We start from the raw sequence: 57,671 nt of genomic DNA, 5'->3' as shown, positions 1-57,671 counted from the left end.
GATTATGTTTTGTGGTGTTTGCCACTCCGACCTGCACACTGCACGCAACGAATGGCATGGTACCATATACCCCTGCATACCCGGCCATGAGATCGTGGGTAAAGTAGTTTCTGTTGGTAGCGAAGTTAAAAAGTTCAAGACGGGCGATTTTGCCGCTGTAGGTTGCCTTGTAGACAGCTGTCGCGAGTGCGAATACTGCATTGAAGGCCTGGAGCAATATTGCGCCAAGGGCAATGTGCAAACCTATAACTCGGCTGATAAGCACCTGGGCAAGCAAACGTATGGCGGCTATTCGCAAAGCATCGTGGTGGATGAAAGCTTTGTATTGAGCGTGCCTGAAAACCTGGATCCCGCTGCCACGGCGCCATTGCTTTGTGCAGGCATTACCACCTATTCGCCGCTGAAGCACTGGAACGTAGGTCCCGGCAAAAAAGTGGGTATAGTTGGTATCGGTGGACTTGGGCACATGGGGGTGAAGATCGCAAAAGCCATGGGTGCGGAGGTGATTGTATTTACCACCTCGGCCGGTAAATTCGAAGATGCAAAGCGGCTCGGAGCTGATGATGTAGTGTTATCTAAAGACCGCGAGCAGATGAAACGGTATGCGGGTAAACTTCACTTTGTGCTGGACGCGGTATCGGCGCAACACGACATTAATGCCTACCTAAATCTCTTACGGGTAGATGGTTCACTGGCCTTGGTTGGTGCTCCTGAAGATCCATTACCCGTAGCGGCATTCAGCCTGATCCCTGGTCGAAAAAGTTTTGCCGGCTCAATGATTGGTGGGCTTGCAGAAACACAGGAAATGCTTGATTTCTGTGGCAAACACAATATCGTTGCCGATATTGAAATGATCAATATGCAACAGATAAATGAAGCATACGACCGCTTACTAAAGGGTGATGTTAAATACCGGTTTGTAATTGATATGGCATCGTTGAGTTAATTACTTCTTACTGCGAATGTTAAAAACAGCTACTTCGGTAGCTGTTTTTGTGTTACTTGAATGAGGAATACTTAAAGTTCCGGTTCTATGTTTCGATGGTCTGGCCGCACGCGGATGTTTTTCAGTTGGATCATGTTACTGTATTGCTTTTAACCTTAGTTATGCATTCGGCTGATACCATTAACTGACCACTTTATTGTTTGTTAGGGATAGATGGAGGCTAGACCGCCCCTCCGGCTATGTTCGATAAAATAAGAAAACCTTGCTTGCCGCTCCGGTTAACTGCCACGCGGAGCTGCGTAAGGGATAGCAGCGCCCGCCCGGCTGAAGCCATTCGGACGGGAATAGCCCGACCCTGTTTCCGGCCTAAGCCGGAAACAGGGATACGCCCAAAAACCAGGCATACTGATGATACGAAAACGTTATCCTGGGTTAGCACTCCAATGGTAAAACATAATCATTTATTCCATTACACAAACAAGTAATCGCACCGGGGCACTCAGGCAATCGGCTACGCTTGTTGGTCGGCACTGCGGGTTGAAATTTAACCACTCTAAAACATTTGTTTGAAAATGATAGGTGCAAGTGAACCGTGCATATGCGCGCCAGCTGATTGGTTCGTGTACTAATTAAGTGGAAGATCAACTTTGTAAGGGACGGCGTTAACGTGAGAGAGAAGGTTAGCTGGATTTCATTTTTTGCCGGGTTGCTTTGGGTGTTTCTTTGGTCCAGTTCTTAAATGCCCTTCTAAAAGATGTTGCGTCAGCATAACCCAACACGTTTGACACCTCAGACAATTTAGCTCCCGGGTTCCTGATCAGCTCTAATGCCAACTGCCGCTTTACTTCGTTGGCAATTGTTCTAAAAGAAGTATTTTCTTCCAATAATTTTCGCTGGAGTGAACGCGGTGACATACTCATAGCAGCAGCTGCTTCATCGATGGCGGGTATCTGACCCTTAAACTGCATAAATAGGATTTGCCGTAGGTTCTCACTACAACTCAGGTTTGCCAGTGCCGCTTTCTTTTGACTGAGGATGGAATTGAACAGTTGAAAAAGAGAATTGTCGCTTGTAATAACAGCTGATTGCATGTCGGTAAGCGCCAACACAATTTTATTTACCGGTGCGTTGAAATGTATTTTAGATCCAAGCAGCCGTTCATATTCGGCCGGATTACGTTTTGGATATTCCGAGCTGACGGATATTGGCCTGATCATTTTGCCCGACAACGTTCGTAAAAAAGTGACGATTGCTGCGGTGGCATAATCCATAGCCTGCCTGGCGGTTTCGGGGTATTTATGCTGCCACAATTTGTTCTGGTGCATTTCGAAATGTACTGCCTTGCGCTCTATATATTTAAACTCCACCATGGGCACTATCATCGGGCTGTAAAAACAGTAATTCTTAAAAGCTTGTTCGAGGTTTTTACTGCTTTGCATTAGAAATCCTACCATGCCAAGCATGGATAAATTGACTTCCATACCAAGGTGAAGCCCGATCAGTTCGTCGCCGGTTTGTTCCATTAAGGGATTCCAGATCAGTACGGATTTTTCCCATTCCAGCATATTTTCTGAACAACTGATTTCTTCGGGATTAATACCCGTAAGCTGACATATGGTTTCGTACCCGCCCGTTGAAGGTGCGGCTGCCTGAAGGATATCGCGTATGATGGTTGCTTGTAAAGACATGGCGTAAAATGTCCTCTTTATCGCACAAAGTACACTTTTTTAACTTTTATTCTTGTCCATTCTTTGCATTACAAAACCAATTAAAAATGCAAACAGAAATAATTAATACCATTAATAATTTAACCAGTACAGGCAAAAAAATTCTCTTCGCCACGATGCCTATGGACGGTCATTTTAATCCGTTAACCAGCCTTGCTATTCACCTGTCAGAACAGGGTTATGACGTGCGATGGTATACCGGCAGTCTTTTTAGTAACAAACTGGCTTCACTGGGTATTCCGCATTTCCCTTTTATTAAAGCAAAGGAAATTACACAGCATAATTTGGATACCTATTTTCCGGAGAGAAAAAATATAACGGGAATTAAACGGCTTTCTTTTGATATGTCAAACTGTTTTATCCTGCGTGGTCCTGAATTCCTCGCCGACATACAGAATGTTAATGAAGCGTTTCCTTTTGATCTGCTGATTGCTGATATTTGTTTTACGGGAATACCATTTGTAAAAGACGTGATGAAAAAGCCGGTTATTTCCATCGGGGTTATTCCGCTGACGGAACAATCACCAGACGCGCCGCCCCCGGGCCTGGGTTTAACACCAGCTTCGTCTATGCCCGGAAAATTGGTACACAGGATATTGAACGTACTCGTAAACCGGGTGCTGCTGAAAGAGCCCAATAACCTGTTTGTTAGATTGCTAAAGGAGCATGGTGGAACTACACAGGAGCGGGACGTATTTGAAATATTGATCGAAAAATCGGATGCTGTATTGCAGATCGGCGCACCCGGCTTTGAATATGCCAGGAAACGCATGAGCCGGCACATACAATTTATCGGACCACTTCTGCCATACACCCGGGACAAGCAACAACACGCTTTTACCCAGAAGTTGAGCCGTTACAAGAAGGTACTGTTACTGACGCAGGGAACCCTGGAGCCAGATGTAGATAAACTTATTGTACCCACACTTGAAGTGTTTAAGAATACGGATAAACTTGTGTTGGTTGCCACAGGAGGAAACCAGACACTCGCATTGCGCGAACGGTATGCCTGTGATAACATTGTGATCGAAGATTATATTGATTTCAGCCAGGTTATGCCCTATGTAGATGTATATATTTCCAATGGCGGGTATGGCGGGGTATTGCTGAGTATCATGAACAATTTACCTATGGTTGTTGGTGGAAAATATGAAGGCAAAAACGAAATCTGCGCGCGGGTTGGTTATTTTGAAGTGGGTATTAACCTGAAAACGGAAAAACCAAAAAAAGAGCAGATCCGGAAGGCGGTTGATAAAGTACTTGCTGATCAAAAATACAAGCAGAACATTTGCAAGTTGTCAAAAGAGTTTGCAACCTATCAGCCAGCGAAAATTTGCGAAAAATTTGTACGACAGCTGTCGAAACAAAAGGCTACAAACAAAGCCCTGTTACCGGTTTAGAAACTAAAAGGCCTAAAGCATACTACAAGAAGCTACTACGGTAGCTTTGTGTTTTTATATAGCCGTGGTGTGGTGCAGACCGTGAGCATGGTTTGTTACAGGCTTATCCGCAGATCGTTCCGAGCTGGTATGTTGGACAGCTTCTATTCCGTTTTCAGGTTATCAACCGGGTTGGCATTTGCTGCCTTTAATGTTTGCGACAGGATGGTTGTAAGCCCAAGCAACATCATGATCAGGAGACTCGCGAATATTTCTAAAAAACCTATCTGAATACTGTAATACTGGGTATTGTTCAACAGGTTGGTAAACAAAAAATAAATGATGGGTATGGTAATTACGCTGGCAATGACCATCAGCATAACAAAATCTTTTGATAATAAGACCACGAGGCTTTTTGCGGTTGCACCCAAAACCTTCCGGATCCCGATTTCTTTGACCCGCTTTTTTATGGTAAAGGATACGGTGCCCAATAAGCCCAGGCAGGCTACGGTAATTGCCAATATACCCAGGAACCCCCACAGCTTCGTGATCATGATGTAAAAGTTATATGCCTCTTTGATTTTTGCAGCAAACAACTGCGCATTAAACTTGCCCGCTCCACCGATCTTTTTCCATAGTTGTTCCATGGCAGATATGCTGGACATGTCGGCACTGCTTGCTAATTTCATATTGGCATAAGCAAATCTGCCGGGGTTGTGCTCAAAAAAGAACGGGGCAATGGCTTCCTTTAATCCTGCGAAATGAAAGTTTTTGAGGACACCCGCTATTCGGAATTCACTGCCATTCGTTAGGGTGACAATCTTGTTGATGGCCTGGGCTGGTGCTTCGAGCTTCAGGGATTTTACAAATTCCTCGTTGACGATAATGAACCTTGTATTCTCCAAAGTGTTTTGGTTAAAATCTCTACCCGCCAACAGGTGAAGTTTCATATTTGAGATAAACGCCTCGTCTACCGACATTGAGGATACCGCAATAGAGTCGAACTGATCGGCTGTTTTCATGTAGCGTTCAGCGGCTGATCCGACACCTAAAACATGCGATGACATGGATATGCGTTTTACCACAGGTAGTTTTGAAAATTCATTCTTAAAGATCTGGGGGTCGACGTTCTGGAGATCAACATCAAGTACAGACTCCTGCTCAAAACCCAGGTCGTAGTTTACCGAATAGTAGTACTGTCGCATCATAATTACAACCGCCATAATAAACCCAAGTGAGATAATGAATTGAACGGCTAGTACTATCTTCCTGAACAACGAGCGGCCACTAGTTTTCACTTCTTTACCTTTTAGCGCAATGCTAGGTGTGAGCCTGGAGAAATAAAGGCCAGGCACAATCCCCGCCAGTACACCGACAAGGAGGGCAAACAATAAAAAGCCAAAGAATGTTTCCCAGGTAGGCGAAAGGTCCATAGGAGATGTCTCAACCATACCGCCCAGGAAGTCTTTCCGGATGAGCTCGTAAATGACATAAGAAAGCAATAGCGCGATCAACACAATGGTGGTAGACTCTACGATAAACTGCATCACGATTTGCTGCTTACGACCACCCATTACTTTTCTTACCCCAATCTCTTTCATCCTTTCGAGTGATTGCGAAATGGAGAGGTTGACGTAATTGGCACAAGCCGGTATTAGTACGATAAGGGTGATCGAGCCGGTGATTAAAAGCATCAGGTAGCTCCAGTTAGGGCCGATCGGATCCCATAGTTCGGGTCCGGGTGTAATCTTGTTTAAAGCCTGCAACTCAAATTCAGCTTTAGTGTTTTCGGGGGCATATCTTTCTTTGGCCACTTTGTCGAGGAACCTACCGATGTTGCCGGGTTCTGTTTCGTTTGAGAGCTGCAGGTAAACAAACGAGCCGGTATAGGCATTCCATTCGCCGCGGCTGCCGGGGAGGAAACTCTTGTTGTAAGACAGTAAAGTAGCATAAGATGCCAGAGCACCAAATTGCATATGGGTGTTTTCGGGCAGGTCCTTAAAGATACCGGTGATTAGAAAGCTGCCGTATCCTTCAATCGTTAGCAGTTCGCCCATGGGCTCTTTGGAACCAAAAATCTTTGTGGCCTCAGACTCGGAAAGCAGTATACTATTCGGGGAATTCAGCGCAGTGGCCTTATTGCCTTTAAGTAGTGGATAATTGAACATTTCAAAAAAGCCTGGTTCAGCAAAGTAGCCATACAGCTCGATTTTCTTTTCTGCATATATCGCATTGCCGGATAGTGAACGTTGTATGCGCACCACTCGTTCTACCCCGGGATAAGCCGTTAAGTTTTCTGCAAGTCCGGCGGGTGCAGATGCGAGCTTTGGGTTTTCCTTTTTGTCGAAGCGTTGTGTGATCACGCGGTAAATCCGGTCGCCATTTGGGTGAAAGTTGTCGAACCTCGAGAGAAAGGTAAGCAGGGCAATAAATAAGAGGCTTAGCGACATACCCAGTGCCAGGCCAAAGACATTTAAAATCGTGAAAAATTTATTTTTAGAAAGGTTGCGAATGGCTGTCTTAAGATAGTTCCTGAACATATTACGATTTTGATTTGGAAAGTCCTGCCGCCTTTAAACCACAACCACCGAGTTATGAGGTGCTGCCGTAAAGCATACATACTAAAACCCACCGGCATAGCTATGCTGCACACAAAGGAAAGATTATACCATGTTCTGAACAGTTAACGGTTAGGTGTTTAAGTATAATGTTTATTTGTATTGTGCGCGATATCGTACATAGGGGTGTACGGCAGTATTACAGTCGAGTGTTAGTTATGAGTTATGAATTAAGAATGAAGCATGGGTGTCGACTGGTGAGATACGGAGGGGACGATTATGTTATATGTTGCATGTTGTATGATCTGGTTATGGGGAAATATGTTGTATGTTATATGTTGTATGCGCGGCGGTTCCAGTGAGGAGTAACAAGTTGAAAATGATAAGTATGTTTCCCACCGGGTTAGGTGAACGAGCGGGAAATATGTCGACGCTAAACAAATGTCGTTTAGCTAAGAACAATTTTTTTGGGCCTAACTATAAATTTTATATTAGGCATCGTTGCGCCGTGCCCCCAATTTATTGGTGGGTCGCACTCTTGTACATTAGTTACATTATGCAGCTTTAATGCATTGCAAAAACTTAACTGGATGAAATTGAATTTTAAATGCGAAATGTTGAATGAGGGGCGGTTCAGTAAGGAGTCATGAGTTTAAAATGATGAGTGTGTTTCCGACCAGGTTACATGAACGAGCGGGGAATATGTTGGATCTTATATGTTGCAGGTTAAGGAAAGATGATTGGGTGATAATTAAAGCTTTGGGAAGGATTATGAGTAGGTTCTGACCCGTTGGGGTTAGCGGGCGGACTTTTGCAATATCGCCTTACCGGCAGGTCAATTTGAAGACGCCGCTTAGCTAATGACCTTCATTCCCCTTTCTTTACAACGAAAAGGGTCGGCACGGGGCTGCATTCCATGTTCGTTGACCTCAAAGCAGTCGACCAAAAGAGATTATCCCTATCTTCAGTTTCACTTTCTATGTTAAACGACTCCATCAATCTTACGGCCGACGATAGATCTGGTTATATCAGGCTTTTTGATGCCTTTCCCGGCAACCATTTGCTTATCGAAGCCAACCCACCCCATTATACCCTGCTAGCAGTTACTCCTCAAAGGCTGATCGAAGTTGGTTTGGCCAGGGAAGCGATAATTGGAAAACCGCTGTTTGAGGTTCACCCCGGCAACAGTAACGATCCATCCGATAACGGACCACGCAGTCTCCGCAATTCTTTAGCGCTGGTTCTCCACAACAAACAGGCGCATCACCTGCCGGTTCAGCGTTATGATCTGCCCAATGATCAAGGCTCCTTCTCCGAAATGTATTGGCGGGCAAGCAATCGGCCGGTGCTCAACCAGGAAGGTGAGGTTGCCTTTATCATTCATACCGCAGAAAACATTACGCAGGAGGTACATTCTGGCCGAATGGCAGAAAAGATGAAAGGCATGGAGCAGGCTTACAATCTTTTTATGCAAACACCGATACCGGTATGCATCCTGATGGGACCGGACCTGATCATTGAAATGGCCAATGACCCAACCCTGCAGCTATGGGGAAGGGGGCGTGAGGTGATTGGTCTTCCCCTGGAGCACGCCCTGCCGGAGGTAATTGGCCAGGGATATATTTCCCTGATGGATGAAGTAAGGGAAAGTGGTATAGCCAGACAGGTTTACGAAAGCCCGGTTAAACTCATCCGAAACGGAAAGGAGGAGAACATTTATGTCAACTATATCTACCAGCCTTATTTTGAAGACAGGAGCCCAAAGGCTGTTGGTGTACTGGCCATTGGTAACGAAGTCACCATGCAGGTCCACCTTAGAAGCATGGCCAATGAAAGTGAAGGGCGTTTTCGCACGATAGCCGACCAGGCACCTATGATGGTCTTTTTGGCCGACACCGAGGCTGTGGTAACTTTTTGGAACCGCTATTGGCTGGATTTTACCGGGCAAAGTTTCGAACAGTCGCTTGGCCGTTCATGGCACGACATTGTTCATCCGGACGATTGTGAAGAGCTTTTGCAAAGCTATTTTGGCGCTGCCCGGTCACAACAGAATTATTCAGTTGAAGCGCGGATGATGCGTTCGGATGGAGCGTACCGCTATTTTTTATTCACCGGTGGGCCACATTATGCTCCCGATGGATCAATACGTGGAAGTATCGGCACCGGTGTGGACATTCACGACCGGAAACTTGCCGAAAACGCATTGCAGGAAAGTGAGATAAATCTTCGGAATACCATCCTGCGATCACCCGTTGCCACCTGTATTCTCAAAGGTCGTTCTTTGGTGGTATACATTGCCAATACCCGGATGTTCGAGCTCTGGGGAAGAGGCCCCGAAAAACTGATGGATAAACCCGTATTTGAAGCCCTTCCCGAAGCACGTAATCAGGGCGCGGAAAAGTTGCTGTTGAAGGTGTTTGATACAGGTGTAACCATTACCGCCAATGAAAGTGCCATACAGTTGCTAAGAGAAGGTGTGCTGCAACAGATCTATGTTAATTATACCTTCCAGCCCTATTATCATGCAAACGGAAGCATTGAAGGGGTGGTAGCTGTGGCAATTGAAGTTACCGAACAGGTAAAAGCTCGTAGGGAAATCGAGCAAATTGTAACCAAACGCACAAACGAGTTGGCGGAAGCTAATGAAGCGCTCACCGCCAGCAACCGTGAACTCGAACGATCAAATATAAACCTGAGCGAATTTGCCTATGCCGCATCTCATGATTTAAAAGAGCCCATACGTAAGATGCAGGTCTTTGCCGATCGTATCAAAGCGAGTTTGGGTGATCGTTTATCCGCAAATGAAAGGCACTTTTTCCAGCGCATGGAAGCAGCTGCAGAACGGATGGCTTCACTTATTGATAGCTTGTTGTCGTTTTCGGAGGTGAGTATCCAACCGAAGAATCATGAAGACGTAGACTTCAACGAACTTATCGATGTTGTATTAGATGACCTTCAGCTGCAAATTGAAAACAAAAAAGCAATCATCGAGGTAGACCCGTTATTTAGCATTAAGGGTCATCACCGCCAGTTGCAACAAGCCTTCCAAAACCTGCTTGCAAATGCTTTGAAATATGCAAAACCGGGTGGGGTACCCCATATCAAAGTCAGCTGTAATAAGGTGGTGGGTAAAGAGACTCCGCTAGCCTTGCCCGAGCGGGAGCACGAAAGAGCTTTTTACTGTGTTACCGTGAAGGATAATGGCATTGGCTTCGAACAAGAGCATGCGGATCGCATCTTCAACGTTTTCACCAGGCTGCCGGTATTACCCGAATACAAAGGAACCGGCATTGGCTTGTCCATCGTCAGGAAGGTTATTGAAAATCATCATGGACACATCTGGGCCGAATCGCGCTTAAATGAAGGCGCCTCCTTTAACGTGTTATTACCGGTGGAACCATGGTTGGGGGCTAAGTAAAAAGTAAAAAGTCAAAAGTCAAAAATAAAAAGGAAAACATCTAAAGTCTCCGCGGCTTATCGTGCATCATTCATTTTCCATCGAAGAGCACCATTCAACATCTAACCTTCAATATCATCATCGCTCGTTGATATTTCCTAGTCGGGAACACACTCATAATTCCTAACTCATAATTCATAACTCCTCACTGGAACCACCGCTCATACAACATGCAACATGCAACATACAACATCCAACATAATCCCCTGCTCGTTAATATAACCTGGTCGGAAACACACTCATTATTCTTAATTCAATGTCGTTTACTTAAGGTGAGTGGCAGAAATTGGTGAATAAAGGGATGCGGTACAAGGGAGTGACACAACGATGGCAAACAGAATTCCCACAGCTAGTCACCAAAATTTTCTCTTAAGTAAGCGACATTGATTCTTAATGCATAACTCAACCGTCTTCATACAACATTCAACATATAACATACAACATAATCCCTGCTCGTTGTTATAATTTGATCGGAAACACACTCATCATTCTTAATTTAACTCATAACTCAAACGTCCTCATACAACGTTCAACATATAACATACAACATAATTCCTGCTCGTTGTTATAATTTGATCGGAAACACACTCATCATTCTTAATTCTTAACTCATAACTCATACAACATTCAACATATAACATACAACATCCAACATAATTCCCTGCTCGTTGTTATAATTTGATCGGAAACACACGCATCATTCTTAATTCTTAACTCATAACTCATACAACATTCAACATATAACATACAACATAATTCCCGCACATCATCGGACCATTAACTTACAGCTCACAACTCAGGAAAATTCGAAAAGTTGACCCAACGTCCGGTGTGCTATCCACCTGGATAAACCCTTTGTGATTTTCTACCACCTTTTTTACAATAGACAAACCAACACCTGTTCCGCTATACTCCGCTTTGCCATGCAGGCGAATAAACATCTGGAAAATCCTGTGGGCGTATTCTTGTTTAAATCCAATGCCATTGTCGGTAATGGTGAGCTGGTGATACATCCGCCCATTTTCTTCAACCTGGCTGGCGGTGATGTCGATGTGTAAGGGCACATCAGGCCTGCTATACTTCAGGGCGTTACTGACCAGGTTCTGTAATAACTGCTGCAATTGCCGGCCGTGGCCTTGTACGACCGGTAGTTTGCCGATGCGGATCGCTGCTTTTTTTTCGGCGATGTCTACTTCAAGATCCTCCAGCACGCGGTGCACTTTTTGGTTCAGGTCAACCCGTTCAATCTCGCGGGGTCGTTGACTTACATGGGAGTACAGCAGCAGGTCATCAATAAGATTGCCCATGCGGTCTGTCGCATTTTCGATCCGGCTAAACGCCCATTTTTGGTTTTCCAGCAATTGTGTATGCAGCTGGTTTTTCAGTTGATGCGTAAAGAAGTGAATTTTCCTGATTGGTTCTTTCAAGTCATGTGAAGCCGCATAGGCAAACTCCTCCAAATTCTGGTTAGACCGTTTCAGTTCGTCATTCAGGTTTTCCAGTTCCAGTGTTCTCTCCAACACCCGCCGTTGTAATTCGGCTTCACTTTCTTTTAAGTGTTGCTGGTAAACCATTTCCTGGGTAACGTCCTGAACAACACCGAACACCAGGTAGGCCCTGTCATAGTCATCAAAGCGAATTTTATTAAACGAACGAAGGTGGCGTAGGGTACCGTCACATGGATCGACAACCCGAAAAATGATGTCAATCGGTTCGTTTGCTTCCGTAGGAGTGGCGTTCCTGAATGCCGCCATAAACCGTGAGCGATCTCCCGGGTGAACCTGGTCGAGCAGGGTGGCGGTCCGCAAGTCTTGCCCCTCGATGCCAAACCAGTTCAATAGGCGGGTTGAACAGCTGGCCACATCGTTGAGCAGGTCAACACGGTAATGCCCAAGACTGGCTACATCAATTGCCAGCTGCAATTCGTGGCCCTTCTCTTCAATCACCTTTCTGGCCTTTACCTGTTCAGTAACTTCGGTTGCTACGTCCATGACGCCGACAATGGTTTCGTCTTCGATAATGGGCGTATAACTAAAATTGAAGTACCGTTCTTCCGATACCCCCTCCCGCATAAGTGGCACGAGTACTTCATTGCCATACTCTGCTTTCCCGGTTTTGTAAACCGAAAGAATACGCTCATACCCGTCCTGGCCCTTCAACTCCGGTATGGTCTCCAGCAACGGCCGGTTAAGCAGGGATATGTTTTTCCCGATCATCTGGATCATCCGTTCATTGATTGTATCCACGATCATTTCTTCGCCCCGGAGGATGAGCATAGCAACGGGAGCCGAATGAATGATGTTCCGCAATTGCCTGTCTTTTTCGATCAGTGCCTCTTCTGATCTTTTGCGTTCGGTGATGTCCGTAAAAAGCAGGGCAACTCTAAGGCTCCCGGGTTCCCCAATACGAAAAGCGAAAACGTCGAACCACTTGCCCATTGCTTTGGAACCTTCGTTGAATCGTTTGGCTTCCCCGGTAAGCGCCACCCGGCCGTACAGTTCGAACCAATGTGGTTCCAGGTCGGGAACCAGTTCCCGGGCTGTTTTACCAATGGCGCCGACTAAGCCGGTTTGTTTTTCAAACATGGGATTGGCTTCAACGAACCGATAATTGATGGGTGTATTTGACTCGTTGAAGATGATTTCCAGGACGCAAAACCCCTGGTCCATACTATCGAAAAGAGCACGGTACTTTGTTTCGCTTTCTTCCACCCTTTTTTGCGCAAGCACCTTCTCAGTCACATCGTTGCCGATAGTCAACACTCCGACTACTGTAGTATTGTTCCCTTCGTAATAGGGCTCATAATCAAAATTGATGTAAGCTATCTCCGGTATTCCGTCCCTCGTTAAGGTGACGGGACTTTCATAAAGGCGTTTCGCCATCCCTGTTGTCATTACGGAATCGATCATGTCTGCATAGCCCTGGTCCTGTATTTCGGGTACCGCTTGTCGGAGGGGTAGTCCAATGGCGTCGTTTGTTATATGCCAGAGTTTCAGTGCGGGCTCATTGGCCAGTTCAATAACAAGATCGGCCCCTTTAAGCAGGCATACGGCAACAGGTGTTTGCCGGAAAAGATTATTGACCATTTCCATCCCTTTTATGCCCGCTTCCCGCCTTTCTGCCCTGACCAGTTCAGTGATGTCTTCCGACGTATGGAGAACGTACTTAACCTCGCCGTCGGGTGCCGTAACCGGTGCATTGCTGACCCGCCAGTATTTTTCGGTAAAAGTGCCATCATCATTTTTCAGATCATAGCGTTGCATGGGTAAAAAGTGCGGCTGCCCTTGTTGGCATACATGCTGATAGGACAGGAGCAGTTCCTTCCCGGCATTCCGGTTTGCGCAGCTGGTAACGTCAAAGGCCTCAAAAACCCCTTTGCCAATCAAGGCGGCTTTCGATAAATCGGTTTGCTTTAAGTAACCAGGCGTTACGGCCAGAATGGTGAACCGGGGTGGGTCGTTTTGCACAAGCACATGATTGCCCGGAAGTGCTTCAAATAAGGCTATATAACTCGTTTCAGCAAGCTGAAAAGGGATAGAATCGTAAGTCATAAAGGATAATCGTGAAGGTAGGGAATATCTTCATCGCAGCACGGGCTTCAACCCTGCAGGAGTTGGGGCAGCAGACTACCCATGATTTGCCGGAATGCACAGTGAAACACTAGCTAAACATGCCAGGCAACCTGGTAGCCCAGGGACCAAAGCTGATGTTTGAAGAAGTGCAAACAGGGGGTGGTGTCGTCGTCCACTGTTCACTGCGAAGGGGTTTATTATGCAACAGACAGGCTGGCGCTGAAGAACTAAGAGGTTGGAGGCATTCCTTTACCGGATACAATTGCATCAACAACTCTTTCGTACCCGCTATAGGTCAGAGGTTTCTGTAGAAATGCAGTGCAGCCCATCTTCATGCAAACCACTTCATCTTCCTTTCTGGAGGTTGCAGAAAAAACGATCACGGGCAGATTGGCAAAACGAACATCGGCTTTAAGTGCCTCAAGCGTTTCAAACCCATTTTTCACCGGCATATTAAGGTCGAGCACAATGATTTCGCTGCCATCGAGGGTAATTACATCCAATCGCTCCAGTAGTGCAGCGCCATTGGCCAGCTGCTCTACTTTGCCATTAAAACCCCTTTTTTGCAGAATACCTGCAAGAAAGCCGCGGTCATCAGCATCGTCGTCGGTAATAAACAGGGTACTAATGTCATTTTTCGGCATAGGTACAAAAGCTGTCACGTTAAAAAATCAAAGTTACTTGCTTGAAAGTTAACACCGTAATTTGTCAATAAATTAACCAAAATGGATGCCTCAATTTTAAGCCGTAACAATGTAAAGGTGTCGGGGGAGGGTACTCGACCCATCATGTTTGCACATGGCTTTGGCTGCGACCAGAACATGTGGCGATTTGTTGCACCGGCATTCGAAAAAGACTACCAGGTAATCCTGTTTGACTTTGTCGGTTCGGGAAAGTCTGATCTTGCTGCCTATGACGCCGGTAAATATTCCAGCCTGAGGGGTTATGCGGACGATGTGCTGGAGATTTGCGAAGCCTTGAAGTTGAAAAATGTAATCTTCGTCGGGCATTCCGTAAGTTCGATGATTGGTGTAATCAGTGCAAACCTGCAGCCACAGCTTTTTGACAGGCTTATTTTCGTGGGTCCCTCGCCCAGATATATTAACGACCCCGATTACACCGGGGGATTTGAGCAGGCAGACATAGAGGAATTATTGGAAACCATGGACCGAAACTATATTGGGTGGTCAAACTTTCTCGCCCCGGCCATTATGAGCAACCCGGATCGTCCGGAGTTAGCCGCCGAGTTGGTAGAAAGTTTCTGTTCAACTGATCCGGTTATTGCCAGGAAATTTGCGGAGGTAACCTTTCTTTCAGACAACCGCCAGGACATCAAAAAGCTTAAAATTCCATCGCTGATTATGCAATGTTCAGAGGATATGATTGCCCCGCTGGTAGTTGGTGAATACCTTTACAAGAACACCCCTGGCAGTGCGATGAAGGTATTGAAGGCAACGGGACATTGCCCTCACGTGAGCCATCCCGAAGAAACCATTGATGTTATGAAAGCATATCTTTCTAAATAAGCTAAACCCTATTGTATATGGTGCAAATGAGCGAGGACCTGGATTATGCACCGTGTGGCTTTCTGGAGATTGATGCCTCCGGCACCATTACAGCTATCAATGCTACATTTCTTGACCTCCTTTCATATTCGGAGAAAAACGAAATCATTGGTCAACATATCGAAAAGCTGTTCACCATCGCGAGCCGGATCTTTTACCAAACCCACTTTTTTCCACTCGTACAATTGCACGGTAATGCACAGGAAATCTTCTTTACCTTAAAAGCAAAAAGTGGGGAACGTTTGGAGGTTATCTGTAATGCAGTTTCAAAAACAAGAGCAGATACGAAGATTATACAATGCATTTTTATCCCAATTACCGAACGAGGTAAATATGAGCGCGAGCTGCTTAGCGCAAGGCGCCGTGCCGAGGAGGCACTTGAAAAGAACATTGAACTGAACCAGGCAAAAAAGGAGCTTGAGTTGAACAGCCTGGTGCTTGATCGTAAAATCAGCCAGTTGAAGCAGGTTAACGCTGACATTACCCAATTTAGCAAGAGCATTTCACACGATATACAGGAGCCCATTCGAAAGATCGCGGTGCTTGCAGACCGGATCGTTGTTGAAGTCGCCGGTTCACTACCGGCAGCCCGGATAGAAGACCTGGAGAAGATCAACCGGGAATGCAAAAACCTTCGGCAGCTTATTATCTTTCTTGATCGTTTCATTAGCCTTAATAACGTTGCCGAAGAGATGAGCCTGTTTTCACTGAGTGAAGCTATTTTGTCAGCCTTTCACCAGGCTGCAGGGCAAGCAGGAGAGGTGCATGTTGCGTTCAATGCCGAAGAACTTCCAATTATCGAAGGATATAAAAGCCAGATTGCACTGCTGTTTATGAATATTATCGACAATTCTATAAAATTCAGAAGTGAGGACAGGCTGTTATCGATCCATATAACCGGTGATGTTGTGCAACATAATACCTACAGGGTATTGAAGAACAAATATCGCTACGCAGAATTTTTGAAAATCACCGTGAGCGACAACGGAAAAGGTTTTCTGATTAAAAATGAAGAGGAGATTTTTCGGCTACAAAAACTCATCAACGATCATGGCCAGGCGCTCGGTTTTGGACTGGCCTTGAGTAAAAAGATTGTTGACAATCATTTTGGAAACATTTCGGTAGCTTCTACCATCGGTGGGGGAACGATTGTTACGATATTTCTGCCCCTTAGCCAGCAAGAACCGCAGTAGTTACCCGGTATGTTTAATGCAAACTGCCATTTAACATTGGCTTGGTTATGCTTACCCTCAAATACATCTCAGCAAACTCCGAACTAAACATCCAGGCCGCGTATTCTGAAGACCATAGCGAAACGTAATTTCCCTGCTTTATCAATGATCATAGTATTTATACTTATTTGTTGGTGTGTATTACTAAGGCAATTGCAATAATATTCAATACGCGCGGGAAAACATCGGCGTTATAAGCGGGAAATATTCAAATGTCGGCTATAGTAACGCTTCTTTTGAAGAACGTCCGGTATAAAGTATGATCCTTTTTGTACCGGAAAATTGTCTGAAATTATATATTAAATACATGGTTAGCCTCAGGTGTAAGATGATGGTGGAAAAAGAACTGAAAAGCTCGGGATAAAAAAAGTAGTTGTTGACCTTGGCGTTGTTGATGTACTCGACGACCTGACACCAAAAGTTCGTGAACAGCGTAAGGGCAACTTGCTTAAATCGGGACTTGAACTGCTGGACGACAGAAAAAGCATCCTGATAGAAAAAATAAAAACCGTGATTACTGAAATGATTCATTACTCAGATGAATTGCCAGGTACAAATTATTCTGATTATATCGAAAAGAAGTTAAATCACGATTACACCTACCTCGCAAACATATTTTCAGAAGTAAAAGGCATTACCATACAACAGTTCATTATTATTCACAAAATTGAAAAAGTAAAAGAGCTGCTGTTGTATAACGAACTTAACCTGACAGAAATTGCATATAAGCTTCATTATAGCAGCGTGGCGCACTTGTCGAACCAGTTAAAAAGAATTACCGGTCTTTCTCCATCCTTCTACCGTCAACTAAAGCAAAAGCGCAAAACCACCCTCGAGAACGTATAGTCTTGCGAGTTATTCATGCAAGTGCAACATCCGGATATAAAACTGTTGCCGTTTTACAGGAATTATTTATTTCGAAAAAATGCGTTTAATAATATATTCTATGAATTAAACAGGAAATGTATCAACGCTAAATAAGCACAAGGAAAGGTGCAAAAGATATAAACTCCGCAACTTACAAAGCAGTACCCCTTTATGAATTTTTGCTTAGTAATATCATTGGTTTACATATTGGGAGGTGACTGCTTTTCGAGCCGGGCGGGACAATTGGGCTGCACATTTATGGAAGAATAATTCTCCTCATTTTATTATTCTGCCAATTTCGGAAAGTGTGATTTGTATAACCTTTCCATGTAAATGTGTAATAGTGTTGTGCTTTAAGCAGCGCATCTTTGTAATGTGAAAATAATTCACAACTAAATCCAATTCCAAGGAAACAATGTTACGCTATTATCTAACCGCTATTACACTATTAACTTCTCTGACAGCCACGTTTGCGCAGACACTTAATCGTCGTACTGCAGGCGATTTTGTACTTTTTACTTCCAACGGAGCTGTTGGGAATACGGGGCGTTCCCATCTTACCGGCGATGTAGGCTCCAATAGTGGGGCGATAACCGGCTTTGGTAATGTAAACGGTGTTATGCACAACATCGATGGCGCAAGTGCACAGGCTGCTGCCGATTTACTGCTGGCATATTACCCGGTCGATACCACCACACCCGGCTTTTTTCGTGCCCCCCTGTTAGGCAATGGCGATACACTTAGGCCGGTGTTTATGCAATTAATGGAAATGCAACTTTAAACCTGGCACTTAACCTCGACGCCCAGGGAAATGCAAACGCCGTGTTCCTTATCCAGATTGAAGGAACGCTTTCGACCAATGCTCTTTCGCAGGTTAACCTGGTTAACGGTGCAAAGGCATGTAATGTATTTTGGAAAGTTGAGGGTCTTGTAAGTATGGCTAGCGGAACCGCAATGCGAGGTACCGTTATTGTGAACAATGCTGCTATTATTATGGGGACCGGAACTACGCTTGAAGGAAGAGCTCTGTCTACCACAGGTGCGATTTCTGTTAGCGGTGTTACTGCGAAAGTGCCTGTTGGTTGTGGAAGCCCGGTGTTAACCGGTCCGTCTGCACCAGGTCTTGCTTCAGTAGCTTGTTATGCGCTGTTTTCAGGTAATGGCGCTGTTACAAACAGCGGGATCACCAACGTTACCGGCGATGTTGGAACAAACGTAGGTTTAGCGGTAGGATATAATCCCTTAACCGTAATGTCGTGTGGAAGGCCATGAAGATAATTATAAACGGGTTTTATTGCTTAACGGCGCACAGGCCGCAAATGTGTTTTGGAAAGTGGAAGGTGCGGTTAATTTGAACAATTTTTCTGAGTTGAAAGGAACGATCATTTGCAATAACGGCGCCGTGAGTATCAACACAGGCTCGGTGCTCAATGGCAGGGCGCTTACGACTACGGGTGCACTGAGCACTGCGGCTGTTACGGTAACAATACCTTCTTCGGCAGGTTGCCGTTCGCTTCCGGTGAGTTGGTTGTATTTCCGCAGTAAGCTGGTACAAAAAACGGTGCTACTGGAGTGGGCAACCGCTAATGAAATCAATAATAGCTTCTTTACCATCGAAAAAAGTGGTGACGGAAGGAAGTTTGAAGTGCTGACTACGTAGCTGCCGGTGCAGGAATGTCAAAAGCAGAATACGCTTTTACCGACAGGCAACCGTACGCGCTGAATTACTACCGGATATCGCAAACAGACACGGATGGCCAAAGCAAGTACTTCAGTACCGTAACGGTGAAGTTGAACCCTAATAAAGAATTGGAGGCGATGCACTATGTACAACAGGATAATGTATATGTGCAGGTAGCAGGTGCAACCCCGGGCAAAGGTTCACTTGTATTGTACAATAAGGAGGGTAAGAAATTAGCCTCACAAAGCATCATGATGACCAACGACGTAAGCACTTATAAGATAGAGAAACCTGTTCGAAATGGTGTTTACCTGTTGAGTGTTGAAAGCAATGGTCGTAAGTTGTACAATGCAAAAGTTATGATATTCTAAATCACACACTGCAAAAAAGCACAACATTGTGTTACCTGATCTGTGTATTTCCCGATTGAACACAACAGGGAAACACCAGGAAGATTTAATAACCGGATCCATTGAAAACTAAGCCGTCTTAAACGTGAAATTTTAAGGCGGTTTCTATTTAACAAGGTTCCACTGCTCCCGGTCCCTTTTAGGAGACCCCAGCGGGACTAAGATTTTTCATTGCCTGGAATGTTCCATCTCCTCTCATCCGTGTTCCTGGCCTGCTCACTCTTCAGGACCCCGGATCAACAATCCCGATCATGTACCTTTACTGACTAACAACGATACGACCTGTTATGAAAGCACTGGTGCTAATTGACATACAAAACGATTTTTTACCCGGAGGTGCATTGGCAGTTCCGGATGGGGATGCTATCATACCCGTGGTAAACCAAATTCAGGAATGTTTTGACCTTGTTGTGGCTACGCAGGACTGGCATCCGCAGGAACATAAAAGTTTTGCTTCCAGTCACCCTGGCACCAAAGTTTTTGAAACGATTCAACTCAATGGACTAAGCCAGGTACTTTGGCCCGATCACTGTTTACAGGGCAGCTATGGTGCCGCTCTCAGTGATGCCGTCACTTGGCTAAAAACAGAAGCCATTTTCCGAAAAGGTACCGACCTCGAAATCGACAGCTATAGCGGGTTTTACGACAACGGGCATTTAAAATCTACGGGGCTGGGAAATTACTTGAGGGGTAAAGGAATAAAGGAAGTTTATGTCGCCGGCCTTGCTGCCGATTACTGCGTTTTTTATACTGCGAAGGATGCGCTGGCGGAAGGTTTCTCAACGATCTTAATCCATGATGCTACCCGTGCCATCAGTAACGAAGGATTTAGAAAAGCCAAACTTGAGCTATCAAAAATGGGAGGGAAGATTATCCGGTCTGATGATTTGAGGGGATCAAACACATGAAAGCTACTCGGTAGCTTTTTTTCTTTTTGGGACCGGCAGAGGGAGGGCTATTGGGCATCGTTGCCACAGTCTACCCCGCCTAAGCGGGGCTCGCTTGTGCAGTATACCATTACTGGGCAAATTATACCAGCAAGGGGCTTAACCAATCGACATTAATGTAATGTAAAATGGTGCAATGCGGCGATTCAGAGGCTTGCTTCTGAACAACTTGCTACCTGCCACAAAGGTGGAGATAATTCAAAATGAACAATGGAAAATAAACCTTGCATAGTTAGAGCCGCTTTGCTCCAGTTGACAATTGGGGGTACTTCCTCCCAATACCTCAGTACCGTTTCTGGACCTTTCAGTTCGATTTTCTGCAGAAGCTTGCTTCCTCTGTGCCCTTTGCGAAAAAACTCCGCAAACTCTGCGTTAAAGAAAGAACTATTCTTGAAGCTGAGTCTTGTTCTGCCGTTCGAATTTGGATAGGGCTGGGGGTGCCTTCCTCCCAATACCACAATACCCCATGTCGACTCTGGTTTTGTTCTCTGCGAAAGCTTGCTTCCTCTGCTCCCTTTGCGAAAACCTTCGGTAACTCTGCGTTAAACAAATAACTTTTCTCGAAGCTGAGTCTTGTTCCAGGCTTTGAGGCGACCAGGCTATCGGCTATGCTCGTTCCCTGGGGTGTCCTCAACCTTATTTCACGCCTTGCACCGGCTGAAAAGCAATGGTTCGACTGACCTCGGAAACAATGGGTTCGTTATTTAAAATTGCAGGTTCCCAGGCCGGAGATTCCCTGAGCACTCTTAAAACTTCTGCCCCGCATGCCTTGCATTTTGGAGGTACCGAAACAGCCTTTAGGTTCGTAGGGATCCCGTCCTTATTCACCGTAAATTGAACCTGTACTTCATAAGTTCCCGCAGCTAATCCCAAATCGGCGGCCAATGTTGCGTTTAGGTTTTTTTGCAAATACTTCTTCCAACCTTCCTCACCTCCTTTAAACCGGGCTTCGCGTTCCACGACAAAATTCTTAATCTCCCTGCCCGTTTCATCCCAACCTTTTTGCAACTCTATTCCTTTGTCTGAGTAAACCGTGTATGAACGCTTATCACCGGACTTGTAGAAATAGGTTTTGTTCAACGGTTTTCCATCTGCATAATCGATGGTATAATCCAATTTGCCGTTCTCCAAATAATAGTTCACACTACCTACAGCCGTTTCCACGTTTGTTTCATTATAATCACCTTCTGATTTCAAGACATTTCCTTTCGTGTAGTATTCCACTCCATGCCACAGGTTAGCCTGCCGGTAAAATTTTACATAGCTTATCGCGCTGTCTTTAGTGGTTTCCTTTCGACTTTTACCGTAGTACCTGATGGTAGTATCCGACTGCGAGAGGGACGGCAAATAGTTGAAAACGACAATGAAAACCGAGAGAAATAATTGTTTCATATTTACGACATAAGACTTAAATATACCTATTTCTGCCATGGTTCATTTAGCTCTGCGCCGTAAAAAAGTCATAAAAATTAAAAAGAAATACGAGATGCCGGTGTTTCAAAAGTTCGATTGAACTCCCGACCAGGTCATGTTCAATGATCTGACCAGAACGAGATCTGATGTACAGCGTTTCAACTTATCAACTTTTCTCTAAACGTACTTCCAATACCTCGATACCCAATACCTAACACCAAATCCCTTCCCGTTCTTTGCGAAAAACGCAGCGTCCTCTTCGGTAAAAGAAAGTATGATTGCACACCGAACCACTTTTCAAGCAATATCGTTACGTTGTCCCCATCCAGGTTGAGTTATGGAACACGGGTGAGAGATTGCCTTAGATGAAGCAAGATGATCAGAGCCGAATTAGCTGTAAGCGAGTGAATACAAGGTTTGACTGTTTCCCAGTTTCGAAGTAGGTGATAAGGCAACAGTCTGCCAGCACCAACAAATGTTCTCGGAAAAAATTACAAAAAAGCCGAATGCCTACTCTTTAAAACGGGAACTGCAACTATTCGTTTCAGAACATCGATGAATCTTTTGAGCTCGGCTTCTTTGTAATAACCAAATAATGCAATCTGACACCAATCTCTGCTGCGCAGGTATTCACTTTCACAACTACAAACAATGTTTTCTGCTAATAATCTGCCAGCCATTTCTTTTGTCGTATTAGCTGGTGAACTCATGGTAAACACTCTTGATCCGGGATTGTGAAAGAGAAGAATTTTACCGTCGTTTAACACGCTGAAACAACGCTGTGAGTAATCCTCTATCAGCTCAAACTGCTCACAATTTAATTTCTGCCTTACGGACACGTTTAGTGCATGTACAAGGTTTGATGAAATGGTATACGGCACGCCATCTTTTTTTTTATAGTGGCTGAGATCAAAATAAAAAGGTATCTCACCTGAAGGGGCAGGTTCGATATTGGAAAAAAGGATAGCAAGGCCGGGTATGGATGCAAGACCTTTACCGGAAGATGCACTGGCCATGGTGACATTAGAAAGATCGAGTGAATAAGTGCCCACCGTGCTCATGCAGTCAGCAAAACATTGACAGCTGTATCGCTTACAAATTTCTGCAATACCTTCCAGGTCATTCATCACCCCGGTGGATGTTTCGCAGTGGCAAAAAAAAACCCACTTTATTTCATGATTCTTCACTCGAGTCTCAAATGCAGTTAGGTTAATCTGCTCTCCCCAGGCCAGGCTCATCTGGTGAAAGGTCAGACCCCAACGTGTTCCCTGCCTGATAAGCCTTTCGCCAAACTCGCCGTTGGAGAGTATCAATCCTTTACCCCCAAACATTTTTATTTGGCAGATCATGGCTTCGTTCGCTGCCGTTCCACTACCCGTAAGTAGATAGCATCTACTCGTGTTAGACGCAGTACATAAAAATTGGGTTGTATTGTAGTATAATCGAAGAAAATCTGCTGACCTATGGGAAACAGGTGCTGAAGCCAGGGCTGCAAGTACCTGCTGCGAAATATGGACAGGTCCCGTACTTACGTTGATCGTTTCACTCGTCATAGCCTGGAAGTTGTTCTGAAAGGTTTATTATGCCTACGCTTTAAAGAACTTTAAATGCGCCTTTGAGGTTATTGATGTGGAAGTATAATGGTTGATAAAGCGCCTTTTCTGTTCCTACCAGGGGGCCAAAAGGCACCGATCCAATGTTCTTATAAAGTTCCAGTTCATTAACACTTCCTGATATAACTCCCAGGTCGTACCCTTGTCCAATCAAGTCAGGTATTAATACTTTCAGCATACTGATTGCAATACCTTGTTTTCGTTTATCTTTTTTGACTGCAAAAAGTCTTAACTCAACCAACTTGCGGTGATCCGGCAGGTATTCATCGAGGTTGTTTAACTTTTTGTCCAAAGAGAAAGGACGAATGGGATTGTAGCAGATCATACCAACCAATTCATCGCCTTCCAGCGCTACGATATAGGTGTTTTTTTCATGAAACACATCTATCAATTTGCCATCAGGTCTTTTTTCGTGTTGCGGAATCTCAATTGCAAAAGTCTGGTGGTTCAGTTCATGAATTTTTTCAAATTCTTCCTGTGAAGCAATTTTTACGGTTATAGAACCCGTTTGTTCTTCTGGCATAGTCAGGGGTAGTTTTTTTGGTGTGATTAACAAAATATCATATGGTCTTTAAATCGTTTGCTTTAAATGCCGGCGCTCGGCTCTATGTTTCCTCCAGACAGCCTGGTAGGATAAAAACACCCTTTTCAATGATCGCCCGGAATAGCATTAACAGGAGAGCAGATACTTATTTTACAATTTATGCGTTTAGTTAAGCTTCGATGGTTGTCTATAGCGCTCAGCGAAACACATCTTCAGTATTCGCGCAGCTCGCCGGGCAACGATTCCAATGGAAATACTAAGGTTCAGTCCAATTTTTTAAACTAAACAACATTGACTTTTAATAGGCGATTTACCAGGCTACAGTTCCTTTCTGCTCAACCCAACTTTGGTACAGGGTTGAATACTTTTTTTCTATACTGTTTCTTTTGATCTTCATTGTGGGCGTAAGTAAACCATTCTCAACTGTCCACTCATCTCTTATTACAACAACTTTGTCAAGTTGCTCATGGGCGTTAAGTGATGTATTTGTTGCCGCTACCAATTGGGTCAATCCTGCTTGTAAATCGTTATTTGTTTTATGCCTGCCACTTTCCGACAATGTGACCAAAGCGATCGGCAGTGGCAATCCTGAACCTACAACACACACTTGTTCTATATCGCTACAACTCGCTACCTTCATTTCAATGGGTGAAGGAGCAACATATTTACCTTTGATTGTTTTAAATAAATCTTTTACTCTTCCTGTAATCTTTAAAAACCCATCCTCGTCTATATACCCTTCGTCCCCGGTTTTTAGATAACCATCCGTTGAGAAACTTTCGTTTGTCACCTCGGGCTCTTTGAAGTAACCCAACATCAATGCTTCGTGCTTAATTAATATTTCATTTTCATTTCCCAGTTTAACCTCGCAATGGGGCAAAGGCTGACCAACATAGCCGATTTTGATTCTGTTTGCTACGGAAACATGTGAATAGCAACAATTCTCAGTCATGGCATAAGCTTCCTGGATGTGAATGCCTATATTTCTAAACCAGTCTATTAGTGCCGGCGGTGTTGGTGCTGCTCCGGTGAGTATGTTTCTTGCTTCTGTTAATCCCAGTCCCTTCCGAATCTTCCTTTTCACAAGGGTGGAGACTATCGGGATCTTAAGCAGCAATGCTAATCGTTTTTCCGGTATTTTGGCGGTTATCCCTTGTTGAAACTTGCTCCATATTCTATGTACCCCGAGGAATACGGTGGGTTTTGAGTCGGCAAGGTTCTTTGGGAACATCTGTAAAGACTCTGCAAACGATACCTGGCCGCCTACATACAGGCTTATCGTTTCAACCAGCAGCCTTTCTGCAATATGCGACAGGGGTAGATAAGAGAAAAAGCGATCGGAACTATTGAACCCTAAATGCGGTATGGCATTATGGGCTACAAACGACAGATTTTTGAATTGGTGCATCACCCCTTTGGGAACCCCGGTTGTGCCAGATGTGTACACGATGGTGCTAACTTCTTCGGGGCTCCTTGTGATGTTTTCTTTTAAGGGCTGATGTTGTTTAATCAAGTCTTCCCACCGGTCATATTCGGTGTGCCCGGTAAAGGGAAAGGAAATACATTTTACTCCTTCAGGAACACCCGGCTTCATTGATGTCCAATCGTCCAGTTTTCCAACAAACAAAACCGGCGCTTCGCTGTGCTGAAGCGTTTGCATCAATGTATCCGCATTAAGGTTTGGGTAAAGCGGTACGGATACATGACCAGCCATCATTATAGAGAGGTCGCATATTATCCAGTGCGCACAATTTTTTGAAACCAGGGCAACATTAGCATTCGCAGGAAGTTGCATTGCTTTCAACGCTGCTGCCATACGTCTTACTTCGTCGCCTACTTGCTTCCAGGTCCAGTTTTGCCACACGCCGTTTATTGGCTGACGTAGGTACACTTTATCGGGTGTGGTTGTTTCCCAGTGATAAAGCATTTCAAGTGGTAAGGTGTATTTCATGTAGCTCGTTTTTGATATGGATAGTTTGCCAATCGTATGTTTCGTGCTGATACTGGTTTAGTTGAACCCGCTAATGTGCTGAATAGAATTGTTGCCGTACAAGGGAGTGACACCCGTCCGAACGGTTCATCCGGGCGGACAACCGGAGCCGGGAAAAGAATTAACTGCTGGCTCCATAAAAAAGCTTAACTGACCGGAATTGCTTCGGCGTCGGAGCCCATTCGTTTTTTTAAAAGCAGCATTAGAACCCACAACACTTGAATTAAGAGATAGAGAACGGGGATTAATGTAACTGAGACAAGAGGTATCAATCCAAATATTATCCCCTCCGTTGAAGAATGACCATCACCATAGCTCACGTCGTAATAAGGGAAAAAAGAAAAGACGCTGATGGCGGTCGAAGTGATTAATGCGGCGATGTTACGCACGAATGAAGGACGGTGAAAGGTTGCCCTACATGCCAGCGCAAATAGTACTGCATACGGCACCCCCGTGAAAACGAGACCGTTTGACGAATAATGACGGACAATAGAAATGCTCGTTAGCAATCCAGCTGCTATTACAACCGTGTTTGCTATGGTAAGATACTTCATGATAAGAGATTTAAGTAAGAATTAAGGCTAATTGATTAAAAGCAGTTTTGTTATGTTGACTTGTTTACTGTTTCAAAGAAAGCCTCAATCAATGTCAAAGCAATTGACAAACATCAAATTCAGGATTGGTGCACAGAATTGGATTAATACGCGGGGAACACACCTGGTGCAGGCTATCTTTTACCCCTGATCCGGCTGAGCGTTTCCAGGTTCATACCCAAATAGGTGGCCAGGTATTTCAATGGAACGCGTTGGAGTAAATGAGGAAAGTGTTTAACAATAAACTGGTATTTGTCTTCGCCTTTTTGTTTTCGCAGGTTGTATACTTCAATCTCAAGCATATACAGGTACTTTTCTGTTATTACCCGTCCTATCGTATTGAAAGCAGGGTGCTTCTTGTATAAGGTCTGCATCTCGTTGTAGTGCAGCATGGCTACCGTAGTATCTTCAATGGCAACAATGTTTTCGTTGCCCGGCTTCCGACTGTAGAAGCTGTACACTGAGGTGATGGTGGCTCCTTCCCATAAAAATTTGGTGGTAACTTCTTCGGTGTCCCTTAGGTAGTAACTGCGTGTCAGCCCAGTTAGTATCCATGAAGCATAATTTGACACCTGACCGGACTTTAGCAGGAAACTATCTTTTTTAAAGTCTTTGATCCTGACCAATTCCCGTAGATCATCGACAAGTTCGTCGGGCATTGCACAAATCGTATTGAAGTACGCTATTACTGCATCAATCATTACAGCAATATAACGTATTAATACCTTGATTCCTGAACATTGGATGCTCGTTCCATTTTACCCTCAGCAAAAGTTTTAGCCATGGATGCTGCCCTGATATCCATAGGTGTGTGACCGCGGAATTCCGCGCGTAGATTCTATATTTCGTCGACCGGCAAAATGAAGTAAATTCATCCTTCAGCAGGGATGAATTTCCCTGTGTTTGCAACCGCTACTTAAAAAAACAAACAAAACCAACGCTTATGACCACCAGGAAACTGACCTTGTTTCTCCTGCTGATGTTTTCGGTGCTTACCACTTATGCACAGGAAAATGCCGCAGTAGTAAACGGTGTTGTAAAAGACAATAAAGGAAACCCATTAGAAGGGGTGAGTGTCCGCGCCATCAACGCTTCCACCAAGGCGGGCCCCGGCACACAAACAAATGCAACGGGTACTTTTACCTTTCAACGCCTGCCCGCAGGGTCCTACAGTTTTACGTTTAGTTCAGTTGGATTACAAACACAAACCAGGAGTGGCTACGCGCTGAGGCCCGGTGAGTCGGTTAGCATCGATATCACCCTGAGTGACTCCTCCCAAACACTCGACCAGGTAACCGTAGTGGGATATGGCAGCCAGCGACGCCGCGACGTGACCACAGCGGTGGTGGGTATCCGCGCAAAGGATATGGAAAACCAGCCCATCAATAATGTTGCGGAAGCCATGGTCGGAAAAATGACCGGTGTACAGGTGGTGCAGGGCACGGGGCAGCCGGGAACCCCGCTATCGGTAAAGGTCAGGGGTGTAGGAACCATTACCGCCGGAACCGAGCCGCTTTATGTAATCGACAATGTGCCGACTTCCGGCAATAACCTCAATACCCTTAACACCTACGACATTGAGTCGCTGGAGGTCTTAAAAGACGCCTCATCAGCTGCGATCTACGGCTCAAGGGGATCTAACGGGGTGGTGCTGATAACCACCAAGCAGGGCAAAAGGGGCAAGCCGGTGGTGGCTGTAAACTCCATGGTTGGGGTGCAGTCTGTCGCGCATAAGATTGATATGCTCGATGCTTATGGTTATGCCTCCCTGGTTCAGGATGCAAGAAACAATGCCTATTCCGACCAGATGGTATCAAACAACCTCCGGCGCCAGGCACAGGGATTGGCCCCCATCCCATTTACATTAAACGACAACAATGCCACAAGGCTTGTCAACACCTCAAATAATACCAATACCATTATCCCGGTTGAAGTAGTGCCATACTTAAGCGGAACACCCGGGCTGGTGAATACAGACTGGCAGGACGAAATCTTTAAGAAAGCGCTGATGCAGAATCATTCGATATCGGTTTCCGGCGGCTCTGAAGATTTCCGTTATTATACATCGCTAGAATACCTCGACCAGGATGGCATTATCATCAACAGTAACTTCAAGCGTTTTGGTGCGCGTGTTAACCTCGATGGCAACACCGGGATTTTCAGATTCGGGTTAAACTTAAATCCTTCGGTTACTACGGAGAAAAGGGTCAACAGCGATGGTACCTATACCAGCCCCGAAGGTGGGGGCGTGGTTTCATCAGCTTTGCATTATTCACCCATCTGGCCGGTTTATAATCCCGATGGTTCATACAGCTTTGCCCAGAATTCCTGGAACGGCGATTCAAGAACTACCCTTCCCAACGGCACCGTAATCAGTGGAAATAACCAGACCCAGGCCTGGAACCCGGTAGCACTAGCGATGATGCAAAAATTCAATGTCAATGCCCTGCGGATGCTCGGAAATGTTTTTGCAGAAGCTGCGTTTACAAAGGACCTGAAATACCGGGCAACATTTGGCTTCGACCTGTTTAACGTTCGTACAGATAAATTCAGGCCATCTACCATACCCCTGGCGAACACCGCGGGTAACCCGGAAACCAATGCAACAGGTTCATCAGAAACCGGCAACGCCCTGAACTGGCTGGTTGAACAGACCCTGACCTACAACAAGAAAATAGGCGAGCACAATTTTGCCGTACTCGGCGGATGGTCCCTGCAAAAGGACGACGCTAAAAGCAATGCTGCATTTGCCACATCGGGTTTTATCAGCAACCAGATCCCAACCCTAAACGCCGGTATCGTAACCGCCGGAAACTCGCTGCAAAGCCAATGGACACTGGCATCTGGCATTGCCAGGGTACAATACAATTATAGCGGACGATACCTGTTGACGGCCTCCATGAGAGCTGATGGTTCATCCAAATTTGGCAGCAACAATCGGTGGGGATATTTTCCATCTGTATCTGCAGGGTGGCGTTTGTCCGACGAGAAGTTCCTCCAGAATTCTGCCGTCATTTCCGACCTGAAACTCAGGGCCAGCTATGGGCTCACGGGTAACTTTAAAATTCCCAACTATGGTGCACTGGGTTCGTTGTCGTACGCGGCATATGTATTTGGTGGGGCCACCGCCGGGTCTATCAACGGTGCTGCGCCCAGCAGCCAGCCCAATCCAAACCTGAGCTGGGAGCGAACCGCTCAGGTTAACCTTGGTTTGGATGGTGGTTTGTTTGGCAACAAACTCACCTTTGCCATTGATTATTACAACAGCAATACCACCGACCTGCTGCTCAACGTTCCCGTACCACTCTCCACCGGCTTTAGTACTGAATTGGTGAACATCGGTAAGGTGAACAACAAGGGTTTTGAAGTGAACCTTGGTACACGGCAAAGGTTCCGCAGCGTAACCTGGAATGCATCGGCAAACTTTTCTACCAATAAAAACAAGGTGATTGAGCTTGGTCCCGGTAACGCCGATATCATCAACACGGGCTCTGTAGCAAATGCCTATTTTATCACCCGGGTAGGTGAGCCCATTGGCTCCTACTTTTTGCCCAAACAACTCGGCGTATTTAAGACACAGGCAGATGTAAACGGCTATCCCCATTTTATCGATGCCGCCAGCAATTTTGACCTGGCAACCAGCAAACCCGGTGACTTTAAATTCTTCGATGCCGACGGCGATAAGGTTATCGACCTTACCAGGGATCGTGTGATCATCGGCAGTTATCAACCAAAATTTACTTATGGTTTTGCAACAGATTTTGAGTGGAAGGGTTTCGACCTTTCTGCTGCCATGCAGGGGGTTTATGGAAGCAAGATCCTGAACCTTGCACGCCGGTACTTCTATAATCATGAAGGCAATATGAACAACTACGCAGGTGCGGTTAACCGCTGGAAATCCGAGTCCGATCCCGGCAGTGGATTGAATGTTCGCGCAAACAGGGTAGGCAAGGGGCAAAATGGTATCACCTCCTCCTGGCATGTGGAAGATGGCAGTTACCTGCGTATTCGCAATATCACCGTTGGTTATTCCATTCGGGGCGGTAGGTTACAAAGTATGGGTATGAGCCGGGCAAGGCTTTACGTGAGTCTGCAAAACCCATTCACCATTACCAATTACCAGGGTTATAATCCCGAAGTGTCTAACCGTACCGCCACCACCACCAATGGCGAAGACTACGGTGTTTATCCCACTGCAAAAACGATTTCTGCAGGCATCAACGTTACCTTCTAAAACATCGCGTTATGAAAAATTACAGAAGCTATATATTCATTCTTACGGTCTCCACGATATTGCTGGGCTCATGCAAAAAGTTCCTCGATTTAAAGCCCATTGACTCACCAACGGAGGACAACTTTTATGTTGACGAAAAGGGTTTGCAGGGCGGACTAACTGCTGCCTACGACGCACTCCAGGACAATGGGCTTTATGGCAACGTCCTGCTTTCGCTTACCGAAATTCGCAGCGATAATATGGAAGACAATGACCAGGGTGCCAGTGGTGGGGTGCGGTACCAGATTGAGTCCTTTGCTGAGCGGCCCGATAATACGCTCGTAACAGAGTGTTGGCTTGCCCATTTCAAAGCCATTTACCGCGCAAACGTCGTACTGAGCAGGGCACCGGCGATCCAAATGGACTCAACCCGGAAAAAGCAGATCATTGGAGAAGCGTCTTTTCTTCGTGCACTCAATTATTTCAACGCAACAAGGTTATGGGGCAAACTTCCCCTGATCACTACTCCGCAAGCCAGCACTGAAGCAAGGAATAATACCCGGGCCGATACTGCGGCCATCTATGCACAGATCATTACCGACCTCACCCTTGCGGTCAATAATTTACCAACCACCTGGCCCGATGCACAGCGTGGCAGGGCAACCAGCTTTGCCGCACGGGGCCTGTTGGCAAAGGTACTCCTGTACCAAAAAACGTGGGACCAGGTGGTATCTACCATACAGCCTCTAATCACCGCCATCAATGCAGGTACGGTAGTTGGACTCGTGCCACAACCCACCACTTTCCCGAATGCGATGAAGACCAGCAGGGATGTTCTTTTTTCTGCACGTTTCCTATCGGGTGGAATTGGTGAGTCAGCCAATCAAAACAATCGCTTTCGCAATGTTGGTGGCAACAATGCGGTCATCATGCCGCCGTCGCTGTTCGAGGCCAATGATAACCGGAGAGCCCTTGTTGCGCCCACCAGTGCCGGCGGCGAAAGGCCGGGTAAGTACAATGGTACCCAGGTAAACAACGAGGTCAGCATGGACATACCCATTGTTCGTTGCGCCGAAGCCATGCTTATCTATGCCGAAGCACTTAACGAATTGGGTTATCCAAATACAGCTGCCTTTACAGCACTTAATGCCGTACGCACAAACGCCGGCATTACAACGCTAACCAGTGCCCAGCTACCCGACCAGGCCTCTTTTCGAAATGCGGTTTATAAAGAACGCAGACTTGAACTTGCGTTGGAACTCGACCGCTGGTTCGATATTGTGCGTACCGGCCAGATGCCCGTGATTTTCCCATTAGTGAATGGTTTCAGAAGATACTACCCGGTGCCACAAACAGAGATACAGAATATCACCAACCAATCGGGCTGGCAGAATGAGGGATATTGAGGTTGGGGTATTGGGTATTGGGTATTATGGTATTGAGGTATTGGGGCTTCCAAGAGTTGATAAGTTGATTGGTTGATAAGTTAATAAGTTGATTGGTTGAGTAGTTTATTGTTGATAAGTTGAGTGGTTGACTAATTTTAAAACAAACAAAGATTGTTCAGAAATCATCTTCATCGAAAGCAATAACAATCATCCTGGTCGTAAATACTTTTTTTAATTTTACATTTTTAATTTTGCATTACAAAAAGCTGCTTCGGCAGCTTTTTTCTTTTTTTGTGACCGGCAGGAGGAGGGCTATTGGGCATCGTTGCCACGCTCGCTTGTACGGCAATGCAATATTCGGCGAGGCATTCAGTAAAGGCAACAAACGCGATTGCACTCGTCTACGGTTGAGTGCATTTTTGCAATAAATATTTAGCCGGCGCTGCTTACTTATAGTAGAGTGGCTTTGCCATTCCGGGGCACGAGGAATTGCGGTGCAGTAGTGTTTCATCCTGGTCGAACTCTCCCCGAAAGCCATGAGAAGCTTGGAAAGCGCCGTGGGCAAGTTTAAAGTTAAAAAGAGGTTCTTTTACAAACATAAGTTGTTTGTCAGATGCCATAGAAACGGCATACAACAACGCTAATTTGGAACCGCAAAATAATTATTGTATAACCAGCTTTTCGGTTTGAACATTGCCGTCCCTGTCTGTGATCCGTACATAATATGAACCTTTAAGCAAACCTGTGACTTTAATTTTATTGCTTTGCCCGGTAATATTATTCTGAAGCAGCAATCTTCCCTGGTCGTCCATTACTTCTGCGCTCTGTAAATTGCTGCCGATAATTTGAATGAAAGCATGGGCAGGGTTAGGAAAGATGGTAAATAGCTTCTTTTGCTTAGGCTTTAAAATAGCGATAGGAGAATACGTGAACTTCCCGTCCGTATCTATTATCTGTAAACGATAGTAAACAATTGGTAATTGAAAATAAGTACTTGATAAAACGTCCTTGAAATCGTAAGATGTTGGTCTGCCGTTAGCATCTACACGGCCCATGTCTGAAAAGCTAGTTCCATCGATACTTCGCTGAATGATAAAATGCGAAGTGTTAATCTCCCCAGTCGTTTGCCATCTGCAAAGAGCCGAAGTTTTGTCTAACGAAACTGATAAATTTGTAAGTGTCAGCGGCAACGGCTGTCCACTATTTTGATAAGCAACAATGGAAAACTGATCATAATTGCTCCCGGCTGGACGGCTAGAACCAGCTAGGTAAATCCTGCTTGCGTTTATTTTCATTGCATTCGCTTGACCAGCGGGCATAATTACTTTTCCATTGTTACCGAAAGTTAGATCCAGGTTTCCATTTCTGTTATACTTTGCAAGGGCAAATAAGTTTACTGTACTGCCCGCCAGAAAAATTTTGCCATCTGGTGAGATGGCTACAGCTTTGCCTTCTGCATGGCCGCTCCCCATCTGGGTAACAACAGCGCCACCTGAAAAGGTTGCGTCGAGGCTACCGTTAGTATTCAACCGTGCCAGACCAAACCTACCTGCATATCCTGATCCGCCCACTACTATTTTCCCATCGGGATCTATTGCAATCGATTTTGCTTCTGCTATAATAGTACTTGGAGTTGTGCCATTCATGCCGGTAAATTTTCCATCTCCATTGAATGTAGTGTCGAGACTGCCGTTTGTATTGTACCTGGCGACGGCCAATGATGTATATTCTGGAATATAGTAGACCCGGGCAATGCCTGCTGCTATAATTTTTCCGTCGTTTTGGATGGCGATTGCATTGGCCCAGCTGTTGAAACCAAAAGAGGTAATTGATTCCCCATCACCATCAAAAGTTAAGTCACGACCACCATTTGAATGATACCTTCTCACGAGAAATCGCGAGTTCCTGTTGCCTGCTAAAACCAATTTCCCATCACTTTGTATTGTCAAAGCGTTGGCCGAACCGTCCGTAGTTTCAATTACCCTCCCACCCACACCAAAGCTCATATCTAAACTGCCATTAAGGTTATACCTGGCAAGGACATTGCCTCCGGCGGCAACGATTTTGCCGTCAGTTTGAATTTCGACAGCCAAAACCACATCACCAGATTGAACTGCTGTTATAACAATTCCATCTCCGTCAAATGATGAGTCCAGGCTTCCATTTAGATTATAACGCACCAACGCAAAATCTCTGCTGGAGTTAGCATAAATCATTGTTCCACCCACTATGATTTTACCGTCACTTTGTATCGCCATGGCATGTGCCGTTGCGCGGTATGTACCGACTGTAGTTATTACCTGACCGCCATTACCAAAGGTGGGGTCTAATGAGCCCGGCTGGGCAGCTAAGCAAAATGAGTAGCAACAAGCTAAGAAAGTAATCAATTGTTTCATAAGGTAGCTTTGGTAGGTAGAATTTGAACTCAGAACCGGTAAGAACTTATTAAATAATTTTCTGAGTTCGTATTACTGCTCTTGTATGTGACTTTTACAAATTAAGACCTTTTCAGAATACCCGTCATGCGAGATTTGTAATGTCATCGGGTCAAGGCGATTTGCAGAAGCAGGCACTTGCGTAATTGGGGATGTTTTCTTGCACACCAATTTTGTCGAATTTACTATAGAACTTGTAGCCCCATCCTAGCCTCATACATTTCCGGGAGAACGTCTTTTGATTGCTTGTAATCGTTCGATGTAAACCAGGAGCAGAGAGGGCCCTTTGCAATATGTACCTGCCTGATGGTTTACCTTTTTGAAAGAGGGCCGATTATATCGTGAAAGGCGGTACGGCTACTCCCCACGAGACGTGATGCTCCTACAAAGTACTGGATAGTATAACAGGTTGACTAGTACATCCAGGTAAAAAAGACAGCTTTGTGATTTGCAACTATGAAAATTTGTTGCTAAAATTGAGTTGCCAGGTGACTTGATAATTATACCTGCAGCAAGTATCGTACAAGCAGTTCTTCTATCAAAAACACATTTTGTTTTCCGGATTACTCTTTTGCTTGAAAGCCTTGTGTGAATAGCCCGCAAGAACAACGATGAATTGTTGAATGATCTTAAAGCAGGTTAAAGGTTCCTATCATGTTGGTGTTATGCCCGAAAGCTTACCTGGTATCAGCTCGTTCTTTTCAAATGCAACATTTTAGCTTTTATGAAAAAATGGATATTGATATTATGCAGCTTGTTTGCTGTAACAGTATATGCCTGTACGAAACCAGGTACGGAAGAAAATGGGGAAGAGGCACTCTACCAGAATTCACCCAGTAGTAAGGTTCCCGAAGAATTCCTGGGCAAAAGATGGCTTCAGCATTACGTGGGTATACTACATTACCTGGATAAGACACCGTTCACTTTAAGCACCGACAGAAATGATTATGGACAGGTGTATAAGTTCTCAAATGGCGGACCTGATGGAAAACAAGGGCGTTATGAATATCATGGTTATCTGGGCAACCGGACAAATTTTGGAAAGTGTATTACCCATAACTTACAAACCACAAAAGGCACGGTGAAATTTGAGGGAAATGTAGTGAGCTTTTATCCCCTGGAAGGCACCAAAACATTGGAGAAAAAAGGGTGTGAAACTGCAGATACCAAAACACAGGAAAAAATACCCGCTTCCGATCTAAAGCCAGCGTCTTACCTGTGGAAATACTCTACTGATGCGGCAGGATACTGGGCATTCAGGTTATATAAATTGACTGATACCAACATGGAAAACGAAGTCCATGCTTTTCGGAAAGTCGACTAACCTTTGGTCGGCAACAGTATATCGATACCGTGCTTAGTTGACGAATTGGCTTATCAGGAAATTTTAAACCCTGTACCTGTTGGTTAAACAATTCATGTTATGCTTTCATCATGCCCTTGCATGGTATAGTGGTGCAACCGCACAGGGGCGGCAGGAATCTAACCGCAGCAATAAACCTGAAATGAAAATAGCACACGTTAAAGATCCTGCAATATTCAAAATCGAAAACCCAGGAGCAAAACGCTCTTTGAAGATAAAGCGACTCCTGGCAAATGCCCTAGAAGCAGATCCTTATGATGAAAGGATACACACCGAATTGGCGCGTTTGTACCTCGGTGGGTTTTCAGATCCGGATAGCGCAAGAAAGCACTATGAAATCGCTATTGGGTTAAACCCCCAATCCGGTGCCGCACACTTTGAACTGGCTCTCCTTGAGATGTATCATGTTTTGAATTACGACAGCGCTAAAGCACATCTTGAAACCGCGCTAAATTTTCAACCGGATTTTGCACTTTCACACTTCAACTACGCCATTCTCCTTAGCCATCATTTTCAAGACTTCCGTAAAGCTGAAAAACACTACCGTGCAGCCATAGAAAATGATCCGGAAAACTATCAGGCACACAACAACCTGGGTCTTCTTCTTGAGCAACACTTTTCAGATTACCAGGGCGCGAAAGAACATTATCAAATGGCGCTTAGGATAAATCCTGAAGACAGCATTACGCTCTGCAACCTGGCAATGCTAATGCTTGAACAATTTAGTGATCCTGTTGGTGCAAGGAAGCATTGGGAATTAGCGATCCAATTCGATCCGCAATATTCAACGGCTCACAACAATCTTGGCCTGTTACTCAAGAAATATTTTTTTGATTATGAAAGGGCTAAGTTTCACTATGAAGCTGCCATTAAGGCCAATCCCAAAAATGTTGAAGCGCATAATAACCTTGCAACCTTGTTGGTAAAGCATTTTGGTGCTTACGCAAAGGCAAAAAAGCTCTATGAAAGAGCAATCAAATTAGATCCGTCCGCAGCCTTCTTATATTACAATTATGCTGGTTTACTCCAGGATCATTTTTCAGATTACCTGGGCGCAGCGAAGATGTACGAACAGGCGATTAAACTAGGTCCAAACTCTTCTGAAACACACGCGAACTATGCACTGCTGCTTGCATCGAAGCTCAGCAAGTTCAGCAAGGCAAAGAAGGCATGGGAGAAGTCACTTGCGCTCGACTGGAAGAATGCAAAGGCTCACTACAATTATTCCCTCTTGCTGCTGAACTATTATTCAAAACCAAAGCAGGCACGAACCCACCTTGAAGCAGCCATTCAGGCAAATCCTGACTATGCGGAAGCCCACAATAATCTTGCGCTATTGCTCACAAGTCATTTCAAACAATATCAGCAGGCAAAAACACATTACGAAACCTCCCTACAACTTGATCGTACCGCAAACACATTGGTTAATTACGGTATCCTGCTCTCACGATATTTATCCGATTTCGAAGGTGCAAAAAAGCAGTACGAAAATGCCTTACAACTGGAACCGAAAAATGCAGATGCCCACTACAACCTGGCTTACCTGTTAGACAATCATTTTTCTCAGTACAAACAAGCAGCTACACACTACAAACGAGCAAAGCGGTTTAACCCGGAATATGGAAACGAAGACCTGGATCTGTATTTTAAACTAAAGCAGTAGCTGCATCCAACCCTGGCGCTTGTTCCTGCAAAAAGAAACAATAACAAACCTGTAATACCAACTGTTAGGATTAAAGAGTTCCGTTTGTTAAACCCACGTTTGCATTGACTATTTACCTTGGTGTTTACTCCTGAGAAGCTGGGGTAAACGCCAGGGTAAGCCGACAGATTCCATTTCGAAGACTGCGGCCGATTGTGTCTGTACTGGGTTACCCCGGGGTATATTCCCCGTATACCGCGTCGCGAAACCGCTTGTGCAGGGTTCTATCAAATGGAAAGATTTGCACGAACAGTACGGCAGTAAGATGGTTTACTGGATCAATCCAAAACAAGGTACTGGCAGCCCCATCCCAGAAGAACTCACCTACAACACCCTTGTTTTCGTCCTTTGAAGCCGTTGGCCGGGTACGAACCGCGAAGTCGATACCAAAACCTACCTGGCCCTTTGATGGTAGCCACATTCGTTGCGAAATGGTATCAGACAAATGATTGGTAGCCATAAGTCGGATTGTTTCCGGCTTTAGGATCGTTGCTTTGCCGACTCTACCCTTGTTAACCAACATCTGTGTAAACTTCATGTAATCGTCAATTGTAGAGGTCAGCCCGAAACCGCCTGGTTTTAGTTGCCAGTCTCTGATATTATACGTATTCTCGTCATCGGGTATTGGGGACAATTCACTACCATTCGTTTTCCGATACATGGCTGCAAGCCTCTTCAAATCTTTCTGTGCGACCACATACCCCGTGTTGATCATTCCCAACGGATCAAAAATGTTTTCTTTAAGGTACTGATCAAAGGGTTTTTGGGAGAGACGCTCAACCAGGAATGCCTGAACGTCCACCGAAGGTCCATAAGCCCATTGGTCACCAGGATGAAACTGCAGCGGAAGAGCCGCCAGCTTTTTTACCATTTCGCCCAAGGTATTGCGTGGGTTTAGCGCATCGGTCTTTTTTACAAGTTCACTTAGCCCCGGCAGGTCGGTGCCCACCGCAAAACCGGCGGTGTGCCGGGTAAGGTCGCGTATGGTAATGGGGCGTCGTGCTGGTTCAAGAACCAATTTGCCTGAAGCATCAACACCTTTGTACACTTTCATTGCTGCAAATTCAGGAACATACTTAGCGAGCGGATCGTCGAGCTTAAAAGCGCCCTTCTCATAAAGCTGCATTAGTGCCACCCCGGTAACTGGCTTTGTCATAGAATATATACGAACAATCGTATTACGATCCATCGCTGTTTTTTCTTTCTGATTGCTGTAACCAAAGGCATTAAAATAAACCTCTTTATCTTTTTCAATTACAAGGGCCGAGACCCCAGCTATCGTTCCGGAGTCGACAAAACTTTTTAAGGTAGCATCTATACGGGCCTGCACCGTTTTGTCTATGATGGTTTTTGCAGCAACCTTCCTGCCCTTGTCATAAGCAGGTGGTTGTTTGAACGACGTATTCAGCAGCAAAATGACGAATAGTGCACAGGAAGCTTTATTCATGGTGTTTTATTAATCGGAAAAAATTTATAAGGCTGTTTTGTTGTTTACTCCCAAATGTAACCGATTTCAAATCTTCTGGATAATTGAATTCTGAATTGTTGTGCTGCTTGCCGGAACCCCGCACCCGATTTACAACACCCCTGATGACTGGCAGGGAATGGGAGCAGAACAAAGCACTTTAAGCGGCATATTCAACTATTAAAAGCGCCTCAGTTGTTCAAGATACCATTAGCCAGTTCCGGACACCGAGGTGATAACGTTCGGGAACAGAAGGTGAATAATCTGCAACAGGGAACTTACCTGCTCCCGGATCGTTCCGCACGCGAATGCAAGTAATTATTCAAAGCCTGTCTGCGTTTGGTCGCCCTGTAAGTACCAGCAGAAGAGAGAAGGTCTTATTTTTGCAGGAAACCAAAAAACAACTGTTATGATTAATTCAAAGGCTTCATTGAGAACGTTATCTGTTGCAGCGATCGCTTTCGCAACATTCGGATTTATGGCTTGCGGTAATGAACAAAGCACCACAACCGAGGGCGATAGTACAACAACTGGTGCAACTACCGGTGCAGACTCATCTGGCGGCACGACCGCTTTGGCAACGCTAACCGGCACACAACCCGACACAACCCTTGCAGGAACTGCGCGTTTCGATGAACAAAATGGTAAAGTGAAAATGACGATCGAGATAACCGTTGCAAAAAAGGCAAACCAAAGTGTAGCAGTACACTTACACGAACATGGTAACTGCGGCGATATGGGTAAAGAAGCCCACGGTCACTGGAACCCCACAAAAGTAAACCATGGTAAATGGGGTGCTGATCCATTTCATCGGGGTGATATCGGTAACATCGAGCTTGATGGAGAAGGCAAAGGAAGGATTGAATTAGAAACCGACCTTTGGTCAATCAATGGTACCGACTCAACAAAGAACATTTTAAATAAAGCAGTCATCATTCATGGTGGTGTCGACGATTACAAAACCCAACCCACCGGTAATGCAGGATCAAGAATCGGTTGCGGTGTTATCGCGAAAGGCAGCTGATTGATACACTAAACAAGTTTTTACAAATAGCCCTGATTACGGGGCTATTTTGTTTTTGAGACATCCTCAGCATGCCTCCATATAACTTGTGGTACGCGCTATCTATACTACCCGGATCTTGTCTTGCTACCCAGTACATGGACGCGACTCGACATTTGGCCCAGCGCTGCCCAAAAGCCTGGTGCGTCGCAGTAGACCCCGGCAGGACGGTCCAATTACCTGATCGCAATTGATTCGCTTCTACCATAATTGCAACTCCATCCCATTAAGCCATTCAGAGCGGTATCGACGATGGTTTGATGATTTATGCTGGTAGTAACCCACGTCCACTCTATGAAGCAGACCTTGCACAAACTGGCGTATTTTACCGCGAGCATTTAAATCTCGTCGCCCTCGCTCGGTTCTTCTTCCTTTATCCCAATGGTTGTAAAAAACCTTTCCCTGAACTGTATGCCAATTGGAAGTTGGTATTGGCCCACCTTTATGCTGTTGGGCGTAACTGAGCTGATATGCTTTGTGGCAACCAGGTAAGAGCGATGTATTTGTACAAAGGTGCCACCGGCATCTGACAACAAGGTTTCAAATTTTGATAGGGGCACAAGCGGCATCAGCTTCTTGCCGTCTTCTAAAACCACCATCGTATAATTCTTTTTTGCTTCGCAGTAAAGGATATCGTCCAGGTGGACAGGAAAGTTACTCCCGCCTGATTTTATAAAAAATGGCGCCTTTGGTTCATGGGTTATCGCGGCAATTGCATTACCCGTTTTTTGAATATTGTTTACCGCTTTGTAAACCGCTTTAGTAAATCGCTCAAACGAAAAAGGCTTGAGCAGGTAATCAACCGCATTCAGGTCATAGCTTTCTAACGCATGTTCTGCATAAGCCGTCGTAAAGATGACCGGTTGCTTGGGTTGTAGTATTTTGAGCATTTGTAAGCCTGACAGATTTGGCATGTTGATGTCGAGGAAAATGATGTCGGTTCTGTCGTGATTGCGTAGGTAATCAATGGCACCTAATGCATTGATGCATTCTGCTTCCAATTGTAGCAACCCTATTTGCTGGATATAGTTTTTGATGATCTTGCGGGCGATTGGCTCATCATCAACTACGAGGCAATTGTATTTTTCACTATTCAGTTCCATCTGCATCTTGTTTTGCCAGCCGCATGCGTAAGAGAATTTTAAACCAGGTATCGTCCTGGTTTATGTTCAGTTCATGGTGACCATTCGGGTATAGCAAGGCTAACCGGCGTCTTACATTGGTTATGCCGATACCTCCTTTGTTTTCAACGCAGCCCACTTTATAATTGTTGATTACCTGTAAGTGGAACCATCCATTCAGGAGCCAGGCTTTTATAGAAATGGTCACTACCAAGGGCTGCACAAGCCTTGCATGCTTAAAAGCATTTTCCACAAATACAATCCCGATCAGTGGTGCAACCTGGTAGGGGTTTATAGCCGGGATCCTGTTTTCAAAATCCAGTTGCAGGTTGTCCTCCAATCGCAGGCTTTCCAGTTGAATATAACTTTTTAATACCTCAACTTCGTCGCTCAGGGGAACAAGGGCTTTATCCGCTTCATATAAAGAGTGCCTGAGCAGTTCAGACAATCGCAGCATCAATTCAGGCAATTTATCCGATTTCTCCACTGCAAGCCCGTAAAGGTTATTCAGGGTATTAAAAAGAAAATGCGGTGCAATCTGCGACTTCAAATTGTTTACTTCAGCAGTTAAATGTTGTGCCTTTTTTGCTGCTTCAAACTGCTGTGTAATGTAGCCATCTTTAAAGTACTTGCATCCGGAAATAAATAAAAAGCTAACCAGTACCACCGTGATGTTATTGATCAGGATATCTGCAATTGAATTTCCACGGAAGCGTGGTTCGGCTTGCAGGTAATAAACCTGGAACAGTGTTCTGACACACAGGTAAAGGATCCACGTGCTCGCACCAACAAGAAAATAGCGCCCGTATTTTCTTGCGGCAAACAAACGTTTGTACAGCCATATCGTAACATAAGTGGTGCCGACAAAAAGTACTTCCGAAAGCAACATATACTGCAGGAACACCGGTGGGTAGTAGGTAAATGTAATGTAGTAGGGCCAGAACCGGAACAGCACATAGCCAAACCAAAATAGCAGATGCCAGGCCCACCGATTGTTCAACAACCACGAATGTTGTTGTTCAAATTTTGTATAGGCTGCCCACGACATTTCTTTCTGTCAAATATAGCCGCATAATCTATGTTCCCTTTAACAATACGTCCTTGAAAAGGCGCATTTCGTCCTTTGTTTCAAAGCGATGATCTGCAGAAACGAATTTCTGAACCGGATATCTAAAGCCCGGCACTTCTTAACAAAAAGGAGTGGCTGTTGCCATAGTTTGCAACAACAGAAAAATATACACCATGAAAAAACATTTACTGTTTGTTGTAGCTATGCTGGTGCTGGGTACTGCAGGTGCACAATGGCAAGCGCAGAATGCCGGTTTTAGCAACGACACCCTGGGGTTTTATGAGATGTCGCTTCCCGATAAAAACACTGCTTGGGCGGTTTGTTATGATGGTAAAGGGGGATTGCTAAGTGGCAGACCTGTACTGGACTTTACCCGCACCCTGAACGGGGGGCAAACCTGGATACCGGGTAAGATGGGTACAGATAGAACCCTGCGCTTCTCCAACATCACCGCCATTAACGGTCAGGAAGCCTGGGTGGCCATGCACAAAATAGGTCCGGTTCCCGGTAACTATGTTGGCAGTTTTGCTAAGGGTGGGGGTGTGTTTCATACCATGGATGGAGGGATGACCTGGGAACAGTCCAATGCCGGCGAACTTTTTAACAGCAACTCGGTTCCGCGCTTTGTACATTTTAAAGATAAGAACCATGGTATTGCCGTGGGAGATCCTAATGATGGTTACTGGGAAGTGTACCTCACCAATAATAAAGGCAAAAAATGGAAAAGGGTGCGCCACGAAAACCTTCCTGATCCAATCGCAAATGAGTATGGCTGGATCAGTGGCCACGCCGTTGTAGGCAATACCATTTGGTTCGGCACTTCGGAGGGAAGAATGTACAAGTCTGTTGACTTTGGAAAGACCTGGACGGTCCATGTAGTTGACCCTTTGCCCGGAACCTACGTACACGAAATTGCCTTTCTCGACGATGGATTAAGCGGTGTTGCGCACCTGAGGGGCAGGAACCGCACCTTTGTGTTTTCTACCACTGACGGTGGACTTACCTGGACCAATTATTTTCAACCGGCCAATTGGAAAAATAGCCGGATGACTGCCGTGCCGGGCACGAATGCATTTATATCTACCGCTGTTCATGGCAACCCGATATTCCAGGGTTCCGCCGTTTCGTACGACGTCGGACAAACCTGGATAGAAATTGATAACGATGCAGATAAAGCGGTATGCAGGTTCTATGATGCCCAAACCGGTTATGCGGGTGGTTTCTTTCAAACCGGACCTCCTTTTCTGGGCGGTATATTCAAGTCTGAGATCAATTTTCAACATCCCGGAACAGCCCCTAAGCTGTCTACTTCTGAACGTTCCATTTCCGAGCGGGTAACCAACGAGTCGGCAACAAAAGTTTTTCCTACTCCGGCAACATCTACACTTACCCTACTGCTTGATGATGATCTGGTGACTGCAAATACGATTGTAAATATTGTAGGCATGGATGGTAAGATCATTTCGACACGGAAAAGTGCAGGCGTGAAATCATTGAATATGGACGTGCGTGAATTGGTACCGGGTACTTATATCCTTCGCATCACGGGGAATGGACAGACGATCAATCGGCGGTTTACGGTGACGAGGTGAGTGAGATAAACGATGAACCATGAATGAGAAAATAAGAATGATGAAGTATGAAGAATAATAATGAACTATGAACCAGGAATGATGAGCAATAGATCAATGCCATGTAGTTAAGAAACATTTTATGGACCAAGCTGCAGGAACATCTGGGAGACGGTCGTTGCGTCGCACTCTTGTACTTTGGGTAATGCTATTCAGCTTGGTTGTCCTGCACTCAATGGTATTTCGCACCGCGGGGTTCGTCCTGCCGGGTCTCCTGTCTGGCTTTGCGCGCTGTGCAGGGGCCCCGGCAAACTTGTCCCTTGCACGTGTAGGAGCCAGGTTTCACGCCTACCTATGACTTCGTTTCTGAGCGCCATAGGAATCGCCAACGACATGGGGATCGTGCCAGCGAGATGCCAAAATACCATTAAGGTCAACAAACTTCAGTGCCCATAATTATTTATCTTCATCGTGCCGTGCGTGCCTTAAAACAACGCACTGAAAAAGATCAAATAGATAAGAAGGATATTAGGTGGCATCAACGATTTAGCAAGTACAATAAGGCATTGGCTCAATTCACAAAGTTTGTTAACAAGGGGATTAAATGAGTTGGGTGAGCAGGGTTAATAAAAGCATCGGAGTATACTTACAAACTAGCTTGCAATACGATCAAAGATTTATATCAGGAACAAGGAGAAACTTCTATACAGGGTAGTAGAAATGCAATTAAAATGTCTTTTAAAAGGGGGCTAATTGAAGACGGCCAAAGCTGGATGGATATGGTGCAAAGTAGAATAAAAACTTCCCACACCTACAATCAGGAAACAGCAAATGAAATAGCCAATGAAATTGTGAGCTCGTACTATAATCTCTTTCTAGCTTTTCAAAAACAAATTGAAATGTTCAGGAAAAGTGAATAGGAAATGCAATTGTAAAAGTTATCAGATGCGCTTCGGATTAAATAAAAGTGAGCTCGTTGAAATTTGCACCGTGTTTAAAGGAGTTGGTGCAATTGAAGAGGTAATTCTATTCGGCTCACGGGCAACGGGCAATTACAAGCCCGGTTCCGATATCGATTTGGCCCTGAAAGGAAGAGATTTAAACCTCAGAATGATGAATACGATCAACAGTGAATTGGATGATCTTAATCTCCCATATACATTTGACTTGTGCAATTTCAACGAGATCAAAAATCCCGAACTTGTTAAGCACATTCAAACGGCCGGAGCCCTGTTTTACGCAAATGATGAAACCGCTGTCTCAGATCAGGCATAATGAATTTTCTGGTCGGTTACGCATACTGAAGGCCGATCATGTTCTTCTTTGTTTGCATTTGAGTATATAGCTTATACCACCATCGAGAGTGCATCAATCAAAAGAATCGATGGTTTGTCTGGAACGTATGCCACTAATCCGCTGTTCTAGGAAATAGTACTTCAACGACATCAGCCGGTTGGTTGCATATCAAACTTCACGATTGGCTCAGGGGCACACGGAACAGGCATAACAGTACAATTGGCAAACATCACATCAAGGCGTCACTTTCTTCAATGGTTGCAGCCGTACCGGCCCAATCAAACCCGAGGGGGTAATCTCCCATCCAGATGCGTCGAAAGGTTTGTAATTGATATCAACAAAATTGATTTCACGCATGATCTTCCAGTCTACTTTGCGTTGGTCCATGTCGCGGATGCGGTTTGCGGCCAGGTTAGTGACCTCGAGTTCAAGAATGTTTTTGCCGGGCTTCAGGTATTCACCAATCCGCACCTGGAAGGGGATGCTCCAGGCGGTAGCCACATCACGACCATTAAGGCGTATACGGGCGCTTTCCCGCACCTCGCCAAGGTCGAGTAGCCAGTCATCAGCTTTTTGTGTTGGGGCGTCCCATTCGAGACGATAGCGGGCGGTACCCGCAAAGCGTTTGGCTTCGTCACCACCGAGTTCCGTCCACGATTTCAAGTCAGATGTGGTAATTGGCTTTGGCAGTTCAGGACCGCCTTTGATAAACTGGATTTGCCAGGTACCCTTAAGTTCAGTTGGTGTCCCCGTAGGCTGGCGATATGCCCAGCCCAATTGTGCAGGTGGGGCAGGAGCCCCATTCGTCTCCAGCAATAGTGACTCACCCGGCGCGAGTTGCAGGTAAACCTGGGCTCCGGTGCCAGCCGATTTTAAAGCAGCAAACCCGGTACGACCGGACAGTGGATCGCGTATAACCGCTGACTGTGCGGGAACACCAATAGTGGCCCAGCCATCAAAATTCTTCCCGGTAAGATTGGTAATAAAATAGTCGTGACCTCTGGATCCGGCACGGCGGATAAAACTTATCCCCGCATCGGCAATCGCTTCTCGCGGAACCTTATTTGATTCGAGCACCGCAAGCACATCGCTTTTTACAACAGCCTTTCCTGCGAACTGTCCCAGCAGCGTTTTGAAGTCAGCACGGCGCGCTTCGAGCCGGCCAAAACCTGGCACATCTTCCGGCATCGCCTGGAAGATGATGGTCGCGCCACCATCTGCAAGTTGCTTCAATCGTTGCAGGGTCCCGAGCGGCATCCGTTGCGTTGCAGGAACAACGAGCACCTTATAGCGCGAGCCGGGTGTCGCCAGCTGTTTTGCATCGGCCCTTGTTTGCTGGAGTTGTGCATCGGAGATATAGTCGAAACTATAACCCCTATCCATCATTGCCTGTGCAAGTTTGCCCACCGGTTGCTCGGTGAGCCACTTCACATTGTGCACACCAAGCTGGGTCATCAGGCCGTTTTCGTTTTCCCATACATCAGCCAGCGGCCAGTACAGTAAGACATCGTTATCCGGTTTGCCACGCTGCAGGATCGATTGTACGCGACCTACATATTGGTTCAGTGCGCTGAAGTCTTGCCAGATCGTATTGTTTGGTTGAAACTGGGTAGAAGCATAAAACAGCCAGCCCGGCCAGGGTGCATCCTGGGGTGAGAAGACGGTGCCATGGTAAAACACATGGTTGATCCCGTCAGCAAATATGCGGTCGATTTCCGGTTTAGCATAGGCGAGGGCTTCTTTCCAATGGTCGCGCAACCACGTGCAGGTTTCACTGGAAGAAAGGTTGTGGCCTACAACATGACCCGCAGAAGATGCCATCCGGATAACGAGCGGTTCAGGCAGGTCCTGGTCGTGGCGCACTTCATTGTCCAGCCGCCGCAGTCCCGGTATTTTGAAAGGGGTGGAGCCAAATACTTCTGTTTCTGCAATGTCGGCATTGGCATAAAGATCAAGGATGTTTGCGGGTGCACCGTGCGACTGGTTCCGTACGATAAAACCTTTACTGTGTGACCACGCCACCCAGGTGCGCAGGTAGTCGAGGTGCAGCCGCCCGAGTGTTTCGCGAAAGTCGGCTTTTATACGCGCGATCTTAGCCCGGTTGGCAGCTGATACATCTGCAGGTTTTGCGAGCAGGTCAGCCGCGTATTGCTGAATGTCGTAGCCATGCATTTCGGAAAATACCTGAGCAAATTTGGGTGTCCAGCTCCCGCCGTAATATTCAAATGAGTCGTGAAACTGGCCACGTACCATTCCCTTTGGAAAGCTTGCAAATGCCTTATCGAATGGTGCGAGGTAACGGCGCAGAGCATCGGGGGAATAAGGATCCACTACGAGGCCTTCATTGCCGGGAGCGGCACGTTTTACCAGCATCTTTGTCGGCTTCCCCGTTAACTTTCCATCCTGCAGTACAGCGCTCGCAAGGGCATTAGCTGAGTCAATCCAGGGACCACCGAAGGGCCACCCGGTTCCGGTTGCCATGTCCACACCAAGACCTAGCCGCTTTCCTTCCTTCCCTACGTGTTCAAGCATCTCCATCCATTTGGGCGATAGGAAATCGATGTACCGGCTTTCATAACCTTTCGCGCCGTAAATGGGGGTAATTTCCACGCCGCCAAGCCCGGCTTTTGCCATCTGTTCCATCTGGTGGGTAATGCTTGCCTTATCCACTGCGCTGCCTGGCCACCACCAACGGGTCCAGGGTTTGTTTTCCCGGGTGAGTTGGGGCCAGCCTGGCGCTTTTTGAGCCCGGGCCTCATTTGATAATGTTGACAAGCTTATAGCGAGGGAGAGCAGAAGTGTGCGTGGCTTTAGCATGCCAGCAATTTAAGGGTTTTTCCGGCTCGCGAAGTCGTAAGGCCTGAGCCTTAAATGGTCATTGGTTTAAGTCTTTCCATACGATGACTAAAACTTCTATCGAGTATAATATTCGCTCTCCTGGTAGAAGAGCTTTTGCTCCCACTTAGCTCGTTAAGCTTTCAATTAATCAACTTTAGGATGCCCAATACCAAAACAATCCGCAATTCGCCAATCCGTAATCCTCCAATCGCCAATCCGTAGTCCGCCAATCCCATTACCCAATACCCAATACCCGGCACCCATTCATTCCCGAACATGACATAACAGCTATCCGGGACAATTTCCGTATCGTTGCATCCGTTAAAACGTCGATAAACCAAAGACCTACTTTTCTCCTATTCTGGAGGAAGAACTCCTGTATGATGCCCTTGTACCGGTAAAGAGGTTGTTTAAAAAAGTTTATGTCACCGGTTCTGTTATGCTTATGAAGAATATTACGCTAACCATCATATTGTTACTTACCTGGAACCTTGTTTTTGGTCAAAAAGAATGGTCAAACTGGTATTTTAACGGTCGTAACAACTTGACCTTTCGTAACAATAATGTTGCTCAAATCGAGACTAATTTCATCTATCCAATACCCTCTAATTTCTACAATTATTATCATTATAACATGGGCGGAACTTCGTACTCTGATAAGACCACTGGTCAGATGAAATTTCTTCTCTCGGGCTACTACGCGTTCAATAAGGGCTATAATGCCATCAATCTTGATGAAACATTAAGGATTTGCCCGGGAGATCAAAGCTCATATCACATCGTACCTTTCAGTTCTAATCCAAATAAATTCTACATTATTCAATTTCAAAGTCTGGACAACGATCTTGCAGCCCAGGAGACTGGCTTGCAAGTAAGATGCCCAAACGCTGCCGGTTTAAGTTACTCTATCCTCGACCTTTCTCTTAACAACGGCCTTGGCCGGTTCACTTTAGTTAACAAAATCGTTCAATCCGGATTGCCCGAAAGGATATCGTTAGTAAGGCATGCCAATGGTACCGATGCATGGGTGATCGTACATGGCTGGAAGGACAATCAATTCAGGGCATATCTTTTTTCAGACCTTGGTGTTGCACCCGCTGTAACCAGCAATATTGGGCCCGTAATTACCGGAAAATCCGCCGACGCAGAGGGCACAATGTCTGCCTCCCACGATGGCAAAAGACTTGTAGCGCAACAATCGGGTCGCAACTTCTTAGAGTTTTACGACTTCAATAACAGTACCGGGAGCGTGACCAATTACCAGCCCGTACAAGTAGGAATCTTCTGTTCTCGAATACTTTTTTCTCCGGATGATACAAAGCTTTATTGCCTTGGAGGGTATCCATCCGAGGGACTGTTTCAACTTGATCTTAACACAAACAATGTTTTAAATTCCAGGTACAAGGTAGCAGATGACTTCTCACACTATTACAAAGACATGCAGGTCGGCACCGATAACAAAATCTACCTGTCGAGGCATCACTCTTCTAATGGCGGCGATATCCGTGACTATCTTTCGGTAGTGAACTGCCCCAATCTGGCGGAGGCTGCCTGTAATTTTGATCGAAAGAGGTTGGAAGCAGTAGAGGGTAAGTTTCCGGTTTTTATCAATGACTTTGTCAGGCAGCCTGTAGCGACACCTGCAATAAAATTTTCACTTGGACGCGATACGGCCGTCTGTTTTGGGCAACATACCTTGTCTGCGCCACAGGGATATCAAAGTTACCGTTGGAATACCGGTGATACAACCCGCCAATTGGTTATTACTGAACCGGGAGACTACTTTGTCCTGGCTGGCTCTATGAACTTCTCATGTCCTGATGCATATGGCATGATAAAGATAGGCAATACGGCAAGTGTCCTTGACCTTGGAAAGGATACAACCCTATGCCCGAAATCGATTTATCCGATTAGCGTTCCCGCTAATTTTCACACCATCACCTGGAATGACGGAACGACTGCCAGGGATAAAATGGTTGTGAAGGATGGTAAATACATGGTACAGGCATACGACCAGAATGGTTGTAAAAATCGTGACACGATCTCAGTAGCTTTTAAATATGATCCAAGAGCGAACTTTGGAAACGATACCACCCTTTGTAATAATCAGACATTACTATTAAAACTGGAACCGCGAATAAATCCATTCGGGATCATTGCCGGTTACCAGTGGCAGGATGGTTCAAAATTAGACACGTTTAAAGTTACCCGCCCTGGTACATACTGGGGCGCAGTTACTTATCAGAATTGCACCACCAGTGATACGATCCAGGTGCGTTATCTTAATACGCAAAGCGTTTATATCGGACCGGACACCACCCTTTGTATGGGCGACTCACTCACTATCCGCGCAAACATACCCAGTGCAGTTTATCTCTGGAGTAATGGCGCAACTACCCCCAATATAACTGTGAAAAATCCAGGTGTATATTGGGTGAAAGTATCCAATGGCTCGTGTACTGCAAGTGATACGATGCTGGTAAGTTTTCGGAATACCCTCCCGGTTTCTCTCGGTAACGATACCGCTATTTGTCCTAATCAAACAATAACCCTGCATCCAAAATCTTCTTCGGCATCTTACCTCTGGAATGATAATTCAATAAGCGACTCTTTCAACGTAACACAGCCCGGTATTTACTGGGTACAGGTAAGTGAAAACGGTTGTACCGGCAGAGACTCCATACGCATTCAGCACAGACCGCAACCATCCGTAAATCTTGGTCGTGACACAGTAATGTGTTTGAATCAGGGTTTAACTTTAAATGCATACAATCCTGCTGTTTCGGCTTATAGCTGGAACGATGGAAGCGTCTCTTCTACATTGCTGGTAAACACCCCCGGAAGTTATGCTGTTAGCGTAACGGGGATCAATGGATGCACAAATGCCGATACAATTTTAATTACCGGTACAACACCACCTTCCGTTTCGTTGGGAGCCGATACTGCTATTTGCAACAACCAGGGTCTGAGTCTTCAACTTTCCATTCCAAATGCGGTATATCGCTGGAGTACAGGCAGTACTTCAAGCAGTATCCAAATTACACAACCGGGTACATACTGGGTGGATGCAGCAGTGGGTGGTTGTACCAACAGAGACAGCCTGCTCGTTACCCTCAAGTCATCACCGGTAATACTGTTGGGTAATGATACCTCGCTTTGTGAAGGCACAGTGAAATTATTAGATGCTTCCGCATTGGGTGCCACTTACAGGTGGGACGATCTAAGCACTTCGGCAAACAGGTTGGTGAGTAAACCCGGAAACTATTCGGTGGAAGTTAATGTGGATGGATGTGTATCCCGGGATACGATTGCCATATACTTCGGGTACAAGCCTGCATTTACACTTGATAGGGATACCACCATCTGCGATGCCCAACAGTTCACACTTAATCCCCGGCTTTCCAATGTGCGTTACTTGTGGCAGGACGGCTCAACCCTACCGTTTTACAATGTTCGAAAAGCGGGTGTTTATAAGCTTACCGCCGAAAACTCCTGTGGCAGTACAACCGGCCAGGTTACAGTTCATGAAGGCAATTGCAAGCTTTACATACCAACGGCATTTACACCCAACAACGATGGGCTTAACGACATATTCCAGGTGATACATCCCCAACGTTTAAAGGTATTTACAATGAAAATATTCAGCAGGTGGGGCCAGGTGGTATTTGCCGGCACTAATGCTAACATAGGTTGGGATGGTAAATACAAGGGTGTTGAAATGCCAACAGGAAACTACATCTGGCAAATGTCTTTTACTGACCTTGATGGTCATATTGAGAATTTACACGGTAGCCTAATGTTGATTCGGTAACATAGCTAGCCCATAGAATAGTCAGAGTAGTTTAGTTAAAAAACTTTTTTTATGGACCCAGCTGCAGTTATTCAATTGTAAATCGTTGCCCGCCCGGCTGCGCCAGTCGGACGGGCGTCGCACTCTTGTACTAAACCGCAATATTGAGCCATTGAGTCGACAAGCGGCTTAACTAAACGACTTTGATAAAATTTTGGTTATTGTACTTACCAAATCAATCTTCTCTAATCGAAAAGCTTTTTTATAGGCTAAACCGGAGTATTTCAAATGTACATCGCTGGCCGCCCGGCTTCGCCAGTCGGAAGGGCGTCGCACGCTTGTATTGTATAGCAATTATGGACAATCAATCCACTAAAGCTTTAATCAACAACAATAAATAAGAAATAACTAAATACCTTATTGAACACCCCAATACCTCGATACCCAATACCTCGATACCCAATACCTCAACACTCCAATACCTCAATACCCAATACCAAATACCCCATGGCTTTATTCCTGTACAACAGCTTTGTGCTGGAGCTGTTCCGAAGTAACCACGTTGATGACAATTAGCATAGCCAGCAATAGCATAAAAGATGTGGACCAACTCCATCCACCCAAATTGTACAACAAAATCGCGATTGAAGATCCGAGAGCTCCCCCAATGAAATAGCTGGTCATGTATACGGTGTTGATTCGACTGTTTGCCGATTGATCCAGGGTATAGATCACAGCAATATTGGTAACCTGTGTTGCCTGCACACCAATGTCGAGCAGTATGACGGTAATCCATATTGCCGCAACGACACCGGGAAAGAATTTAAGTACCAGTATACTCACTACCGTTAAGCCGGCAGAAAACAACAATGACTTATATGGACTGCCTTTGTCGGCCAGCCTGCCAAACAGGGGCGCAATCAGTGCGCCAATGGCTGCAAGCACCCCGAATAAGCCAATCTGTGAAGCGGAATAATGGAAGGGTGCTTCACTAAGGTAAAACGTAAGGGTAACCCAGAAAGCACTTAATGTTCCAAATGCCAGCATAGCAGTGAGTGCCGTCCGGCGAAGTAAGCTAAACCGGCGCAGTTGGGTAACGGTGGACCTTAGTAAACCTACGTAAGTACCCGTGAACCGTTCAGGCACTGACGGGAAATCGGCCTGCATCAGTACTGCGGTGCCCAGAACCATTGCTGCGGAGCTCATATACACGTATTGGAATCCAAGCAGGTTGGTTATATATCCGCTAAATACCCGAGCCAGCAGTATACCAACCAGTATACCTGTGAATATTTGTCCCACGATTTTTCCCCTGTTTTCTTTTACCAGGCTGGCAGCCATTGGTAAGATCACCTGTGCCACAACGGAGAAAACGCCGATCAGCAGGCTGCCTGCATATAATACGGGGAGGTTGGGAGCAAAGGCAACCAGCAGTAGGGATATAACCAACGCGGATTGCAGGTAAAGAATGAGCTTCTTGCGCTCGATCATATCGCCAATCGGCGTAAGCAAAAACAAGCCGATACCATAACCGACCTGGGAAAGCACCGAGATGTTCCCTGCTTGCCCCGGGCTGATCTGAAAGGCCAGCGCCATTGCGTGTAAAATGGGCTGACTATAGTACACATTGGCCACACAGATTCCTGCTGTGGCAGACATGATCAAAACTTGTGTTGGTGTAAGCGTTGCCATATTATATTGTTTAATCGTTGTTGATGTTAACAATACAAAGGTGGCAGCCACGTCGGCTTCTAAAAATGACCTGGTATAGTAAATATGGTGAAACTGGTTAAGCCTAAAAAGTTGAACCAGGTCAATTTTTTGGATTCATCTTATTACGGCGTAGCCTGGAGAGGTATTCGGTTGTAATGCCCAGGAATGATGCCAGCGCATACTGGGGAACCCTTGCTGCGACTGCAGGGTAGCGTGTCATGAACTCATCATAGCGTTGTTCCGCCGTCCTGGTGAGGTTGGTAATTACGCGGCGTGCCATGTAAGCTGCGGTATGCTCCGCAAGTATTCTAAAAAAGGTTTCGAAACTGTGCCGGCTTTTTTTCAGTTCCTGTTCGGCATCGTGGGTTATTTTAAGCACAAGACTATCAGACAGCGCCATTACAAACATAGAAGCAGGTTGCTGAAAGATATAACTGTTGTAGTCTGATATCCACCAATCGTCAATGGCAAATTGAATGGTATGTTCTTCACCCGCGTCGCCGATTACATATGCCCGAAAGCTGCCCTGAACAACATAGTAACGATGCCGGGCGACAAACTCAGGCTGTATTATAAATTGTCGTTTTTTGACCTTCATCAACTGGAAACTTTGACAAAATTCTTCCAGCTCCATATCTGATAGTGCGATACGTTTCAGAACATTTTCTTTAAGCTTGTCATAATCAGCCATAAGTGAACAGCAGTTTTTGTATCTGGTAATGCGGCTAAGTTAGCCTATATGGTATTCAGTTCAAGGGCTGGTTAACGCGCTCATTTATCGCAAGCTTATTTTGAAAACTATTCATTAGAGACAGATTACGGGCGGCAACAAAATCCTGCCAGGTATACACTGCCTGCTGCATAAAGGTCTGCCGGTCATTCATAAGAACAAACAGAGTAGACATTGCATTCCGGTTTAGATACGCAACCTCCTTTTACAAAGAGTCAAATTAGACCAGCAATAACTTAGTATGGAACAGCTACATTCCTGACTTCAACCAATAATTTTATTATAAACCAGGCTGTTGTGTCATCATAGTTGAATCGGGAAACAGATTTAACATTAAAGCGGGCATTGCTTAATGCTGGAAAACTAAATTGCGGACTCAGGCTCTATAAGCACTTTGCTACACGGGTATAGATCATCTTTTTCGAACAAGGTGCCACCTGATCTACCTGGATTTTCATCTGGGACACATCATTCTACAACCGCGGCGTACCTTAATCGGGCGACTCATCCTGCTTCGGCAATAAACTCGCTTATCATGAATAAAAAACTTTACATTATTTCCAATAGGCTTCCTGTAAATATCGAAACAGTAAACGGCCAAGTTCAGGTGAATGTTTCCTCTGGCGGATTGATCAGTGCGGTTAGTAGTTACCTGAACTATGCCGGTGAAAAGGGAAGTACCGGCTTTGATGAAAACATTTGGATAGGAACCCCGTGCTGCAGCCAGGCAGAATGGGTTCAGGCGAAAGAAGGACTTGTAAAAAGTGATTTCACGTACCTGCCTGTTTTCGTAAACGCCAGGCTTTATAACCTGTACTATAACGGCTTTTCAAACTCCGTGCTATGGCCACTGTTTCATTATTTTCCGTCTTATGCCGAATATAAGATCGACTATTATGAGAGCTACAGCGCTGCTAATGCCAACTTTCTTGATGTTGTGATTAGAAATGCCAGGGAGGGAGATACCATCTGGATTCACGATTATCATTTGTTTCCGCTTGCAGCGATGATACGCGAACATCTGCCGTCGGTAACAATAGGTTTTTTTCTGCATATACCGTTTCCATCTTATGAATTGTTCAGGCTTATGCCGACGCAGTGGCAACAGGGGTTGTTAGAAGGCGTTCTTGGGACAGATCTTATCGGTTTTCATACCATAGATTACGCTACCCATTTCTTAAACTGTTTACAAATGGTGATGGGGCTTGGGTCGGAAAACAACATTGTAACGTATAAAAACCGGCTTGTAAGGGTAGACGTGTTTCCGATTAGCATCGACTTTCAGAAATACCATGCTGCTTTCTCGTTCAAAGAAGTAGCCTCACTTAGGAGCTTTTATAAACAGGAGTTTCGTGATAAAAAAATTCTTTTTTCGGTTGACCGCCTTGATTATACCAAAGGTGTTTTTTCAAGGTTAAAAGCATACGAATGGTTTTTAAACTTGTTTCCCGCTTATCGCGAGAAAGTCGTTTTCATTATGGTTATTGTGCCTTCCCGCGATACGATACCAAAGTATGCCGAACGAAAAAAAGAAATTGATGAGTTTATCGGCAATATTAATAGCCGTATTGGTACAATAACGTGGAAGCCGGTAGTATATCAATACAACCAATTGAGTTTTGAACAATTAATCGCACTTTATACCGGATGCGACCTCGCCCTGATTACACCATTGCGTGACGGAATGAACCTGGTTGCGAAAGAATTCGTTGCAAGCCGGCAAGATCATAAGGGCGTGTTGTTACTTAGCGAACTAACGGGTGCAGCCCGTGAGCTGACCGATGCACTGCTGATTAATCCCAATGACCTGGATGGTCTTGCGCGTAAAATTAAGGAGGGCCTTGAAATGAGCGAAGCGGAACAATCAAGGCGTTTGGTTAGAATGCAAAACAGGCTTATTCAGTACGACGTAAATACCTGGGCGGAAGACTTCTTTACACAACTGGCGAACATCAAAAAAAGGCAAACCGAATTCGAATTTATGTTTCTTGGCCAGGATGCAAAAAGACTGTTGTACCAGGATTATCACCTGGCCAGTAAAAGGCTTTTACTTCTGGATTACAATGGAACACTGGTTCCATTTTCGCCCCTCGCAGATCAATCTGAACCAGGCGAAGAGGTACTTAGCCTTCTGGCAAACCTTTCAGCAGATCAACGAAATTGTATTTATCTGCTTAGTGGCAGAAATAGTGCAACGTTGGATAATTGGTTTGGCCTTCTACGGCTGAACCTTGTAGCAGGACATGGTGCAAAAGTTAAGCGGCATAACGAGGAATGGTTAGTGGACAGGTACATTCATCAGGATGATAAATGGCGGGAGCTGGTTATGCCGGTTTTAGACTTGTCTGTGAAAAGGTGCGCAAACACGTATATAGAAGAAAAGGAATTTTCACTGGTTTGGCACTTCAGCAATGCAGAACCACAGCAAGCTAAAATACGGGCAGGCGAATTGTATAGCGAATTATTGCAATTGACACGCAACCGGAATTTGCAAGTTGTACAGGGAAGTTATACGGTGGAAGTACGTAACAAGGGTATTGGGAGCGGGGTGCTCACAAGAACCTTAATGTCAGAAAAAGCATACGACTTTATCATGGCATTTGGCGATGATTCTACGGATGAAGAAATGTTTAAAGAACTTGCAGGAACTCCCCATGCATGGACAATAAAAATTGGCAATGAGGCTTCGTATGCAAAGTATAACCTGTATACGCCACAAATGACGCTTTCATTATTGAACTACTTGCATACCCCGGTATGAGAAATCCATCAAAAAACGTTTTTAAAAAGATGCATGGATAAACACCTGGCAGATTTATTAGCACATTATTCTCTTGTACCTCAACTGAACTTAACACCAAAATTGTAAAAGCCATGATAACATAAGATTAACCCATCCCAAAAATCCGTTTCTTATATTTGCTTACTGCTGATGAAAACCTATTCAATTAAAAATATTATTAAACAGGTTGTTTGCTGGATTTTAGTCCTTCAAATAATAAACATTTCTATCGATCCACCAGATCTGAGAAATGTGAAACACAGCATTGCAAATTTTAAAGAAGATCCTTCGGTGAATACCATTGAAAGTGTTTACGAATTAATCTCCGAAAATGTATTTGATAATCCTGTTCCGGAAAGCGATGAGGACGATATCGAGACGATTTCTCCCACTGTTGATTTATACTTTGATGTTCCGCTTTACAGTCGTTTGCAAATTTTAGATTTTCCTACCGAATACTTTCCCAATTATCCTAACACACTTTCTTTAGCCGGGAAGGAGCCTCATTCACCACCTCCGAAACGGGCATAACTCATCCTTCGCGTTATCCTGTCTTATGATTGTGTAGACGCTTTGACATTACTTTGATTTCAAGGGTTACACATCTACCGGGGCTATGCATTGTTGTATCGCATGAC

General features: G+C 45.2%; 41 protein-coding genes (1 of these 41 cut by a window edge). 22 read left to right on the top strand and 19 right to left on the bottom strand.

Going from position 1 to position 57,671, the window contains the following annotated elements:
- On the top strand, nt 1-946 hold the 3' portion of the coding sequence (locus EXU57_RS14875; protein ID WP_207955486.1) for an NAD(P)-dependent alcohol dehydrogenase. The gene continues 116 nt to the left of window position 1, outside the view; the window shows 946 of its 1,062 coding nt (coding positions 117-1,062); the start codon falls outside the window, past its left edge; its stop codon occupies nt 944-946.
- A gap of 680 nt (nt 947-1,626) precedes the next feature.
- Here the strand turns inward: EXU57_RS14875 and EXU57_RS14870 are convergent.
- The gene (locus EXU57_RS14870; RefSeq protein WP_133269016.1) at nt 1,627-2,634 is read right to left on the bottom strand and encodes an AraC family transcriptional regulator; all 1,008 of its coding nucleotides are present in this window, start codon (nt 2,632-2,634) and stop codon (nt 1,627-1,629) included.
- An 86-nt stretch (nt 2,635-2,720) separates the two neighbouring features.
- Here EXU57_RS14870 and EXU57_RS14865 point away from each other — a divergent pair, with 86 nt between their 5' ends.
- Nucleotides 2,721-4,073: a glycosyltransferase gene (locus tag EXU57_RS14865; RefSeq protein ID WP_133269015.1), complete on the top strand. Its 1,353-nt coding sequence runs from the start codon at nt 2,721-2,723 to the stop codon at nt 4,071-4,073.
- A gap of 143 nt (nt 4,074-4,216) precedes the next feature.
- Here the strand turns inward: EXU57_RS14865 and EXU57_RS14860 are convergent, their stop codons facing one another.
- On the bottom strand, nt 4,217-6,592 hold the full coding sequence (locus EXU57_RS14860) for an ABC transporter permease (protein ID WP_133269014.1): 2,376 nt from the start codon (nt 6,590-6,592) through the stop codon (nt 4,217-4,219).
- A 997-nt stretch (nt 6,593-7,589) separates the two neighbouring features.
- Here EXU57_RS14860 and EXU57_RS14855 point away from each other — a divergent pair.
- Nucleotides 7,590-10,028: a PAS domain-containing protein gene (locus tag EXU57_RS14855; RefSeq protein ID WP_165958157.1), complete on the top strand. Its 2,439-nt coding sequence runs from the start codon at nt 7,590-7,592 to the stop codon at nt 10,026-10,028.
- A gap of 821 nt (nt 10,029-10,849) precedes the next feature.
- Here the strand turns inward: EXU57_RS14855 and EXU57_RS14850 are convergent.
- Nucleotides 10,850-13,618 carry a PAS domain S-box protein gene (locus tag EXU57_RS14850; RefSeq protein WP_133269012.1) on the bottom strand — a complete coding sequence of 923 codons (2,769 nt, stop codon included), beginning with the start codon at nt 13,616-13,618 and terminating at the stop codon, nt 10,850-10,852.
- A gap of 248 nt (nt 13,619-13,866) precedes the next feature.
- Nucleotides 13,867-14,283, bottom strand: a complete 417-nt coding sequence (locus EXU57_RS14845) for a response regulator (protein ID WP_133269011.1) — start codon at nt 14,281-14,283, stop codon at nt 13,867-13,869.
- 81 nt (nt 14,284-14,364) lie between these two features.
- Here EXU57_RS14845 and EXU57_RS14840 point away from each other — a divergent pair, with 81 nt between their 5' ends.
- The 8 genes from EXU57_RS14840 (at nt 14,365) to pncA (ending at nt 20,302) form a co-directional block, all read left to right on the top strand.
- Complete coding sequence (locus EXU57_RS14840; protein ID WP_133269010.1) at nt 14,365-15,165, top strand: alpha/beta fold hydrolase; 801 nt, start codon at nt 14,365-14,367, stop codon at nt 15,163-15,165.
- Nucleotides 15,166-15,191: 26 nt separating this feature from the next.
- Nucleotides 15,192-16,397 (top strand): sensor histidine kinase, encoded by a 1,206-nt coding sequence (locus EXU57_RS14835; protein ID WP_165958156.1) that lies wholly within the window; start codon nt 15,192-15,194, stop codon nt 16,395-16,397.
- 483 nt (nt 16,398-16,880) lie between these two features.
- Nucleotides 16,881-17,282, top strand: coding sequence for a helix-turn-helix domain-containing protein (locus tag EXU57_RS14830; protein ID WP_243745605.1), 402 nt, complete (start codon nt 16,881-16,883; stop codon nt 17,280-17,282).
- A 436-nt stretch (nt 17,283-17,718) separates the two neighbouring features.
- Nucleotides 17,719-18,084 carry a hypothetical protein gene (locus EXU57_RS14825; protein ID WP_133269008.1) on the top strand — a complete coding sequence of 122 codons (366 nt, stop codon included), beginning with the start codon at nt 17,719-17,721 and terminating at the stop codon, nt 18,082-18,084.
- Entirely contained in the window at nt 18,063-18,575 is a 513-nt protein-coding gene (locus tag EXU57_RS14820) for an ice-binding family protein (RefSeq protein WP_133269007.1), read from the top strand. The genes EXU57_RS14825 and EXU57_RS14820 overlap by 22 nt, the downstream gene beginning before the upstream one ends.
- On the top strand, nt 18,562-18,963 hold the full coding sequence (locus tag EXU57_RS14815) for an ice-binding family protein (RefSeq protein ID WP_133269006.1): 402 nt from the start codon (nt 18,562-18,564) through the stop codon (nt 18,961-18,963). The genes EXU57_RS14820 and EXU57_RS14815 overlap by 14 nt, the downstream gene beginning before the upstream one ends.
- A 14-nt stretch (nt 18,964-18,977) precedes the next feature.
- Nucleotides 18,978-19,355 (top strand): hypothetical protein, encoded by a 378-nt coding sequence (locus EXU57_RS14810; protein WP_133269005.1) that lies wholly within the window; start codon nt 18,978-18,980, stop codon nt 19,353-19,355.
- A gap of 326 nt (nt 19,356-19,681) precedes the next feature.
- Entirely contained in the window at nt 19,682-20,302 is a 621-nt protein-coding gene (gene pncA, locus EXU57_RS14805; protein ID WP_133269004.1) for a bifunctional nicotinamidase/pyrazinamidase, read from the top strand.
- Between the two features lie 675 nt (nt 20,303-20,977).
- Here the strand turns inward: pncA and EXU57_RS14800 are convergent.
- The 6 genes from EXU57_RS14800 to EXU57_RS14775 all read right to left on the bottom strand — a co-directional run bounded on the left by EXU57_RS14800 (nt 20,978) and on the right by EXU57_RS14775 (nt 27,195).
- On the bottom strand, nt 20,978-21,733 hold the full coding sequence (locus EXU57_RS14800) for an energy transducer TonB (RefSeq protein ID WP_133269003.1): 756 nt from the start codon (nt 21,731-21,733) through the stop codon (nt 20,978-20,980).
- A 512-nt stretch (nt 21,734-22,245) separates the two neighbouring features.
- Nucleotides 22,246-23,307, bottom strand: coding sequence for an aminotransferase class V-fold PLP-dependent enzyme (locus EXU57_RS14795; RefSeq protein ID WP_133269002.1), 1,062 nt, complete (start codon nt 23,305-23,307; stop codon nt 22,246-22,248).
- A 40-nt stretch (nt 23,308-23,347) separates the two neighbouring features.
- Nucleotides 23,348-23,890, bottom strand: coding sequence for a GNAT family N-acetyltransferase (locus EXU57_RS14790; RefSeq protein WP_133269001.1), 543 nt, complete (start codon nt 23,888-23,890; stop codon nt 23,348-23,350).
- Nucleotides 23,891-24,221: 331 nt separating this feature from the next.
- Nucleotides 24,222-25,862: an AMP-binding protein gene (locus tag EXU57_RS14785; RefSeq protein WP_133269000.1), complete on the bottom strand. Its 1,641-nt coding sequence runs from the start codon at nt 25,860-25,862 to the stop codon at nt 24,222-24,224.
- Between the two features lie 185 nt (nt 25,863-26,047).
- Nucleotides 26,048-26,455, bottom strand: a complete 408-nt coding sequence (locus tag EXU57_RS14780) for a hypothetical protein (RefSeq protein WP_133268999.1) — start codon at nt 26,453-26,455, stop codon at nt 26,048-26,050.
- A 173-nt stretch (nt 26,456-26,628) separates the two neighbouring features.
- A complete protein-coding gene (locus tag EXU57_RS14775) occupies nt 26,629-27,195 on the bottom strand; it encodes a Crp/Fnr family transcriptional regulator (RefSeq protein ID WP_133268998.1) in 567 nt (188 codons plus the stop codon).
- Between the two features lie 242 nt (nt 27,196-27,437).
- Between EXU57_RS14775 and EXU57_RS14770 the strand changes: the two genes are divergently transcribed.
- Nucleotides 27,438-30,728, top strand: a complete 3,291-nt coding sequence (locus tag EXU57_RS14770; protein ID WP_133268997.1) for a SusC/RagA family TonB-linked outer membrane protein — start codon at nt 27,438-27,440, stop codon at nt 30,726-30,728.
- 11 nt (nt 30,729-30,739) lie between these two features.
- Nucleotides 30,740-32,113 (top strand): RagB/SusD family nutrient uptake outer membrane protein, encoded by a 1,374-nt coding sequence (locus EXU57_RS14765; RefSeq protein ID WP_133268996.1) that lies wholly within the window; start codon nt 30,740-30,742, stop codon nt 32,111-32,113.
- 428 nt (nt 32,114-32,541) lie between these two features.
- On the opposite strand, the gene EXU57_RS25150 is transcribed toward EXU57_RS14765, so the two are convergent.
- Entirely contained in the window at nt 32,542-32,715 is a 174-nt protein-coding gene (locus EXU57_RS25150; protein ID WP_165958155.1) for a hypothetical protein, read from the bottom strand.
- A 42-nt stretch (nt 32,716-32,757) separates the two neighbouring features.
- Complete coding sequence (locus EXU57_RS14760) at nt 32,758-34,491, bottom strand: T9SS type A sorting domain-containing protein (protein ID WP_133268995.1); 1,734 nt, start codon at nt 34,489-34,491, stop codon at nt 32,758-32,760.
- A gap of 763 nt (nt 34,492-35,254) precedes the next feature.
- On the opposite strand from EXU57_RS14760, the gene EXU57_RS14755 reads away from it, so the two are divergent.
- The gene (locus EXU57_RS14755) at nt 35,255-35,854 is read left to right on the top strand and encodes a hypothetical protein (RefSeq protein WP_133268994.1); all 600 of its coding nucleotides are present in this window, start codon (nt 35,255-35,257) and stop codon (nt 35,852-35,854) included.
- Nucleotides 35,855-36,035: 181 nt separating this feature from the next.
- Nucleotides 36,036-37,556: a tetratricopeptide repeat protein gene (locus tag EXU57_RS14750; protein WP_165958154.1), complete on the top strand. Its 1,521-nt coding sequence runs from the start codon at nt 36,036-36,038 to the stop codon at nt 37,554-37,556.
- A gap of 208 nt (nt 37,557-37,764) precedes the next feature.
- Here the strand turns inward: EXU57_RS14750 and EXU57_RS14745 are convergent, their stop codons facing one another.
- The gene (locus tag EXU57_RS14745; RefSeq protein WP_133268992.1) at nt 37,765-39,042 is read right to left on the bottom strand and encodes a serine hydrolase domain-containing protein; all 1,278 of its coding nucleotides are present in this window, start codon (nt 39,040-39,042) and stop codon (nt 37,765-37,767) included.
- A 427-nt stretch (nt 39,043-39,469) separates the two neighbouring features.
- Here EXU57_RS14745 and EXU57_RS14740 point away from each other — a divergent pair, with 427 nt between their 5' ends.
- Nucleotides 39,470-40,084, top strand: a complete 615-nt coding sequence (locus EXU57_RS14740) for a superoxide dismutase family protein (protein ID WP_207955485.1) — start codon at nt 39,470-39,472, stop codon at nt 40,082-40,084.
- A gap of 377 nt (nt 40,085-40,461) precedes the next feature.
- On the opposite strand, the gene EXU57_RS14735 is transcribed toward EXU57_RS14740, so the two are convergent.
- Together EXU57_RS14735 and EXU57_RS14730 are read right to left on the bottom strand one after the other, a co-directional pair.
- Complete coding sequence (locus tag EXU57_RS14735) at nt 40,462-41,226, bottom strand: LytR/AlgR family response regulator transcription factor (RefSeq protein ID WP_165958153.1); 765 nt, start codon at nt 41,224-41,226, stop codon at nt 40,462-40,464.
- Complete coding sequence (locus EXU57_RS14730) at nt 41,213-42,292, bottom strand: sensor histidine kinase (protein WP_133268990.1); 1,080 nt, start codon at nt 42,290-42,292, stop codon at nt 41,213-41,215. Before EXU57_RS14730 ends, EXU57_RS14735 begins: the two co-directional genes overlap by 14 nt.
- A gap of 194 nt (nt 42,293-42,486) precedes the next feature.
- On the opposite strand from EXU57_RS14730, the gene EXU57_RS14725 reads away from it, so the two are divergent.
- The 3 genes from EXU57_RS14725 to EXU57_RS14715 all read left to right on the top strand — a co-directional run bounded on the left by EXU57_RS14725 (nt 42,487) and on the right by EXU57_RS14715 (nt 45,159).
- Complete coding sequence (locus EXU57_RS14725) at nt 42,487-43,905, top strand: YCF48-related protein (protein WP_133268989.1); 1,419 nt, start codon at nt 42,487-42,489, stop codon at nt 43,903-43,905.
- A 605-nt stretch (nt 43,906-44,510) separates the two neighbouring features.
- Nucleotides 44,511-44,804 carry an HI0074 family nucleotidyltransferase substrate-binding subunit gene (locus tag EXU57_RS14720; protein ID WP_133268988.1) on the top strand — a complete coding sequence of 98 codons (294 nt, stop codon included), beginning with the start codon at nt 44,511-44,513 and terminating at the stop codon, nt 44,802-44,804.
- Nucleotides 44,805-44,829: 25 nt separating this feature from the next.
- Nucleotides 44,830-45,159: a nucleotidyltransferase domain-containing protein gene (locus tag EXU57_RS14715; RefSeq protein WP_133268987.1), complete on the top strand. Its 330-nt coding sequence runs from the start codon at nt 44,830-44,832 to the stop codon at nt 45,157-45,159.
- A gap of 255 nt (nt 45,160-45,414) precedes the next feature.
- Here EXU57_RS14715 and EXU57_RS14710 read toward each other — a convergent pair whose 3' ends face one another.
- A complete protein-coding gene (locus EXU57_RS14710; protein WP_133268986.1) occupies nt 45,415-47,997 on the bottom strand; it encodes a glycosyl hydrolase in 2,583 nt (860 codons plus the stop codon).
- 466 nt (nt 47,998-48,463) lie between these two features.
- On the opposite strand from EXU57_RS14710, the gene EXU57_RS14705 reads away from it, so the two are divergent.
- Nucleotides 48,464-51,829 carry a T9SS type B sorting domain-containing protein gene (locus tag EXU57_RS14705; protein WP_165958152.1) on the top strand — a complete coding sequence of 1,122 codons (3,366 nt, stop codon included), beginning with the start codon at nt 48,464-48,466 and terminating at the stop codon, nt 51,827-51,829.
- Between the two features lie 492 nt (nt 51,830-52,321).
- Here EXU57_RS14705 and EXU57_RS14700 read toward each other — a convergent pair whose 3' ends face one another.
- The 3 genes from EXU57_RS14700 to EXU57_RS25145 all read right to left on the bottom strand — a co-directional run bounded on the left by EXU57_RS14700 (nt 52,322) and on the right by EXU57_RS25145 (nt 54,426).
- Entirely contained in the window at nt 52,322-53,500 is a 1,179-nt protein-coding gene (locus EXU57_RS14700) for an MFS transporter (protein ID WP_133268984.1), read from the bottom strand.
- 121 nt (nt 53,501-53,621) lie between these two features.
- On the bottom strand, nt 53,622-54,212 hold the full coding sequence (locus tag EXU57_RS14695) for a Crp/Fnr family transcriptional regulator (protein ID WP_133268983.1): 591 nt from the start codon (nt 54,210-54,212) through the stop codon (nt 53,622-53,624).
- A 55-nt stretch (nt 54,213-54,267) separates the two neighbouring features.
- Nucleotides 54,268-54,426: a hypothetical protein gene (locus EXU57_RS25145; protein ID WP_165958151.1), complete on the bottom strand. Its 159-nt coding sequence runs from the start codon at nt 54,424-54,426 to the stop codon at nt 54,268-54,270.
- 360 nt (nt 54,427-54,786) lie between these two features.
- Between EXU57_RS25145 and EXU57_RS14690 the strand changes: the two genes are divergently transcribed.
- Both EXU57_RS14690 and EXU57_RS14685 read left to right on the top strand, forming a co-directional pair.
- On the top strand, nt 54,787-57,012 hold the full coding sequence (locus EXU57_RS14690) for a bifunctional alpha,alpha-trehalose-phosphate synthase (UDP-forming)/trehalose-phosphatase (protein WP_133268982.1): 2,226 nt from the start codon (nt 54,787-54,789) through the stop codon (nt 57,010-57,012).
- 273 nt (nt 57,013-57,285) lie between these two features.
- Nucleotides 57,286-57,564 (top strand): hypothetical protein, encoded by a 279-nt coding sequence (locus EXU57_RS14685; RefSeq protein WP_133268981.1) that lies wholly within the window; start codon nt 57,286-57,288, stop codon nt 57,562-57,564.
- Nucleotides 57,565-57,671: the final 107 nt, after the last annotated feature.

Source organism: Segetibacter sp. 3557_3 (assembly GCF_004354985.1).
GTDB lineage: Bacteria > Bacteroidota > Bacteroidia > Chitinophagales > Chitinophagaceae > Segetibacter.
The sequence above is the reverse complement of the archived record's forward strand: the minus strand, read 5'-3'. Positions and strand labels throughout refer to the sequence as shown.

Excerpts from the sequence above, each read along its gene's own strand:
- EXU57_RS14710 (WP_133268986.1), bottom strand. The coding sequence starts at position 47,997 with ATGCTAAAGCCACGCACACTTCTGCTCTCCCTCGCTATAAGCTTGTCA.
- EXU57_RS14765 (WP_133268996.1), top strand. The coding sequence starts at position 30,740 with ATGAAAAATTACAGAAGCTATATATTCATTCTTACGGTCTCCACGATA.
- EXU57_RS14860 (WP_133269014.1), bottom strand. The coding sequence starts at position 6,592 with ATGTTCAGGAACTATCTTAAGACAGCCATTCGCAACCTTTCTAAAAAT.
- EXU57_RS14845 (WP_133269011.1), bottom strand. The coding sequence starts at position 14,283 with ATGCCGAAAAATGACATTAGTACCCTGTTTATTACCGACGACGATGCT.
- EXU57_RS14730 (WP_133268990.1), bottom strand. The coding sequence starts at position 42,292 with ATGTCGTGGGCAGCCTATACAAAATTTGAACAACAACATTCGTGGTTG.
- EXU57_RS14795 (WP_133269002.1), bottom strand. The coding sequence starts at position 23,307 with ATGACGAGTGAAACGATCAACGTAAGTACGGGACCTGTCCATATTTCG.
- EXU57_RS14715 (WP_133268987.1), top strand. The coding sequence starts at position 44,830 with ATGCGCTTCGGATTAAATAAAAGTGAGCTCGTTGAAATTTGCACCGTG.
- EXU57_RS14750 (WP_165958154.1), top strand. The coding sequence starts at position 36,036 with ATGAAAATAGCACACGTTAAAGATCCTGCAATATTCAAAATCGAAAAC.
- EXU57_RS14825 (WP_133269008.1), top strand. The coding sequence starts at position 17,719 with ATGTTACGCTATTATCTAACCGCTATTACACTATTAACTTCTCTGACA.
- pncA (WP_133269004.1), top strand. The coding sequence starts at position 19,682 with ATGAAAGCACTGGTGCTAATTGACATACAAAACGATTTTTTACCCGGA.
- EXU57_RS14700 (WP_133268984.1), bottom strand. The coding sequence starts at position 53,500 with ATGGCAACGCTTACACCAACACAAGTTTTGATCATGTCTGCCACAGCA.
- EXU57_RS25150 (WP_165958155.1), bottom strand. The coding sequence starts at position 32,715 with ATGGCATCTGACAAACAACTTATGTTTGTAAAAGAACCTCTTTTTAAC.
- EXU57_RS14735 (WP_165958153.1), bottom strand. The coding sequence starts at position 41,226 with ATGGAACTGAATAGTGAAAAATACAATTGCCTCGTAGTTGATGATGAG.
- EXU57_RS14810 (WP_133269005.1), top strand. The coding sequence starts at position 18,978 with ATGTCAAAAGCAGAATACGCTTTTACCGACAGGCAACCGTACGCGCTG.
- EXU57_RS14870 (WP_133269016.1), bottom strand. The coding sequence starts at position 2,634 with ATGTCTTTACAAGCAACCATCATACGCGATATCCTTCAGGCAGCCGCA.
- EXU57_RS14705 (WP_165958152.1), top strand. The coding sequence starts at position 48,464 with ATGAAGAATATTACGCTAACCATCATATTGTTACTTACCTGGAACCTT.
- EXU57_RS14725 (WP_133268989.1), top strand. The coding sequence starts at position 42,487 with ATGAAAAAACATTTACTGTTTGTTGTAGCTATGCTGGTGCTGGGTACT.
- EXU57_RS14690 (WP_133268982.1), top strand. The coding sequence starts at position 54,787 with ATGAATAAAAAACTTTACATTATTTCCAATAGGCTTCCTGTAAATATC.
- EXU57_RS14695 (WP_133268983.1), bottom strand. The coding sequence starts at position 54,212 with ATGGCTGATTATGACAAGCTTAAAGAAAATGTTCTGAAACGTATCGCA.
- EXU57_RS14840 (WP_133269010.1), top strand. The coding sequence starts at position 14,365 with ATGGATGCCTCAATTTTAAGCCGTAACAATGTAAAGGTGTCGGGGGAG.
- EXU57_RS14790 (WP_133269001.1), bottom strand. The coding sequence starts at position 23,890 with ATGCCAGAAGAACAAACGGGTTCTATAACCGTAAAAATTGCTTCACAG.
- EXU57_RS14785 (WP_133269000.1), bottom strand. The coding sequence starts at position 25,862 with ATGAAATACACCTTACCACTTGAAATGCTTTATCACTGGGAAACAACC.
- EXU57_RS14835 (WP_165958156.1), top strand. The coding sequence starts at position 15,192 with ATGAGCGAGGACCTGGATTATGCACCGTGTGGCTTTCTGGAGATTGAT.
- EXU57_RS14865 (WP_133269015.1), top strand. The coding sequence starts at position 2,721 with ATGCAAACAGAAATAATTAATACCATTAATAATTTAACCAGTACAGGC.
- EXU57_RS14745 (WP_133268992.1), bottom strand. The coding sequence starts at position 39,042 with ATGAATAAAGCTTCCTGTGCACTATTCGTCATTTTGCTGCTGAATACG.
- EXU57_RS14800 (WP_133269003.1), bottom strand. The coding sequence starts at position 21,733 with ATGAAACAATTATTTCTCTCGGTTTTCATTGTCGTTTTCAACTATTTG.
- EXU57_RS25145 (WP_165958151.1), bottom strand. The coding sequence starts at position 54,426 with ATGTCTACTCTGTTTGTTCTTATGAATGACCGGCAGACCTTTATGCAG.
- EXU57_RS14740 (WP_207955485.1), top strand. The coding sequence starts at position 39,470 with ATGATTAATTCAAAGGCTTCATTGAGAACGTTATCTGTTGCAGCGATC.
- EXU57_RS14855 (WP_165958157.1), top strand. The coding sequence starts at position 7,590 with ATGTTAAACGACTCCATCAATCTTACGGCCGACGATAGATCTGGTTAT.
- EXU57_RS14755 (WP_133268994.1), top strand. The coding sequence starts at position 35,255 with ATGAAAAAATGGATATTGATATTATGCAGCTTGTTTGCTGTAACAGTA.
- EXU57_RS14780 (WP_133268999.1), bottom strand. The coding sequence starts at position 26,455 with ATGAAGTATCTTACCATAGCAAACACGGTTGTAATAGCAGCTGGATTG.
- EXU57_RS14850 (WP_133269012.1), bottom strand. The coding sequence starts at position 13,618 with ATGACTTACGATTCTATCCCTTTTCAGCTTGCTGAAACGAGTTATATA.
- EXU57_RS14760 (WP_133268995.1), bottom strand. The coding sequence starts at position 34,491 with ATGAAACAATTGATTACTTTCTTAGCTTGTTGCTACTCATTTTGCTTA.
- EXU57_RS14775 (WP_133268998.1), bottom strand. The coding sequence starts at position 27,195 with ATGATTGATGCAGTAATAGCGTACTTCAATACGATTTGTGCAATGCCC.
- EXU57_RS14770 (WP_133268997.1), top strand. The coding sequence starts at position 27,438 with ATGACCACCAGGAAACTGACCTTGTTTCTCCTGCTGATGTTTTCGGTG.